Source organism: Brachybacterium halotolerans, from assembly GCF_016623465.1.
Taxonomy (GTDB): Bacteria; Actinomycetota; Actinomycetes; order Actinomycetales; family Dermabacteraceae; genus Brachybacterium; species Brachybacterium halotolerans.
This window is the reverse complement of the sequence record NZ_JAEDAJ010000003.1, coordinates 1-56,030: the sequence shown is the minus strand read 5'-3', so window position 1 is coordinate 56,030 and position 56,030 is coordinate 1. Positions and strand designations below refer to the sequence as shown.

Genomic DNA, 56,030 nt, shown 5'->3' with positions numbered 1-56,030 from the left:
CGTTGTCCGTCATGGAGTACGGGCCGGAGCCGACGGGCTTCGCGTCGAAGGCCTTGGGGTCCTTCTCGACCGCGGCCTTCGGCACGATCTTCACGACGCTCAGGCGCTCGGCGAGGATCGCGACGGGGTGGGCGAGGGTGAACGTCACCGTGGTGTCGTCCTTCTTCTCGACCTTCTCGATGAAGTCGATGAAGCTCGCGTACAGCGAGGCGTTGTCGGGGTCGAGCACGCGCTCGAAGGAGAAGACGACGTCGTCGGGGGTCACCGCGCTGCCGTCGTGGAAGGTCGCGCCGTCTCGGAGGGCGACGTCGACGCTGGTGCCGTCGCTCGAGGGGATCTCGGAGGCGAGAGCGGCGTAGACCTTGCGGGTCACGGGGTGGAGCTCGGTGAGGCCCTCGAGCGTGTGCCAGTTGACGGCGACCGTGAGCGCGGCGCTCGTGGTCATGGGGTCGTAGCCGTTGGTGCCGAGCTCGTAGGAGATCGCGGCGGAGATGGCGCCGTCCTCCTTGGCCTGCGTCGCCGCGGCGCCGCCGGAGTCCGAGGAGGCGTCCTCGCCGTCGCGCGGAGCGCAGGCGGCGACGGCGCCGACGATGCCTGCGGCGGCGGTGAGGAGCCCTGCGCTCCTGAGCAGACTGCGGCGGGTGGTCTTCGTGGTCATGATCGGTGCGTCCCTTCGGGTGGGAGTGCTCGGCCGGACCGGATCGGTCCGAGGCCCAGGGCTCCGGGTGCGTGCAGACGGCTGCGTCCTCGCCTCCGGCGTCCCGCGCATCGAGCGGAATCTTTATCAGACGTCTGATGTCCGATGTTCTAGCGGTACTCTAGACCCCGATGCCAGTGGATCGACGCGGGTTACCGAACCGTGACCCGGATCGCATCATGGATGCAGGACCGCGATCGCGCGGTCCTCGTGAGGGAGGAGAGCGCATGCGCCGGAACGACGCGGGCGGGGACGTGGTGGCCCGGATCAAGGATCTGATCCTGCGCACAGGGCTGCATCCGGGGGATCCGATGCCCACCGAGGCACGGCTCGTCGAGGAGCTGGGCGTCGCGCGCTCCTCGGTGCGCGAGGCGATGCGCACCCTGTCGTCCCTGGACATCGTGGAGGTGCGCCACGGCCACGGAACGTTCGTGGGCAGGATGTCGCTCGCCCCGCTCGTGGACGGACTGCTCTTCCGCGCCCGCCTCAACGACGGCAACGACCTGCGCACCCTGCGCGAGGTCGTCCAGGCGCGGATCGCCCTGGACCTCTCGATCGGGCAGCGGCTCGTCGAGGCATGGCGCGACGAGGACCTCGCTCCCGCCCGTGCCGAGGTGGAGCGGATGCGGGCCGCGCACGCCGCCGGCCGCTCCTTCGCCGACGCGGACCAGGCGTTCCACGCGGCCGTGCTCTCGAAGCTCGGCAACGAGCTGATGATGCAGCTGGGCGATGCGTTCTGGCAGGTGCACACCTCGGCGCTCCCGCTTCTGGACGTGCCTCCCGCCACGGACATCCGCCTCACCATCGAGGCGCACGACGCGATCGTCGATGCCCTCGAGGCGGGCGACACGACGGCGTACGAGAAGGCGGTGCGCGCGCATTACAGCCCGCTCGACCGGAACCTCACCGCCTCCGAGTGAGGTCCGCCCGACGGACTTGCATGAGTGCGCGGTCGACGCGACCAGCCGCGGTCGACGCGACCTGCCGCGATCGCGGCGCTCAGCTCGGGCTCGACCCCTCGTGCGCTCCTTCGCGCCGCGCATCGCCGCTCATGCTGCCGATGCTCGCCGCGGGGGTCGCCTCGTCGTGCCAGCGCAGGAGCGCGCCGATCCCGTCGACGAGGACGTCGGAGCCTGCGGTGTCCTCGCGCAGCGCGCTGATGCCGGCGTCGGTGCGGATGGCGCTGAGCAGCAGGCGCTCGACGTCCGGGCAAGGGCGTCCCGAGACCAGCAGCAGCTCGTCGACCTGGCCGCGATCGAGCACCTGGGCGACGTCGTCCGCGCTGGTGGCGGCGGCGCCGTCCCGGCCGCTGGCCTCACGGAACCGTGCGAGCAGGTCCTCCTCGTGGCGGGTGATGAAGTCCCGCGTCACGCGGACGACCTCCTCACGGAAGGCGGGACGGTCCAGGCTCTTGCCGCGGGTGCCGCCGGGCACCTCGTGCAGGCGCTCGAGGGCCTCCTGGCCGAGCTCCGCCTTCAGCAGTGCGCTCGAGCGCACGTCGCCGGTCAGCAGCACCATGTCGGGCCGCTGCTCGCGCACGATCCGCTCCACGGTGCGCGCGACCGCCTCGGCGTTGCGCTCCCAGGAGTCCTCGACGCGGGCCTCGAGGTTGCTCGCGCGCCAGCCGTGCTGGCCACCGCCGCCGAGGCTCGCCTTGTGCAGCTCGTCGTGGCCGCCGTCGACGCTCGCGTCCTCGCCCAGACCCTCGCCGTGCCTGCTCAGGGACGGAGCGTCGGGCGCGCGCAGGCGCAGATCGGCGCCTGCGCGATCGACCTCGATGAGGAGCTGGGTGACGGCGAAGGGCGTGAGCTCGAGGAGGGGCAGCAGCTCGGGCTCGTCGCCGAAGTGCGCGGACTCGTGCAGGGGCGGCACGGGCAGCACCCGGTCGACGACGATCTCGTCGCCCGCGGCGATCACGGTGCGCCCATGGCGGCCTCCGAGGGCCGACGGGGTCAGCAGGGTCTCGCCGATCCGGTCGAGCAGCGGGGCAGGGGCGCCGGCCGCGGCGAGCTGGTCGCGCAGGCGGGCCCAGCGGGCCTCGATCTCGGTGACGGCCTGCGGATCGAGCCGCGTGGTGTCGAGGTGGACGGAGACGTAGGGACCCTCGTTCTCCAGTGCGGACCTGAGCCAGGGAAGCTTCACGTGTACCTCCTGCATCGGCGGTGACGGCGCCCGGAGCCTGACGGCTTCAGCGCCGTGCGGGTGCCGCCACCTTTCCACGGCGCGCAGGGTGCCGCAACCGGTTCCCCCGAACTGCCCGGGAGCGCGCCCCGCGGCGCTGTGCGCTGGGATGTTGAGATGTCCGGATGTTCCGGAACGGCGCCGGGACCCCGTCAGTCGCGGTCCTCGACGGCGTCCTCGAGCTCGTCCTTGGTCATCGAGGACCTGCCCTCGACGCCCTGTCGCCGGGCGTCCTCGTAGAGCTGGTCGCGGGTGCGCCCCTGCGGACCCTCGTGGGAGTGCCTGCCGCCGCGCTCGGACGGGGACTCGTCCTCCGTCGAGGTCGTCGAGGACTCGTCCGCCTCGCCCTCCTGGGCGCGGGTCTTGTTGACCGTGCGGGCGGCGATCTCCTCCGCGGTCTCCTCGGAGCGGCCCTGCTCCCGGACGCTGTCCTTCACGTGCTGGTACTGGCGCTCGCGCTTCTCGCTCCATGCCTCGGGCATGACGGCCTCCTCGTCGGTGCGGATCGTCCGCGCCCGATCGCCCGACCGGGCGCGGACCACACTACGCCCGAGGATTCTGCGTGAGCGCCCTCGCGGCTTCCGCGTCAGCGCGCGGCCGGCGTCCCGCGGCGCTCGGAGCGGGACGCCCCGCTCTTGCGCATGCTCAGGGTGAACAGGGCGATCACGGCGACGAGGATCAGCAGGCCCACGACCACGTGCAGCCAGACCACGCCCATCTCCGCGATGCCGATCTGGATGAGGGCGAGCACGGCGACGGAGATCGCGTGCATCATCAGCCCCTTGTTGCCGCTGCGGCGCGACCACAGCACGGCGCAGACCGCGGCGGCCAGGGTGTCGAGGAAGAGCACGTAGCCGAGCGTCTGGTGGAGCGGGAACACGCCACCGATGCTGCCCAGGATCCCCAGGCCCAGCAGGGTCTGCACGATCGCGATCAGAGCGCTGCTGCCGGCGGTCAGGCGCAGGGCGTTCAGCACGGGATCGGCGGGTGCGGACGGCGCAGGGGCGGAGGGCGAGGACGCGTTATTCGACATGGTGTCAGCATAACTGCGGCGGACGTCCCGCGGACCGCCCCGTGCACGCTCAGCGGGTGCTGTCCCACACCTCGCGCCAGTCACGGGCGAGGGTGTCGATGTTGGCGTGGGCGTTGAGCCCGCTCGGCTGCGGCACCACCCACAGCAGCGAGTCCTCGGGCCAGTCCTCGACCTCGGCCGGATCCTGCAGTCCCAGCTTCGCCCGGGGCAGGCGGAAGGCGGTGCGGTAGGCGGTGATGCCCGCGATCGCGACGGAGCGCGGTCGCATCTCGCGCACCCGCTCGACGAGCCGTCGCCCGCCCTCGTGCAGCTCCTCGCGCGCGAGCTGGTCGGCGCGGACCGTGGCGCGGCCGACGAGGTTCGTCAGGCCGATGCCTCGGCCGAGCAGCTGCTGCTCGTCCTCCTCGGTCAGTCCAGCGGCGCAGTCGACCTGGTGGTCGGTGAGGCCCGCACGGTGCAGGGACGGCCAGAACCTGTTCCCGGGGCGTGCGAACGGCGCGTTGACCGCGGCGGTCCAGAGCCCGGGGTTGATGCCCACGATGAGCATGCGCAGCGGCGACGGGTCGCCCGGTCCGGGCAGGATGTCGTCGACGCCGTGAGGGTCCGTGGTGGAGACCTGTGCGAGGTCGTCCTTGGTGGGACGTCGGCCTCCGAGGGGCGAGGGGCGGCGGGAAGTCATCCTGGCACTGTATCGATCCGCGGCGGATCGCCCGGATCGGACGACGGCTCGTCCGTCGGGACGTCGTCGGCCCGCAGCCCGTCGGCCCCGAGCCCGACGGCCCCGAGCCCGTCGACCCGGATCCCGACGGAACGGGCCTCGACCGCTCGGACCCTGCCGGCCTCGACCGGGTCCGACCGTCCCGCCCGGCGGCCCAGCAGCGCCCAGGGCAGGGTCATGAGGGCCCAGACCACCGCGATCGCGATCGCCTCGACGAGGAGGTACGAGGGCCACGGGCCCATCACGTCCAGCAGGCTCGGTCCCGCGGGCGCGTGGCTCAGGTACCCGTAGTTCGCGCCGGTCAGCGCATTGCCGATCATCGCGATCAGCGCCCACAGCACGGTCGCCCCGTAGGCGAAGCCGAATCCTCGCCAGGTGGGGCGCATGCGCAGGCCCCACACCAGGACCACGGGGATCAGCACTCCCGCGCCGTGGGCGATCCAGTACTCCGCGAACTCGAGAGGCGGCCACACGAAATAGTTGACGTCCGGTGTGAGCACGGACTGCATGTTCAGGGTAAGGCCCCAGTAGTAGGTGATGACCACGAGCCGCCGCGCGCGGGTGATCAGGGCGAGCGGCCCGATGAAGCGCAGCACATCGGAGAGGTGCAGGGGGAGCGACTCGTCGATGTCCCACGCCCATGGCATGAAGCCCCACAGCGTCCACAGGATCGAGTTGGCCAGCAGCGCCCAGCCGAGGATCCGCAGCCGGCGCTCGACGACGGGTGCGTCACCGCGGCGCACGACGATCGCTGCGAGGACGCAGAGCACCGCGATGACCGCGAGCGTCGTGAGGTGCTGGGCGCCGTAGGGCGTCATGTGCCCCAGCAGGGGCGCGTCCGCGCTGTCCACACCCGCAGGGTAGACCGGCGCGGACGCGGGGCAGTGGATGCCGCGGGCGGTGCCGCCTCAGGCGGCCGCGGCCTCGCGGCGCACGCGCCGGGCATGCTGCTCCTTCAGCACGGTGACCAGGGCCGCCGCGAGGAGCGTGCCGATCACGATCGCGAGCACGTACCCCCACACCGGGCTGATCGCGAAGAACACGAAGATGCCGCCGTGGGGAGCCTGGGAGCCCACTCCGAACGCCATGGAGAGCGCGCCGGTGACCGCGCCGCCGGCCATCATCGAGGGGATGACGCGCAGCGGGTCGGCCGCGGCGAAGGGGATCGCGCCCTCGGAGATGAACGAGGCGCCCAGCAGCCAAGCCGTGGTGCCGTTCTCGCGCTCCACCTGCGTGTACAGCGAGCGCCGCACCGCCGTGGACAGCGCCATCGCCAGCGGCGGCACCATCCCGGCGGCCATCACCGCGGCCATGATGTGGAAGGACGCCTCGGTCCCCTGGGAGAGCCCCGCGGTCGCGAACAGGTAGGCCGCCTTGTTGATGGGGCCGCCCAGGTCCACGCACATCATCAGCCCCAGGATCACGCCCAGCAGGATCGCGGAGGTGCCGCTCATGCCGGTCAGCGCGTTCTGGAGGGCCTCCATCACCCAGGCCAGCGGGCGGCCGAGCACGAGCAGCATGGCTCCGGCGACGATCCCCGAGGTCACCAGCGGGATGATCACCACGGGCATCAGCCCGGCGAGCCAGCGCGGCGGGCGCAGAGAGGCGAGGCCCAGGGCGATGAGCCCGGCGAGCAGGCCCGTCACCAGTCCGCCCAGGAAGCCCGCGCCGACCGTCACCGAGATCGCCCCGCCGATGAAGCCGGGGGCGATGCCGGGGCGTCCGGCGAGGCCGAAGGCGATGAAGCCCGAGAGCGCCGCGACCAGGAAGCCCATTCCGGCGCTGCCGATCGCGAAGGCGACGGCGCCCAGGTACAGCAGCAGCCCGGCGCGCGAGGTCATCTCCTGTCCGCTCGCGCCGTCGTAGCTCAGGTGCCCCGGCAGATTCGTCAGCGAGTTCCCGGTCGCGACGTCCTGCGCGACGTAGGAGACGTCGAACCCGCCCAGCAGGAAGCCGAGGGCCATCAGCAGACCGCCCGCGGCGACGAACGGGATCATGTACGACACGCCCGTCATCACGGCGGCCTGGATCCGCTTGGGCCAGGAGACCGCGGCGGCGGAGCTCGCCCCGGCGCCGCCCGGGCCGCTCGAGGCCTCCGCGCCCCCGTCGTCGGCCCCGGCGGGGACCTTCCGGGCACGGGGATCGCGGGCGGCCGCGACGGCCTCGTCGACCATCTCGGGGCCGTGGGAGATCGCGCGCTTGACCGGGTGCTCGATGACCGGCATCCCGGCGAAGCGCTCGCGTCCCGAGATGTTGACGTCGGCCGCGACGATGAGCGCGGAGGCCTCCGCGATCTGCTCGGAGGTGAACGGCGTGATGCCGCCCGACCCCTGCGTCTCCACGTGCAGGCGCACGCCCTTCTCCGCGGCGGCCGTCTCGAGGGACTCGGCGGCCATGTAGGTGTGGGCGATGCCGGTCGGGCACGAGGTGATCGCGAGCAGCACGGGGGAGTCCTCGGCAGCCGCGGACGGGTTCGGGGAGGCGGCGCGCTCCGGCGCGTCGGCCGCCGTCCCGTCCGAGGGCGCGGATGAGGGCGCGGGCGCGGGTGCGGAGTCTCCGGCCGACGACGACGCTGCGGATGCGGGCTCGGGTTCGGGCTCGATCACCCCCATCACCAGGTCGGCGGCCTCCTGGGACGTCGCGGCGGAGCGCAGCGAGGCGAGGAACTCCGGGCGCACCAGGGCGCGCGAGAGCTGTGCGAGCAGCCGGAGGTGCTGGTCGTCGGTCCCGGCGGGCGCCGAGATGCCGATCACGAGATCGGCCGGCCCGTGGGCGGATCCGAAGTCGACCGGCTCGGTGAGCCGCAGCAGGCCGAGCGCGGCCTCGTGGACGGCCTCCGTGCGGCAGTGGGGGATCGCGAAGCCGCCGGGCATGCCGGTCGCGAAGGACTCCTCGCGGGCCAGCAGCCCGGCCTCGAGACCGTCGCGGTCCGAGCGTCCGGTCGCGGCGATCAGGTCGGCCATCTGGCCGATCACCGCGGACTTGTCTCCCGCGGGCTCGACGTCCAGGTGGACGAGATCCGCGGTCATGAGGGGTTCTGACATGGCCAGCTCCTTCTTCGGAGGGCCCGGCATCGCGCCGGGCGGGGGTCATCGGTCGTCGGCGGTCGGCCGACGTGGCGTCGGGACGGGTGTCCGGTGGCGTCGTGCGGATCAGAGGGCCCGCACGGCATCGGGTCGGGCGACGACCTGATCCGGGCGGGGGATGGTGGTGCCGGGCAGGGCGACGGCGGCGCTGCCGTAGGCGACGGCGCGGGCGAGCGCCGTGGGGGCGTCCTCCCCGCGGCTGCGGGCGAGCAGGAACCCGGCGGTCGCGCAGTCTCCCGCGCCCACCGTGGAGACCACGCGGGTGGGGCCCGCGGGGCAGAACCAGGTGCCCTGGGAGCTCGCGAGCAGGGCTCCTGCTCCGCCGAGGGTCACCAGGACCTCCCTGACGCCCTGCGCGCGCAGGCCCTGGGCGGCCTCGCCCACGGGGCCCAGGTCGGCGGCGTCCAGATCCGTGCCCGCGCCCTCGAGGGCGTCGAGGGCGGCGGCATCCAGGCCCGTGAGCTGCGCGAGCTCGAGCGCATTGGGCTTGAGCAGGTCCGGGGCGCAGGCCAGGTCCTCGCCCCAGGCGGCGGCGAGAGCGCGCAGCGGACCGTCGGAGGTGTCGACGCCCGCCCATGCTCCGCGCTCGTGCAGCGCCCGGACCATCCGCGCGTACCAGTCCTCGGGGAAGCCGGGCGCGAGGGACCCCGAGAGCATCACCGTGTCCGTGAGCGACCGCTCGCCGGTGGGTGCGCTCCGGCCGCGCGGACCACGGGGTGCGCCATCGCCGATCCCGGTGAGCAGGGCGGACTCGAGGGCCTCCAGCTCGGTGGTGGAGATACGGGCGCCCGGTTCGTTGAGCTTCGTGGTGACGGTGCCGGAGGCGGTGCCGAGCGCGTCGGGGCTCTCCGCGGACCAGGCGCCATCGGCGCCGCCGGCGGTGCCTGAAGTGCCCGTGCTGCCGCTGGTCCCCGTCTCCTCGAGCGGTGAGAGCACCGTGAGATTGGTGCGCACGGCGCCGTCGACGGGGGAGGTGCGCAGCGGTGCGTCGGCGGCCTCGAGAAGTGCCCGATAGGGGTCATCGGCCCCGACCGGCACGAGCGCCTCGACCTCGGCGCCGGCGAGGTGCAGGGCGCGGGCGACGTTCACGCCCTTGCCCCCGACCTGCGTGGACTCCCGGACGATGCGGTGCACGCCGCCCGCGGAGAGCGGAGAACCCAGGAGGACCGTGCGGTCCAGCGAGGGGTTCGCGGTGAGCGTGCGGATCATGCGAACACCACCTCGGTGCCGGCGCCCTCGAGCTCGGAGCGCAGCGCCTCCGGCAGGTCGGAATCGGTGACCAGGGCGTCGATGTCGCCCGTGCGGGCGAAGGCGACGAGCTGGCGGACCTGTGCCTTCGAGGAGTCCGCCAGCAGCACGCGCCGTCCCGCGCGCTCGACGATGGCGCTCTTCACCGCGCCCTCCTCGGGATCGGGGGTGAACAGCTCCGCGCCGTCGAAGCCGTTGCATCCCAGGAACGCGACCTCGGGGCGCAGCCGCGCGAGAGCGGAGACGGTCTCCGCGCCGACGCCCGCACCGGTGCCGGGCCGCAGTCGCCCGGGCAGCACGTGCACGGGCGGACCCGCGAGGCCCAGCGCCGCCTGCGCGACGTCGAGCGCGTGGGTGAGCACGGGCCCGGTGCGCTCGGCGAGATGGGGGACCAGCGAGAGGGTCGTGGTGCCGGCGTCCAGCAGTACGGAGGCCTCGGGATCCGTGGGGAGCAGCGCTCGCGCCGCATCGGCGATCCGTCGCTTGGCCTGGGTGTTCGTGGTCCGACGGGTATCGAGGTCCGGCTCCGCGTCGCGGGTGCGGCGGGCGATGGCGCCGCCGTGCACGCGGGCCAGCAGGCCTCGCCGCTCGAGGTCGTCGAGGTCGCGCCTCACGGTCTCGGTGGTCACGTCGAAGCGCTCGGCGAGGTCCGAGACCGTCACGCGGCCGGACTGCTCGAGCGCGTCGAGGACCTGGCGCTGTCGCTCCTGGGCGTACATCACATCACCTGCGTCGTCGGAGGGCGGGACACCGGGAGCTCGGGACTGCTCCTGGAGGTGAGCCACACACTAGAACATGAACCCAAGGAAAACAACATTACAGTGTGTGGGTTGCTGTGGTGGGCGCGCAGTCGCCGCGCTCGGCCCTTCCGGCGCGGGCGGTAGCATCGGGGCACCCCCGCACGATCCGTCCCAGGAGCCCAGATGTCGCAGGCCTACCACGCCGATTCCTCCGATCTCGTGACGAAGGAGGTCCTCGACTGGGAGCTGTTCGGGACCGCGTCCCGGGAGCTCGCGCAGACCATCGCCGACTCGGGCTTCGATCCCGAGATCGTGATCGCGGTCGCGCGCGGAGGCCTGCTGCCCGCCGGCTCGCTCTCCTACGCGCTCGGCCTCAAGCTGGCCGACGCGATCAACGTCGAGTTCTACACCGACGTCCACGAGACCCTGCCGGATCCGGTCCTGCTCGCCCCGATGCTCGACACCGAGTCGATCCAGGGCAAGCGCCTGCTGGTGGTCGACGACGTGGCGGATTCCGGGCGCACCCTCGCGCTCGTGCTCCAGCTCCTGCGCGAGCAGGGCGCGGACGCCCGCAGCGCGGTGCTCTACGCGAAGTCCGCCTCGGTGGTCGCGCCCGACTTCGTGTGGCGGCGCACCGACGAGTGGATCGTCTTCCCGTGGTCGGCCGAGCCGCCGGTCACGCCCGCGACGCAGGCCTGATCACCCGCGCGCCCGTCCCGGGTCGCGGGTCCCGCGGGGCTGCGGGTCCCGCCGGGGCGTCAGCCCCGCGGGCGCCGCACCGTCGAGGGGCCGCTCTGGCGCCAGGTGCGGTCGAGCGCCGTCACCGCGTACCAGCCGCGTGCATCCGCGCCCGCGTGCGTGAACTGCTGTGCGCTCTCGTCCTCGCCGGCCCGCACCACGGCGACGAGGCTGCGCGCGTCCTCGAGGTCCCGGCTCGTCACGTGCGGTGAGCGCAGGCGCCAGATCGCGAAGCTGGTCGCCTCCCCGCTGAAGCGCAGCGTGACGCCCTTGCGCGAGGCGCGCACGGACTGCAGGTAGGGCGCGGCGGGCGCCGTCCCCTCGACGCTCTCGATGACGGGGACGATGGCCGGGTGCGCGAAGCGCTCGCGCACGAGCTGCTTCACCGCTCCGGTCTCGTCATCGCGCATGCTCGTCGCGCTGAAGTACACATAGCCCTGGACGGACCCCAGGTCACGGCCCAGCTCCACGTGCTCGGAGAGCTCGCCGGGGTCCTCGAAGGTGCCGTCGACCGCCTTGTAGGCCGCTTCGCCCACGAACAGCGCCACGTCGGAGTCCTCCGCGAGGTCCGCCCACCAGCGCACCAGGGTGTCGTAGTCGGCGAGCTCGTGGCCGATCTGCCAGTAGATCTGCGGGTTGATGTAATCGACCCAGCCCTGCTGGACCCAGCGCCGGGAGTCGGCGGAGATGATCTCGTACGACTCCGAACCCGCGGTGTCCGACCCCGCGGGATCGCTCGTGGAGTTCCGCCAGATGCCGAACGGGCTGATGCCGAAGCGCACGTGCGGCTTCTCCGCGCGGATCCTCTCGTGCATCTCGCTCACCAGCAGGTCGACGTTCTCCCGTCGCCAGTCCTCGATCGAGGAGGCCCCGTCGCCATGGCGCTCGAAGGTCCCGGCGTCCGGGAGCTCCTCGCCCTCGACCGGATACGGGTAGAAGTAGTCGTCGAAGTGCACGCCGTCGACGTCGTAGCGGGAGACGGCGTCCATCATCGCGTCCTGCACGAAGGCACGGACCGCGGGGACGCCCGGGTCGTAGTAGAGCTTGCCGCCGTAGGCGAAGGACCAGTCCTGGTGGACGCGCGCCGGATGGTCCTCGACGAGGTCGGCGGGGTCGTCGCTGGTCATGGAGACCCGGTAGGGGTTGAACCAGGCGTGGTACTCGAGGCCCCGGGCATGGGCGGCGTCGATCTGGAAGGCGAGCGGGTCGTAGCCGGGGTCCTCGCCCTGAGTGCCCGTGAGCCACTGCGACCAGGGCTCGAAGGGGGAGGGCCAGAAGGCGTCGGCGGTGGGGCGCACCTGGGAGATGACGGCGTTCATGCCGAGCTCCTGCGCCAGGTCGAGCCAGTCGAGGTACTCGCGCTTCTGCTCGTGCGTGCTCAGCCCCGCCTTCGAGGGCCAGTCGATGTTGTCGACCGACGCGATCCACAGGGCGCGGAACTCGCGCACCGGGGCGGTGCTCCGCCCCTGGCCGTGTCCGTGACCCAGGCCGCTGCCGTGCCCTGTGCCGTGGTGGCCCGCGCCGAGTCCGACGGGGGCTGCGGAGCCCCCGGCCTGCGCGGATCCCGCGCCGAGGGCGAATGCTGCACCACCGGCGGCGGCGCCGGTGGATGCGCGGAGCAGAGAGCGGCGGGCGAGGGGTTCCACGGGGCCTCCTGGGGCGGGAGAGGGGAGCGCGAGCCCGTGCGCGGACCGGCGGGCCGGTCGCGCGCAGGGGACGGGTCTCGAGCGCGCCCCACGCTTCCATGTCCGCGTCTCCGGGGCAAGCGTCACACGCGGCACGCCGTCGGCCACGCGTTCCGCCACGAGCGCACGGGGCTTCCCCCGGCGCCCGCCAGGTGCCAGTGTGGGGCGCATGAAGATCACACTCATCGGAGGACATGGCAAGGTCGCGCTGCTCGCCGAGCCGCTGCTCGTCGAGGCGGGGCACGAGGTGCGCGCGGTCATCCGCAATCCCGACCAGGTGGCCGACATCGAGGCGACAGGAGCGGGAGCCGTCGTCATCGACATCGAGCGCCTGGACGAGGAGGGCTGGAAGGATCTCATCGCGGATTCCGACGCCGTCGTCTGGGCGGCCGGCGCCGGCGGCGGGGATCCTGAGCGCACGTACGCGGTGGACCGCGACGGTGCGATCGCCTCGATGGACGCCGCCGCACGCGCGGGCGCCCGCCGCTACGTCATGGTCAGCTACTTCGGCGCCGGGCCGGACCACGGGGTCGATCCCGACAACGGCTTCTTCGCCTACGCGGAGTCCAAGGCCGCGGCCGACGAGCATTTGCGCGGCACCGACCTGGACTGGACGATCCTCGGCCCCAGCGGCCTCACCCTCGAGGAGCCCAGCGGCCGGATCGACGTCGAGGCCACCGAGAGCGGCACGGTCAGCCGCGCGAACGTGGCGCAGGTGATCGCCGAGGTCATCGACCGCCCCGAGACCTTCGGCCGGTTCGTGACGTTCAACGACGGGCAGACCCCGATCGCCGAGGCCGTCGCGGGGGTCTGACCCCCACCACGACCAGAACCCGTCGGGACCCGAGCGGCCCGTGGACCCCAGCGGTCCACGGGCCGCTCTCGTCGTCGTGCGGGCCTGAGCCGACCGGAGCTCAGGCCGTGGTCCGGCGGGACCCGCGCAGACGGGCGAGGGTCTGGACGACGAGCAGCACCGCGGCGCCGACGACGAGGCCGAGGGCCATCGAGCACAGGGTCACGCCGAGCCAGCCGACCGCGCCGCCGATGCCCGGGATGTGCCCGAGGTGCTCCTCGAGGTGATGCACCCAGGCGTAGGGGACCGCGGCGCCGAGCTCGTGCGTGCCCTCGAGGATGATGTGCCCGCCCACCCAGAGCATCGCGGCCATCCCCACGTAGCTGATCACCGTCATCACGTGCGGCATCGCCGTGACCAGACCTCGGCCGACGCGCTGCGAGGCGGGGGAGTCGCGTCGGGACATCGCCAGGCCCACGTCGTCCATCTTCACGAGGATCCCGACGGCCCCGTAGACGAGCGCCGTCAGACCGATGCCGACGACGATCAGCACCGCGGTGCGCATCAGGAACGGCTGGTCGGCGACGGTGTTCAGCGAGATCACCATGATCTCGGCCGAGAGGATCAGATCGGTGCGCACGGCGCCCTTGACGACCGTGTCCTCGGCGTCGGCGCCCTGCTCGGCGGAGGGCGCATCGGCGGAGTCACCTGCGGACGCGTTCTCATCGCCGTGCCCGTGCGGGTGGACGAGCTCCCAGATCTTCTCGGCGCCCTCGAAGCACAGGAAGGCACCGCCGAGCATGAGGATCGGCGTGAGCGCCCAGGGTGCGAGCCAGGAGAGCAGCAGGGCGATCGGCAGGATGATCAGCAGCTTGTTGACCAGGGAGCCGCGGGCGATGCGCCAGATGATCGGCAGTTCGCGCGTGGGCTCCAGCCCGCGCACGTACTGCGGGGTGACGGCGGCGTCGTCCACGACGACCCCGACGGCCTTGGCGCTCGTGCGCGCGGAGGCCGCTGCGACGTCGTCCGCGCTCGCGGCCGCCATCTTCGCCATCGCGGCGACGTCGTCCAGGAGTGCTGCGAGTCCGCCGGCCATGGGTGTCCCTCTCGCTCATGGGCAGTAGCGCGCTCACACTACCGGCAGGCACCACAGGGCGCCCGCCGCCGGACGAAGGCCGCCCGCCGCTCCTCGCCGCGACGGCCGTAGGCTGGTGAGGTCTGTGCCGAGACGTCCGAGGCACAGGTCAGTGACGTGATCAGCGACGTGAGAAGGAGGGGCCGATGACGTCGGCACGCCAGTGGGCCGCGACGATCGCTCTCGCAGTGGGCATCTTCATCCTCATCACGATCGAGGAGCTCCCGATCGGCGTGCTCAGCGTGATGGCGCCCGACCTCGGGGTGAGCGAGGGCGTCGCCGGTCTCGCGGTGACGGTGCCCGGCGTCCTCGCGGGCGTCGTCGCGATCTTCACGCCCGTGATCGCGGGATCCCTCGACCGTCGGCTCGTCCTCGTGCTCGCGCTGGCCAGCGTGGTCGTCTCCTGCGTGCTGAGCGTCATCGCCCCCACGTTCGCGGTGCTCCTGCTCGCACGGCTCTTCGCGGGCGTCTCGATCGGGCTGTACTGGGCGGTCCTCGCGATCGTCGCCGTCGCCCAGATGCCGCCCCACCGCGCTCCGCGCGCCCTGACCGTCGCCTTCAGCGGCGCCGGTGCGGCGCTCGTGCTTGGCGTGCCGGTGGCCTCGTGGATCGGCACGCATCTGGGATGGCGCACCGCGTTCGCGGTCGTCGGCTGCGCGGCACTGCTCGTGGCGATCCTGATCGCCGTCGTGGTCGCGCCCGTGCGCACGAGCGCCCCCGTCTCGATGCGGATGATGGGGCGCGCCGCAGCCGACCGCGGGGTCCGCCATGCCCTCGTGCTGACAGCGCTCATGATCACGGCGCAGTTCATCACCTACAGCTACGTGAGCCCGCTCCTGCACTCCCGAGCCGGTGTGCCCTTCACGAGCATCGGCGGGATGCTGCTGCTGTTCGGCGTCGCCGGGATGATCGGGAACTTCGCGGTCGGCATGGTGCTGCGCCGCAGCGCGCCCCTCGGGGTCCTGGTGATCGCCGCGGGGCTCGCCCTCGCGATCCTGGTGCTCCTGCTGGCCGTGAGGTCCCCGGCCTCGGCGTTCGTGGTGATGCCGCTCTGGGGTCTGTTCGCGGGCGCGGCCTCGGTGACGGTCCAGGCGTTCGTGAGCTCGGAGGGGCGCGAGGTCGTGGAGGAGGGCACGGCGCTGAACAGTGCCGTCTTCAACGTCTCGATCGCACTCGGCGCGCTCATCGGCGGGCGGATCCTCGACCTCGCCGGCCAGGAGGCGCTGATGATCGCCTCCGTGGTGATGCTCGGCGTCGCCCTCGTGGTCGTCGCCCGTTACCTGCGCACGACCCCGACGCACGTGTGATCGGCCCGCGCGGAGGCTCCCGGACAGTGCGGCCGTGCTCGCCCCGCGCGGCGGCGCTCACGCCGCGCGGCGTCGCTCACGCCGCGATGCGGCGCTCAGCCCGCGATGCGGAAGCCCGACGTCCCGCGCGGCTGCTCCTCGCGCACCTCGGTCCCGCTCACCCGCGCGCTCGTCGGGCCCTCCTCGAGCCAGGCGAGCATCTGGCGGACCGCGTCCTCGGGGCCCTCGACATCGGCCTCCACGGTGCCGTCCAGCAGGTTGCGCACGGTGCCGCTCACGCCGAGCGCCTCGGCGCGGTCGGCGGCGGCCCAGCGGAACCCGACGCCCTGCACGCTGCCGCTGACGCGGACGATCCTGCGGATGCTCGACGTGGACATGTCTCCTCCTGCCTCGGATGCTGCCGCCGATTCTGCCCGTTCCCGCGTCCGCGCTCCAGTTCCCGGTGCCGGTCCCGGTGTCGGTGCCGGTGCTGGCGGGGTGGCGGGGGCCCGGGCCGCGCTGAGCCGCGCTTTGCGCGGACGACGGCCGCGCACGCCGGAGGGCGGGCATCCGCGGCCCTCGCGGCCGCGGATGCCCGCCCTCGTCGGCGTCCCCGATGGGGATGGGTCAGGCGCGCTCGCCCTCTCCGTCGCCCTCGACGGGACGCCCGTCGGCGTCGGTGATGTCGACCTCCTCGCGGCCCACCTCGCCGCTGACGGTCTCGGTGTCCTGGACGGTGCGGGTGCCGATGTTGACCTGCTCGGTCGCCACGGTCTCCTTGTTCACCACGGGGCGCTCCTCGGTGAGGGGCACCTCGGCCTCGGTCTCGCCGTCGGCGATCTCGCCCCCGGTCTCCTCGCCGGCGGGCACCCGCTCGACGACGACCTCCTCGCGCTCCACGGGGACCTCGACCTGCTGGGTCTCGGAGACCGTGTACTTGCGCAGGCGCACGCGGCCGGTCTCGACCTTCTCGGTGCCGACGTTCAGACGCTCCTCGTGGAGCGTCACGGACTGCTTGCCGTCCACGTCCGCCTGGTCGTCGGCCGCTCCGGGCGCGCCGGGCGCGTCGGCTCCCGCGGCCGTCCCGGCCTCCCCGCTCGCCATCACGCCGTCCTGAGCGGCGCGCCGCTGCTCGTCCTCGAGCGCTCCGTCCCCGGTCTGCGCGTCGGCCCCGGTCCCGCGCCCGGCCAGACCCGCGGCTCCGACGCCGGCACCCGCGGCGCTGACCCCGGCACCCGCCCCGGCTCCGGCCTGGCCATCGGCGACGGGGGCCTGCTGCCCCTGCACGGCCGGATCCTGCTGCGCCGTGCCGGTGCGATCCTGCGCGGTGCCGCGGCCCTGCGCGTCGGCCTCGCGGTCCTGGCCGTCGCCGGAAGCGGCGTCGGGATCGCTCACCCCGTAGTAGCGGTAGAGCTCGGACTCCTCCTGGCGGGAGATCTCTCCGTCCTCGTCGATGTTCGGGGCGTCCTTGATGAACGACTTCTCGTAGGGGACGGTGATGGCGCCCTCGGCGTACTTCGCCTCGGCCAGCGGGATGAAGGTCTCGCGCGAGCCGAAGAGGCCGATGTTGACGGTGACCCACGAGGGATCCTGCGAGTCCTTGGTCAGGTACACCTGCCCGACCTTGCCCACCTTCTCGCCCGTGGAATCGAGGACCTCGGCGGTCTGGAGATCCGTGATGCTGCCCTGGAACGTCATGCTGTTCTCCTTCTGTGCGGTCCGCTCGTGCGGATGTCGATCGACGTCGCACCGGACCGGTCGACGGCGTCGCGCTCGGGGAGCGTTCTTCGACCGTACCGACCGTTGTGATCTGCGCCATATCCGTCACCGAGAATTCGTCGGCGGGTCACTCGGGCTCGTGCGGCGCGGAGCCGGCGCATGCGCGACCGGAGATCTCAGCCGTTGTCGCCGCCGGTGTCGGCGGTGATCGTGCCCTTCGACGCCTCGGACTCGTCGGCGTTGTCGTCCCACTGCCACGCGGCGACGTCGGGATGGTCCGTGCCATGGGTGTACGCGTACTCGCGAGCGCGGATGCGGGAGTCGACCATCCGCTGGCGCAGACCGGCGAAGCGGGTCCCCAGGCCGTCGACCCGGTCGATCGTGTCGATCACCAGGTGGTAGCGGTCCATGTCGTTGCGCATGAGCATGTCGAAGGGCGTCGTGGTCGTGCCCTCCTCCTTGTAGCCGCGCGCGTGGATCCGTGAGGCGCGATCGTGGCGGTAGGCCAGACGGTGGATGAGCCACGGGTAGCCGTGGTAGGCGAAGACGACGGGGGAGGACTCGCCGAAGATCCCGTCGAACTCCTTCTCCGAGAGACCGTGCGGGTGCTCCGACTCGTGCTGCAGGCGCATCAGGTCCACCACGTTGACCACCCGCACGCGCAGGTCGGGGATCTGCTCGCGCAGGATCTTCGCCGCCGCGAGCACCTCGATCGTCGGGATGTCCCCGGCGCAGGCGAGGACGACGTCGGGCTCCTTGCCCTCGACCTCGGTCCCTGCCCACTCCCAGATGCCCAGGCCGCGCGTGCAGTGGACGATCGCCTCGTCCATGCTCAGCCACTGCGGTCCCGGCTGCTTGCCCGCGACGACCACGTTCACGTACTGGCGCGAGCGGAGGCAGTGGTCGTAGGTGGACAGCAGCGTGTTGGCGTCCGGCGGCAGGTAGACCCGCACGATCTCCGCCTTCTTGTTGACCATGTGATCGATGAAGCCCGGATCCTGATGGGAGAAGCCGTTGTGGTCCTGACGCCACACGTGCGAGCTCAGCAGGTAGTTGAGCGATGCCAGCGGCCGGCGCCACTCGAGCTCGTTCGTCACCTTCAACCACTTCGCGTGCTGGTTCACCATCGAGTCGACGATGTGGATGAAGGCCTCGTAGGAGTTGAACAGCCCGTGCCTGCCGGTGAGGAGGTAGCCCTCGAGCCAGCCCTGGCACTGGTGCTCGCTGAGCACCTCCATGACGCGGCCGCGCGGAGCCAGGTGCTCCTCGTCGTCGTCCGGCACGAACTGCGCGTTCCACTGCTTGTCCGTGGCCTCGTAGACGGACTGCAGGCGGTTGGACGCGGTCTCGTCGGGCCCGAAGATGCGGAAGTTGTCGGGGTTCGCCTCGATGACGTCTCTCAGCCAGTCGCCCAGCACGCGCGTGGCCTCCGAGGCGGCCGCCCCGGGGCGCGGGACGTCGACCGCATGCCTGCGGAAGTCGGGCAGGCGCAGTGCCCGCAGCACGGAGCCGCCGTTGGTCACGGGGTTCGCCGACATCCGTCGGGTCCCGGCGGGCGCGGTCTCCGCGTACTCCTCGCGCAGCCGCCCCTCCTCGTCGAACAGCTCCTCGGGTCGGTAGGAGCGCAGCCACGAGTCCAGGACCGCGAGATGCTCGTCGGTGTCGCGGGCGTTGGACAGCGGCACCTGGTGGGCCCGCCATGATCCCTCGGACTTCTTGCCGTCGATCTCCGCGGGCCCGGTCCATCCCTTCGGCGTGCGGAAGACGATCATCGGCCAGGTGGGCCTCTCCGGCTCCCGTCCGGCGACGTCGTCCTCGGCCGCCTTCGCCTTGATCTCCGCGATGCGGTCCAGGGCCGTATCGAGCACCTCGGCGAAGCGCGCGTGCGCCGCGAGCGGGTCCTCGTCGTCGAAGCCGCCGGTGAAGAACAGCGGCTCGTGGCCGTACCCGCGCATGAGGTCGGCGAGCTCGTCCTCGCCGATGCGCGCCAGCACCGTGGGGTTCGCGATCTTGTACCCGTTGAGGTGGAGCACGGGGAGCACCACGCCGTCGGTCAGGGGATTGATGAACTTGTTGCTGTGCCAGGACGTGGCCAGAGGGCCGGTCTCGGCCTCGCCGTCGCCGACCACGGTGAACGCGAGGAGCCCCGGGTTGTCGAGGACGGCCCCGTAGGCGTGGGAGAGCGAGTAGCCGAGCTCGCCTCCTTCGTGGATCGAGCCCGGGGTCTCCGGCGCCGCATGGGACGGGATCCCGCCGGGGAACGAGAACTGGGTGAACAGGCGGCGCATGCCGGCCTCGTCCTCGGTGACCGAAGGGTAGGTCTCGGTGTACGTGTGCTCGAGGTACCCCGCGGCGACCACGCCGGGCCCGCCGTGGCCGGGGCCGGTCACGTACATCGCGTCGAGATCGCGCTGGCGGATCGCCCGGTTCATGTGCGCGTACAGGAACGTGAGCCCGGGGGTCGTGCCCCAGTGGCCGAGCAGGCGGGGCTTCACGTGCTCGCGCGCGAGCGGCGTGCGCAGCAGCGGATTGTCCATCAGATAGATCTGGCCGACGGAGAGGTAGTTCGCGGCCCGCCACCAGCCGTGCAGGCGGAGTAGCTTCTCCTGGTCGGGGTCGGTGCCTTCGGCTGCGGGCCGGACCGGCTGGGTCGGTGCCTCGTCCATGGGACTCTCCTCGTTCCTCGGGGGACCGGGCGGATGCGTCGTGTGCCCCACGCTAGGGCTGCGTGCGCTCCCGCGGAACCCCTCGGGCCCGGTCCGCGCCGCGGCGCGCGGATCCGGCTACGCTCCGTGCATGGCACAGGCGAAGAAGCAGCAGAGCCCTCGTCCGACGAAGAGCACGAAGCAGGGCGGGGGCGCGAAGTCGGCGAAGCCGGCAAGATCGGCGAAGGTGGCGACGAAGTCGTCACGCGATCTCCGACCCGTCGTCCTCGCACCCGGCTCCCTGCCGGACGACGTCCCGAGCGGCTTCCCGGTCCCGCCGGGCTGGACGGGCGACGTCCATGAGTTCGACCCCCACGCGACCCCCGGCTTCGACGGCGGCAAGAAGAAGGGCGAGAAGCGCCTTCTGGCCTGCGACGACTCCCTTGCTGATCTGCAGGAGCGGCTCTTCGCCGCGCACCACGGGGCGACGTCAGGCGGGCGCAGCGTGCTGCTGGTCGTCCAGGGTATGGACACCTCCGGCAAGGGCGGGATCATGCGGCACGTCGTCGGCGCCGTGGATCCGCAGGGGATCTCGATCACCGCGTTCAAGGCGCCCACCGAGGAGGAGAGGCAGCACGACTTCCTGTGGAGGATCCGCCCGCACGTGCCCGCGGCCGGGCAGATCGGCGTCTTCGACCGCTCGCACTACGAGGACGTGCTCATCCATCGGGTCCACGGATGGGCCGACGCCGAGGAGATCGAGCGGCGCTGCGCCGCGATCAACGCCTTCGAGAAGGAGATCACCGACTCGGGGGTCACGATCGTGAAGGTCATGCTCCACCTCTCGTACGCCGAGCAGGGGGAGCGGCTGATCGAGCGCCTCGAACGACCGGACAAGCACTGGAAGTTCAACCCGGGGGACATCGACGAGCGCGGGTACTGGAGCGCCTACATGGACGCCTACTCGAAGGCGCTCAGCGCGACCTCGACCCCGCACGCGCCGTGGGTCGTGGTCCCCGCCGACCGCAAGTGGTACGCCCGGATCGCCGTGCAGCAGCTGCTGCTGCAGGCCCTGGGGGAGATCGACCCGCAGTGGCCCGCCGCGGACTTCGATGTCGCCGAGCAGACCGCGCGACTGCGGGAGACCTTCGCCTCGCAGCGATGAGTCGGGGACGACGGGGCACAATGGACGGAGCAGCGCACATCGAGCAGAAGGATGCATGACATGGCCACCACCGCCTTCAAGGGCACCCCCGTTACCACCGTCGGCGAGCTCCCCGCCGTCGGCTCCGCCGCCCCCGCGTTCGAGCTCGTCGGACAGGACCTCGGCACCGTCGCCTCCGGCGACTTCTCCGGCCGCCGGATCGTGCTGAACATCTTCCCGTCCCTGGACACCGGCACCTGCGCGATGAGCGTGCGCCGCTTCAACGAGATCGCGAGCGGCCTGGAGAACACGGTCGTCGTGTGCGCCTCGAAGGACCTCCCGTTCGCGCAGGCCCGCTTCTGCGGTGCGGAGGGGCTCACGAACGTCGTCACCGGCTCCGCCTTCCGGTCGGGCTTCGGGGAGGACTTCGGGGTCACGCAGACCGATGGCCCCCTGCAGGGCCTCCTCGCTCGCGCGGTCGTGGTGATCGACGCCGACGGCACCGTGCTGCACAGCCAGCTGGTCCCGGAGATCTCCGAGGAGCCCGACTACGACGCCGCCGTGGCGGCGCTCGGCTGACACGGATCGCCGTCGGACGACCGACGTCCTGAGCGAGGCCCCGGGCAGCCGTGCCCGGGGCCTCGCGCGTGCTCATGGCACGTGCGTCCGACGCGTGAGGCGCAGTCCAGGGCGACCCGCGGCCGGGTCTAGGGTTGCAGGTCGGACCGCATCCGCCGAGCGGTCCGACGCACACGCCCCTCGGGCCCCGAGGGACGGCGAAGGAGGAGAGGGCGCGTGGATCCGCAGTCGCTCGTGGTGCTGCTCGTGATGGGTGCCCTCGCGGGCGCGATCAACTCCGCGGTGGGCAGCGGATCCCTGCTCACGCTCCCCGTGCTCCTCGCCCTCGGCCTCGATCCCGGCACCGCCGTGCGCACCAACACCATGGGCATGGTGTTCTCGACCGTCGGCTCGTTCTTCGGCTACCGGCGCGAGATCTCGGCCGAATGGCGCGACGTGCGCCCGCTCGCCGCCATCGTGGTCGTGACCGCGACCATCGGGTCCTGCCTGCTGCTGATCTCACCGCCCGGGGCGCTCCAGGTCGTCGTGCCCGTCCTCATCGTGGTCGCGCTGCTGCTCGTGGTCTTCCAGAAGCGACTGGCCACCTGGATCCCTCGGCGGGGGACCGGCCAGAGGGACGCGGACGCCGGCAGCAGCGCGGCCGCCTACCGCTCGCCGGGCCTCATGGTCTCCATGGGCGCCGCCTCGATGTACGGGGGCTACTTCACGGCCGCGCAGGGCATCCTCTACCTCGGCCTGCTCGGTGCCTTCACCGGCCGCTCGATGAAGAGCGTCAACGCCGTGAAGAACCTGTTCAGCCTGCTGGTGAACGTGATGGCGGCACTCGTCTACCTGGTGGCCCACTTCGCCTTCGGTGCCGACGTGCGGTGGGAGGGCGTGATCGCGATCGCGCTCGGAGCCCTGCTCGGCGGCTACTTCGGCTCCCACCTCACCAAGCGGCTTCCCGAATGGGTGCTGCGCGGCACCATCGTCGTGATCGCGCTCCTCGCCCTCGTGCGTCAGATCCTGGGCTGAGCGGCCCGCTCCGCTCCCACGCCCTTCGACGCGGGCGGAGCGTGCGGAGAATTCGTTCGACGCCGCCGCCGTCCCCTCGATAGCGTCCCGCCCATGGGAACCCTTCTCCGTGCGGTCCCCGCGGACCGCGCACTCACCTTCCGCGACCGCCGCGCCTGACGGCGCGCCGTCGCATGATGCGCGCCGTCCCGTCGAGAGCCCTCGCACCCGGACGCGCGAACCTCGCCTCCCCCTGCCGCCGGCACGGGTGAGATGCCGGGTGCTCCGACCCGACAGCACGGAGACCACCCATGCCCCGCTCCCTCCATGGCGGACGCCATGAACTCGGCCAGAACTTCCTCGTCCACCGACCCACTCTCGAGCAGATCGCCGACCTCGTCCCCCGGGACGGCACGAGCGTGCTCGAGCTCGGCGCCGGCGACGGCGCCCTCACCCGTGTGCTCGCCGCACGGGGCGTGCCGCTCACAGCCCTCGAGATCGACGAGCACCGCGCCCGGGCGCTGCGCCGCAAGCTGCCCGGTGCCCGCGTGATCGCCGCCGATGCGCTCACCCATCCGCTCGAGGCGGCGACGATCGTCGGCAACATCCCCTTCCACCTGACCACACCCATCCTGCGGCGCCTGCTGCGGGAGCGCAGCTGGCGTCGCGCCGTCCTGCTCACGCAGTGGGAAGTGGCCCGCAAGCGCGCCGGGGTGGGCGGATCCACCCTGCTGACAGTCCAGGCCGCGCCATGGATCCGCGCGAGGCTCGAGGGGCGCGTGCCGTCGCGTGCCTTCCGTCCCGCACCGTCGGTCGACGGCGGGATCCTCGTGCTCGGGCGCCGCGAGCACCCCCTCCTCCCGCTCCGGGAGCGCGCCGCGTACGAGCGCTTCGCGCGCTGCGTGTTCGCGGGCGGGGGAGGGACCCTCGAGCGGATCCTTCCGAGGGCCCTGCCTCCTCGCGGGGCGTCGGGCCGGCGCCGGATCGACGACGCACTGCGGGCGGCCGGCGTCGCGCGCCGGGACCGGCCCCGGGACCTCGCGCCTCGCCAGTGGGCGCTGCTCTGGAAGCGGCTCGGCCGCGCGCCCCGCGACTGAGCGCGTGCCGGGCGCTCGTGGTCCGACGACCTCGTGGTCCGACGACGAAGGGCCCGGATGCCGAAGCATCCGGGCCCTTCCGGTGGTCGACCGCCCTCGGGAGGTGCGGTCGACCCTCAGCGCGTCAGCGCATCAGCGGTCACAGCGCGGAGCTGATCTCCTCGACGATCGCGTTGAGCGTGGTCGAGGGACGCATGACGCTCGCGGCCTTCGCCTCGTCGGGACGGTAGTAGCCGCCGATGTCGGCCGGCTTCCCCTGCACGGCGAGCAGCTCGCCGTCGATGGCCTCCGCCTTGCCCGCGAACTCCTGGGCGATGGGGGCGAACGCCTCGGCGAGCTCCGCGTCGTCGGACTGCGCGGCCAGCTCCTGCGCCCAGTACAGGGCGAGGTAGAAGTGGCTGCCGCGGTTGTCGATCGTGCCGAGCTTGCGCTGCGGGGACTTGCCGTTGTTCAGCAGGGTCTCCGTCGCGCGGTCCAGGGCGTCGGCGATCACGCGGGCGCGCTCGTTGTCCGCGGTGCGCGCGAGGTGGCGCAGGGACTCGGCGAGGGCCAGGAACTCCCCGAGGGAGTCCCAGCGCAGGTAGTCCTCCTCGACGAGCTGCTGGACGTGCTTGGGGGCGGAGCCGCCCGCACCCGTCTCGAACAGTCCGCCGCCGTTCATGAGCGGCACCACCGAGAGCATCTTGGCGCTCGTGCCCAGCTCCATGATCGGGAACAGGTCGGTGAGGTAGTCGCGCAGCACGTTGCCGGTCACGGAGATCGTGTCCTCGCCGCGGCGCACGCGCTCCAGGGTGTGCTTCGTGGCCTCGACGGGGGAGAGGATCCGGAGGTCCAGGCCCTCGGTGTCCTCCTCGGCGAGGTAGGCCTCGACCTTGGCGATGAGGTTGCGGTCATGGGCGCGGGACTCGTCCAGCCAGAACACGGCGGGCATCCCGGACTCGCGCGAGCGGCGCACGGCGAGCTGCACCCAGTCGCGGATCGGGGCGTCTTTGGCCTGGCAGGCGCGGAAGATGTCGCCGGCCTCGACCTGCTGGGCCATCAGCGCCGCGCCCGAGGAGTCGCGCACCTCGACGCGGCCGTCGGCCTCGATCTCGAAGGTCTTGTCGTGGCTGCCGTACTCCTCGGCCTTCTGCGCCATCAGGCCGACGTTCGGCACGGTGCCCATGGTGGTCGGGTCGAAGGCGCCGTTCGCCTTGCAGTCCTCGATGGTGGCCGCGTAGACGCCCGCGTAGGAGGAGTCGGGGATGACGGCCAGGGTGTCCTGCTCCGCGTCGTCCTTGTTCCACATGTGGCCGGAGGTGCGGATCATCGCGGGCATCGAGGCGTCGATGATGACGTCGCTGGGCACGTGCAGGTTGCTGATGCCCTTGTGGGAGTTCACCATGGCGATCGCCGGGCCCTCGGCGAGGCCCTTGGTGATCTCCTCGCGCACGCCCGCGGCGACCTCGGGGTCCAGGGCGTCGGCCCCGGCGAGGATGCCGCCCAGGCCGTTGTTCGGGGACAGGCCCGCCGCGGCGAGCTGCTCGCCGTACGCCGAGAAGAGGGCGGGGAAGAAGGCGCGGACGGCGTGGCCGAAGAGGATCGGGTCGGAGACCTTCATCATCGTGGCCTTGAGGTGCACGGAGAACAGGACGCCCTGCTCCTTCGCGGCCCGGACCTGCGCGGCGAGGAAGGCGTCCAGCGCGCGGGCGCCCATGACGGTCGAGTCGACGACCTCGCCCTCGAGCACGGGGATCGAGGGCTTCAGCACGGTCTCGGCGCCGTCGGCGGCGACGTGGACGATCGAGAGCTCGTCGTCCTTCTCGAGGACGACGGACTGCTCGTTCGCCCGGAAGTCGTCGGCGTCCATGGTCGCCACGGTGGTCTTCGAGTCGGCGGACCATGCGCCCATGCGGTGCGGGTGCTTCTTCGCGAAGTTCTTCACGGCCTGGGGCGCGCGGCGGTCGGAGTTGCCCTCGCGCAGCACGGGGTTCACGGCCGAGCCCTTGACCGCGTCGTAGCGGGCGCGCACGTCCTTCTCCGCGTCGGTCGACGGGGACTCGGGGTAGTCGGGCAGGTCGATCCCGGCGGCCTGCAGCTCGGCGATCGCGGCCTTGAGCTGCGGGACCGAGGCCGAGATGTTCGGCAGCTTGATGATGTTCGCCTCGGGGGTCTTCGCGAGCTCGCCGAGCTCCGCGAGCGCGTCGGCCTCGCGCTGGTCCTCGGGCAGGAGGTCGGAGAAGGCCGCGACGATGCGGCCCGCGAGCGAGATGTCCCGCGTCTCCACATCGATCCCGGCAGTGCGCGAGAACGCCTCCAGGATCGGCAGGAACGACACGGTGGCGAGCATCGGCGCTTCGTCGGTGTGGGTGTAGATGATCCGCGACATGATCGGTGGGGCTCCCTCGGGTCGGGGTGATGTCTCGACGTCAAGACTATCCGAGGGCGCGCGCGGCGTCCTCAGGGAGGGCGGGGCCGAGCGGCCCCGCCCGTACGCCGCCCGCAACATGCCCGCGCCCCGTCCCCCCCCCCGCCGGCAGCCCACCCGCGCCGCGGCCGCGAGGGCTCGCCCTCCCCGTCCCAGGCGTCGGGCCGAGGGGGCCGGTGCGCGGGCGTCCTCCTAGACTTCCCCCATGTCCTTCCTCTCCGTGACCGACCTGCGCGGGACCCGTCCCGGTCCCGCCGAGCTCGCCGCCTCCCTGCCCCGTCCCGAGGTCGACGTCGCCGCGGCGGCCGAGGCCGTCGCCCCGGTGATCGAGGACGTCGCGACGCGCGGCGCGGCCGCCGTCCTCGAGGCCTCCGAGCGCTTCGACGGCGTGCGGCCCGAGCACCTGCGCGTCCCTCCCGCGGAGATCGCGCGGGCGCTCGCCGAGCTCGACCCCGCGGTGCGCGCGGCCCTGGAGACCGCGATCTCGCGGGTCCGCGCCGTCGACGCCGCCCAGGTGCGCGAGCCCGACAGCGTCGAGGTTGTCCCCGGCGGACGCGTCACCCAGCGCTGGGTGCCCGTGCGCCGCGTGGGCCTGTACGTCCCGGGCGGCCGCGCCGTCCTGCCCAGCTCCGTGGTGATGAACGCCGTGCCCGCGCAGACCGCCGGTGTGGGAACGATCGTGCTCGCCTCCCCGCCGCAGAAGGAGTTCGGCGGCCTGCCGCACCCCACGATCCTCGCGGCCTGCGCCCTGCTGGGGATCGAGGAGGTCCTTGCCGTCGGCGGCGCGCAGGCGATCGCCCTGCTCGCCCACGGCGCCGACGATCTCGGCGACGGCCGTGCGCTCGAGGGCGTGGACCTCGTGACCGGCCCCGGGAACGTCTACGTCGCGGCGGCGAAGCGTCTGGTGCGCGGCGTCGTCGGGATCGACGCGGAGGCCGGGCCGACGGAGATCGCGATCCTCGCGGACGCCTCCGCCGAGCCCCGCCTGGTCGCCGCCGACCTCATCTCGCAGGCCGAGCACGACCCGATGGCCGCCGCCGTGCTGGTCACGGACGACGAGTCCCTCGTCGGCCGCGTCGAGACGGAGCTGGAGGCCCAGGTCCCCGCGGCCGAGCACCACGAGCGGATCGCCGAGGCGCTGCGCGGGCGCCAGAGCGGCGCGATCCTCGTGGACGACATCGGGCAGGGCCTCGCGGTGGTCGACGCCTACGGCGCGGAGCACCTCGAGATCCAGACGGCCGATGCGGCCGGCGTCGCCGCGCGCGTCACCAATGCCGGCGCGGTGTTCGTCGGCCCCTTCAGCCCGGTGAGCCTGGGCGACTACGCGGCCGGCTCCAACCACGTGCTGCCGACGGGCGGCACCTCGCGCTTCGCCGGAGGGCTCGGCGTGCAGTCGTTCCTGCGCGGCATCCACGTCGTCGAGTACGACGAGGACGCGCTCGCCGCGTCACGGGAGGCGGCGACGACGCTCGCCCGCTCCGAGGGCCTGCCGGCCCACGGCACCGCGGTGGACGTGAGGTTCGCGCCCGACGCGTGAGGGTCGGGCGCGTCGACCGGAGAGCGGGGAAGTGCTTCCGCCGGGGCTCGCCCCGGGTCCTCAGGAGTTGTCGGCCTTCTCGGCGGCGATCCTGGCCTCGGCGGCCTTCTCGTCCTCGGTGCCGGTGGTCACCTCGGGCCCGCTCCCCGTCTCGAGATCGGCCTCGTCCACGACCTCGACGACCCTGCGCTCGCCGCGCGTGAGGAAGGTCGCGACCGCGCGCCAGCCGAGCATGAGCACGCCGAGGACGATCGAGGTGACGATCACGAAGGACACCTCGGTGCCGGCCTGCATGAGGGTGCGCACGGCCATGGCGCCGACGATCGTGATCGCCCACACGAACACGCCCTGCGGCCAGATGCGGAAGGGCGCGCGCCAGGTCTGCGCGGCCAGATGGCCGACGAGGAGGGCGGCCGCGAAGGGCCAGCCCACCAGCACGAGATTCTGCGTCGAGATGTCGTAGCCGTGCTGGAGCAGGCCGATCGCGACGAAGAGGACCACGGCGAGGACGTCGCCGATCAGGGCACCGAGGAAGCGAAGCACCGCGCCAGGGTACCGACCCGCGGGTGGTCGGGCGCTGGGAGCGTGGCGGGACGCACGTGCGCGGGGCGGGGAGCGCCCGGCGACGAGGTGCCCGAGCAGGACCGACGGCGGCCGGTTCCGCGCACCGGGCGGCGCGGATCCCACCAGGTCCGGACCTCTACGATGGGGCCATGCCCACCTCGAGCCGACCCGACCCCGCCGCGCCCGGCGCCGATCCCGCAGATCCCATCGCGCGCCCGGGGATCCCGCCGCGCCGGGAGGACCTCGCGGGCGTCGAGCCGTACGGGGCCCCGCAGATCGACGTGCCGCACCTGCTGAACGTCAACGAGAACCCCTTCGGCCCGTCCGCCGAGCTCGCCGCCGATCTGGGACGCGCGGTGCAGGAGGCGTCGGCCGGCCTGAACCGCTATCCCGACCGGGAGTTCACGGCGCTGCGCGCCGATCTCGCCGAGTACCTCGCCGCGGAGTCCGGGGTCCCTGCGTCCGCGGTCGAGGCGGTCTGGGCGGCGAACGGCTCGAACGAGGTCATGCACCAGCTGATGCTCGCCTTCGGCGGGCCCGGCCGGACGGCGCTCGGCTTCGCGCCGCACTACTCGATGTACCCGGAGTATGCGCGCGACACCTTCACCCGCTGGGTCGTCGCCGACCGGGGCCCCGCCCCGGACTTCGCGCTCGACGCGGACGACGTGCGCGAGGCGATCTCCGCGCACCGTCCGCACATCGTCGTCCTCACCAGCCCGAACAACCCGACGGGAACGGCGCTCGACCCGGAGGTCGTGCGCGCCGCCGCCGAGGCGCTGCTGCCCAGCTCGGGGATGCTGGTGGTCGACGAGGCCTACGGCGAGTTCCGGCGCGACGGCGTGCCCAGCGCCCTCGAGCTGCTCGGCGAGTTCCCGAACCTCGTGGTCACGCGCACGATGTCCAAGGCCTTCGCGCTCGCCGGCGGGCGCCTGGGGTATCTGGTCGCGGACCCGCGGATCGTCGACGCGGTCCGCGTGGTGCGCCTGCCCTACCACCTCTCGGCCGTCACGCAGGCCGTCGCCCGCACCGCCCTCGCGCACCGTGAGGAGCTGCTGGGGCAGGTCGAGCGGCTGCGCGCCGAGCGCGACGCTCTCTTCGATCACCTCGTCGAGCGCGGTCACGTCGTCGCCCCCTCGGACGCGAACTTCGTGTACTTCGAACCGCTCCTGCACCGGGCCGCGAGCCGCCACGAGGTGTGGGAGGCTCTGCTCGAGCGCGGCGTGCTCATCCGCGAGGTCGGGCCCGAGCCCTGGATGCGGGTCTCCGTCGGCACGCCCCAGGACAACGCCGCATTCCGCACCGCCCTCGAGGAGGCCGACCCCCGATGACACAGATCCCCGACGCGCACCGCGCGCACCGCACCGCGAGCATCTCGCGCACCACTCGCGAGTCCAGCGTCGAGGTGTTCCTCGACCTCGACGGCAGCGGTCAGGTGGACGTCTCGACGACCGTGCCGTTCTACGACCACATGCTCACGGCGCTGGGCACCCACGCGCGCTTCGACCTCACCGTGCGCGCGAGCGGCGACACCGACATCGACGTCCACCACACGGTGGAGGACACCGCGATCGTGCTCGGCCAGTGCCTGCGCGAGGCCCTCGGCGACAAGCGCGGCATCACCCGCTTCGGCGAGGCCACCATCCCGCTCGACGAGGCGCTCGCCCACGCCGTGGTCGACGTCTCCGGCCGCCCCTACTGCGTGCACACCGGCGAGAGCGAGGCGCAGGCCCTGCATCTCATCGGGGGGCACTTCACGGGGTCGCTGACCCGGCACGTCCTGGAGTCGCTGTCCTTCCACGCGGCCATCTGCCTGCACATGCGCGTGCTCGCCGGTCGGGACCCGCACCACATCGTCGAAGCCCAGTTCAAGGCCCTCGCCCGGGCCCTGCGCGCCGCATGCGCGCCCGATCCGCGCGTCGCCGACATCCCCTCCACGAAGGGAGCACTGTGAGCACCGCAGAACCGCCCCGCCCCTCCGGCGGCGACGACGACATCGACGCCGAGTTCGCGCGCCTCACCCAGGGCCTCGATCTCGGAGGCGACGTCGAGGACGCCGCAGAGGAGTCCGAGCCCTTCACCGTCGAGGACATCATCGGCGGCGGGGACGACGAGGAGCCCGCGATCGCCGTGGTCGCCACCTCCGTCGCCTCCGCGAAGGCACTCGCCGGCGCGATCCGCCTGGGCCGCGAGGCCCGCACCGACGGCGCCGACATCCCCGCCGGCGCGCGCGTCCACGACACCGGCATGGGCGCCATCGCCGTCGGCGCCCTCCAGGAGGACGCCGCCCACGAGCTCGCCGCCGTCACCTCGACCGCCCTGCAGCGCAACGGCGTCGTCCTGTTCTGGCGCAAGGGCGACCGCATGACCGCCACCCGCTACAAGGCGGGGGAGCGCGGGGACGACGTGTCGCCCGCGATCGTCATGGGAGCGATGGACGAGGTCGTGGAGCAGCTCATGCTCGGCTCGGCCGACGTCGCCACCCTCGGCGAGGGCTACGACCCCGCCGTCCTCACCCGTGACGAGGCGCTCGCCTGGATCGCGAAGGGACGCAAGGGTCGATGAGCGGGAGCGAGAACAGCCCCTCCCCGCAGAGCGACGTCCCTGCGCCGCGCGTCGTCGTCCTGGACCACGGCAGCGGGAACGTCCGCTCCGCCGTGCGCGCCCTCGAGGCCTCCGGCGCTGACGTCGAGCTGACCGCCGATCGGGATAGCGCACTCGGAGCCGACGGGCTCGTCGTCCCCGGTGTCGGCGCCTTCGCCGCGACCGCCGCGCAGATCCGCGCCGTGGGCGGCGACCGCATCATCGAGCGCCGCCTGGCCGGCGGGCTCCCGGTGCTCGGCATCTGCGTGGGCCTGCAGGTCATGTTCGCGGCCGGCACCGAGCACGGAGAGCGCGCGGCGGGCCTCGACCAGTGGCCCGGCGAGATCACCCGCCTCGAGGCCGACGTCGTCCCGCACATGGGCTGGAACACGGTCGAGGTCCCCCAGGGCAGTCGGCTGTTCGCCGGCATCGAGGACGAGCGCTTCTACTTCGTCCACTCCTACGCCGCCCGCTCCTGGGAGCTCGAGTCGCAGCCGCCCATGCCCGACCCGCTGGTCACCTGGTCCGATCACGGCGGCGACCGCTTCGTCGCCGCCGTCGAGAACGGCGCGCTGACCGCCACCCAGTTCCACCCGGAGAAGTCCGGCGGGGCCGGGACGCGTCTGCTGCGCAACTGGCTCGCGGGACTGCCGCGCCTCGCGACGAGGTCGGCCGCCTCATGATCCTCGCCTTCGTCATGCTCTTCGCCGGCGGGATGCTGCTCGGCGGCGCGTGGTCCTTCCACCGTTCGGGCAAGCCCTGGTGGCTGCGGATCCTGCTCCTCGTCCTCGGTCTCGTCTGCGTGGCCGTCTGCGTCTGGCGCATCCAGACCTGACGCGCGATCCCGCCGGCCCTCGGGCCCTGTCCGCAGCCTCGACCGGCCCTTCCTCTCACCTCTCCCACCGTCCGTTCCCGGAGGACCCCATGACCAGCCCCGTTCTCGAACTCCTGCCCGCCGTCGACGTCCAGGACGGCCAGGCCGTCCGCCTCGTCCAGGGTGAGGCCGGCACCGAGACCAGCTACGGATCGCCTCTCGAGGCCGCCCGCACCTTCGAGCACGGCGGGGCGAGCTGGCTGCATCTCGTGGACCTCGACGCCGCCTTCGGACGCGGTAGCAATGCGAACCTGCTCGCCGAGGTCGTCGCGGCCGTCGACCTGCAGGTCGAGCTCTCCGGCGGCATCCGCGACGACGCGAGCCTCACGGCCGCGCTCGCGACCGGGTGCCGCCGCGTGAACCTCGGCACCGCCGCCCTCGAGAACCCGGAGTGGACGGCCGAGGTCATCGCCGAGCACGGCGACCGCATCGCCGTGGGCCTCGACGTGCGCGGCTCGACGCTCGCCGCCCGCGGCTGGACCAAGGAGGGCGGCGACCTCTGGGAGGCGATCGAGCGCCTCGACGCCGCCGGCTGCGCCCGCTACGTCATCACCGACGTCACGAAGGACGGCATGATGAGCGGCCCCAACGTGGACCTGCTGCGCCGCGTGTGCGAGAGCACCGACGCGAAGGTCGTGGCCTCCGGCGGCATCTCCTCGCTCGACGACCTCGCGGCGCTGCGGACCCTCGTCCCCGAGGGCGTCGAGGGCGCGATCGTCGGCAAGGCCCTCTACGCCGGCGCGTTCACCCTGCCCGAGGCCCTCGAGGTGGCGGGGCGCCCGTGACGCCCGCGGGAGAGGTGCCCGGCCCGTCGAGCCGAGAGGCGCCGGATCCGGCCGGTGGAGCCGCGCCGGACCCGGAGAGCACCATGGGCGGGCGCACCCTGCCCGCGCACTTCCGCGAGAAGTCGCGCTTCACCGACACCGCGGGCACCAGCTGGGCGGGCCGTGACTACACCACGAGTCCCTTCCCCGAGGACGACGGCACCACGCCGCGCCCCGTCGCCGAGGCGCTCGACGCGCTCACTGCGGGGCGCGACCCCTCCCGGCGGCACCTGGTCGACGCGCTCGCGGGCAGCCGCGTGCTCGTGCCGATCATGGCCGTCGCCACCGAGGAAGGCACGACAGCCCACGGCCTGACCGGCGACAACGGGGCCGACATGGCGATGGTCTCCATCACCGCGCCCGACGGCTCGCGTGTGCTGCCCGTGTTCACCTCGGTCGTCCAGCTGCAGCGCTGGCAGCAGCGGGCCCGGCCCGTTCCCACGCCCACCGCGCAGGCCGCCCAGGCGGCCGTGCAGGAGGGCATCACCCAGCTCGTGCTCAACCCCGCCGCGCAGGCGGGAGAGGTAGGGGCCGGCGGGACGGGAAGCCCGGGCCCGGCAGGGGCGGACCCTGCGGCCGACGCGTGCGGACCCGTCCTCCTGCAGCGCTCCGTGCTGTGGGCCCTCGCGCAGGGGAGGGACTGGGTGCCCCCGCACGAGGACCCCGACGTCGCTGCGGAGCTCGCGCGCATCGCCGACACCCTGCCGGAGGTGCTCGCGCTCGCGCCGCGCCCCGGCGAGCGCGCCGAGGTGGACCTGCTGGTGCGCCTGCGTCCGGGTCTCGACGCGGCCGACGTGCAGAGGGTCGTCGGGGCGCTCGGGGAGCACCTCGGCGCCTCGATGCTCGTCGCGGACCGGGTGAGCTCGCTCAAGCTGACGCTGGGCCGGTGAGCGCGCCCGCGTGGAGGCCCGGACAGCAGTGTCAGAAGCTTCGGTCGCGGCGGTCGCGGCGCGGTCACGTCGGCCGCGTCGTTCGACGAGCCGACGGGGACTCAGCTGACGCGGCCGGTCCACTTCTCGCCCGGCGCCCGTCCCGGCTCGTCGGGGAAGGGCAGGGCCTCCGCGAAGGCGAGCTGCAGGGTGCGCAGGCCGTCGCGCAGCGAGCGCGCGTGCTCGTTGCCGACCTCGGGGGAGGCGGCCGTGACGAGCCCGGCGAGCGAGGCGATGAGCTTCCGCGCCTCATCGAGGTCCTGGTAGTGGCCCGTCGCCTCGTCCTCGGCGAGCCCGATCTTCACGGCGGCGGCGCTCATCAGGTGCACGGCCGCGCTCGAGATGATCTCGACGGCCGCGACGTCGGCGATGTCGCGCGCAGCGTCGGAGGCGATCCCGATCTCGGCATCCTGCGGAGCGTGGGCCGCGTGGTCATGACCCGCGTGCTCGTGCGCGCCGCCGTCGGAGGAGCCGTGCGCCCCCTCGAAGCGGAAGGACTGGGGGACCTCGGGGGCGCCGGCGGTGCCGGGGGAGTCCGCGTCGTCGGCGGGGCTGGCGGGGGTGCCGAGGTCGGGCATGTCGTTCACAGGGTCCTTCACGAGGTCGGGGGGAGGGGCGACGCATGTCACGGGGCGCGGCGTCGTCCTCCTGGTAGCATAGGGGACCGGAACATGACGTTCCCCTTTGCAAGTGGAGCCTCTCCCACCTCGCGGCGCGCAGTCGTCGGGGTCGTGTCGCAGCCTGACGTCCGCGTCGGCGGCGCGCCCGTGCGGCGCGTGCACTCGAGGCCTCCACATCCGTGTGGGGGCCTTCGTCATGTCGTCGGACACCGAGGTGAGGAGACACCCATCAGCGAACAGCGCATCAATGGCCAGATCAGGGTCCCGAAGGTCCTGCTGGTCGGACCCAATGGCGAACAGGTCGGCACCGTGCGTGTCGAGGACGCCCTGCGGCTCGCCGCGGAGGCCGACCTCGATCTCGTCGAGGTCGCCCCGGGCGCGAACCCGCCCGTGTGCCGTCTCATGGACTATGGCAAGTACAAGTACGAAGCCAACATGAAGGCGCGCGAGTCCCGCAAGAACCAGACCAATACGCTCCAGAAGGAGATTCGTATGGGTCTGAAGATCGATACCCACGACTACGAGACCAAGCGTCGCAACGTGGAGAAGTTCCTCGCCGGCGGTGACAAGGTCAAGGTCATGGTGCGCTTCCGCGGCCGCGAGCAGGCTCGTCCCGAGCGCGGCATCCAGCTGCTGGGCCGGATGGCGGAGGACGTCTCCGAGCTCGGCTTCGTCGAGTCCCACCCGCGCCAGGACGGCCGCACCATGGTGATGGTCCTGGGCCCGGTGAAGAAGAAGTCCCAGGCGCGCGCGGAGGCCCGCAAGCGCCGCACCGACGCCGAGAAGGCCGCCGCCAAGGAGCCCGCCTCCGAGGACGCCGCGACCGCCTCGTCCGAGGACTCCGGCAGCACGCCGGACCCCCAGTCCTGATCGCTCGCCCGCACCCCGCGTGCGGGCCCACGATCCCATTCAGAAGGAGAACAGGCTGATGCCGAAGAACAAGACCCACTCGGGCACCAAGAAGCGCGTCCGGGTGACCGGCTCCGGCAAGCTCATGCGCGAGAAGGCGAACGCTCGCCACCTGCTCGAGCACAAGAGCTCCACCCGCAAGCGCCGTCTGGGCAGCGACACGAACGTCGCGAAGTCCGACGCCAAGCGCGTGAAGAAGCTTCTGGGCCGCTGAGCCCCCTCGCGGGATTCCTGAGTTCCCGCACCATCGAACTCGAACACCAGCGAAGGAGAATCACGTGGCACGTGTGAAGCGGGCGGTCAACGCCCAGAAGAAGCGTCGGGAGATCCTCGAGCAGGCCAGCGGCTACCGCGGGCAGCGCTCGCGTCTGTACCGCAAGGCGAAGGAGCAGGTGCTCCACTCGCAGACCTACAACTACCGCGACCGCAAGGTCCGCAAGAGCGACTTCCGTCGTCTGTGGATCCAGCGCATCAACGCTGCGGCGCGCGCGAACGGCATGACCTACAACCGCCTCATCCAGGGCCTCGGGCTCGCGGGTGTCGAGGTCGACCGTCGCATGCTCGCCGAGCTCGCGGTGAACGACGCGCCGGCCTTCGCCGCGCTCGTGCAGACCGCCAAGAGCGCCCTGCCGAAGGACGTCAACGCCCCCGCGGCCTGACCCTCGACAGTCGGCTCGCACGATGAGCACCACGGAGCGCCCGGACAGCTGGGCGATCACCTCCCCGAGATCAGATCGGGTGAAGAGGATCGCCGCGCTGTCCGGGCGTTCTGCTCGTCGTAAGCAGGGGCGGTTCCGCGTCGAGGGCCCGCAGGCCGTCCGCTCGCTCCTGCAGCATTCCGCCCCGCTCGTACGGGAGCTGTACGTCACCGCCGACGGTGCCTCGGCGCATCCCGACATCCTGGAGCTCGCGGACGCGCACGCGATCCGCCCCCGCGACGTCGACCCCTCGATCCTGCGGGCGATGACCCGCGGCGAGGAGGACGGCGCCGCCGCATCCATGGCAGCGCCGCAGGGCGTCCTCGCCGTCGCCGACCTCCCCTCGCCGTCCCTCCGCGCGGTGCTCGACGCCCTCCCCGACGGGCCGGTCACGGCCCTCGTCCTCCACGGCATCCAGGACCCCGGGAACGCGGGCACCCTGATCCGCGCGGCCGACGCCTCGGGGGCGCGCGTGGTCCTCGCGACCACCGGCACCGTGGACCTGTACTCCCCGAAGGTGGTCCGCTCGGCGACCGGCAGCCTCTTCCATCTGCCCGTGATCGCCGGCATCGCCCCGGAGGAGCTTGCGCCCGCCCTGCACGGTGCGGGCATCTCTGTGCTGGCGACCAGCGGGTACGCCGATCACGACCTCTTCGCGACAGAGCTCCCCGCGCGTGCGGCATGGGTCATGGGCAACGAGGCCCACGGTCTGCCGCAGGAGGTGCTCGATGCGGCCGACCTCGCCGTGCGGATCCCGCTCGCGGGAGACGCGGAGTCCCTCAACGTCGCGATCGCCGCGACCGTCTGCCTCTTCGAGACCCTGCGCCGACGCTGAGCGCGTGACTACGCCACGGCGCCGTGCTCCTCGAAGGGGTCGACCGTGCCGGCGATATGGTCCGCGAACTCGATGAGTCGCGCACTGCTGATCGGATCCAGCTCGATCATCCGTTCCACATCACCCTCCTGCTCATCGACCGGGAACTCGTCCGGAGCGAAGGCAGGGAGCATGAACACGCTCGCGGGCGGGGTCCGGTGCGGGACGACGTCCCGAGAAGGGGCGACGTCCCTGTGGGAGTCGCCGTCCCCGCGCAGGACACGGCGCAGCGGGGGAGCACTGCTCGCATAGCTGCGTCCCATCGGGGTCGTGATCTCGTAGGCGCGGGACGGAGCCCGGGCCGGCGGTGCGTGCGGAGGTCCGGATCCGCACTGCTCGGTGTCCTCGAGGGTGCCGCTCCAGCCGGGCAGCTCCATAAGGTAGTTGCACCCTTCGCAGCGGGCGACGCCGTTGGCGACGACGGTCTCACCGCCGTCCGCATGCCGCACGACGTGGTCGATGTGGCGGGCGCGGGCGTCGCAGAACGGCGTGCGGCAGTGCTGATCAGCGATCTCCACGAAGCGCCGCTCGCTGCCGGTGAATCGTCGTCGGCCGGCATCGGCGTCCCGCAGGCGCCCGGAGACCGGATCGGTGTACAGGCGGCGGACGAAGCGCGCAGGGTCTGCGGGGAGCTGCGGGTCGGGCGACTCCGGATCCTTCGCATTCCCTGACCCCTGCGGCGCTGCGAGCGCGAGCCGGCGGGCGATCGCCGCGGTCATGGGGTGCCCTTCGACCCACGCGGTGTCCTCGCCGCCCGCGAGCAGTGAACCGTCGGTCATCGGCAGCTGGATCTCCACGTCCACGTCCTCGGGGCGCTCGAGTCCCGTGGTCCGTCGGAAGAGCGCATCGGCCATGTGCTGGCCCCTCGTGCCCTCGACGCAGGCAGCCCGTGCGCTCGAGGCGGCGTCGTCGAGCGCTTTGTACACGGCCACGCCCTGGACGAGGGGGAGCAGCGCGCTCACGCGCACCACCGCGTCGGAGACGGGACGGATCGAGACGTGCCGTTCACCGACCTCGCGCTCATGGCGGGCGAGCGCGGCCCGCTGGTCGATCTCGTCGGCGCGGGCCCTGGCCATCCCGCCCGCGCGGCGCGGCGAGACCTCCGGCAGGTGCTCGGCCACGGAGTCATCCACGCGTGCGCGGTCCTCGTCGTCGAGGCAGAGCACGGCCTTGGCGACCTCGTCGGCCGACCATCGCGAGATCTCTCCCCGCGCGAGCAGCCCCATGGTCCGCGGGAGGGTCTCCACGATCACCCGGTCCAGGGCGAGCTGGTTGCCCGTGCGCGCAGGCGAGGCGTGCCGGGCGAGGCCGAGCTCGTGCGCGAGCCCCTTGCCGATCGCCTCGCGCGGGATCCCGTCGTCCCGCTGCTGGGCGATGCGCGCATCGCGGAACGCGACGGAGGCGCGCATCTGCACCGCATCGGTGCGCGAGCGCAGCCCCTCGCTGACGGCGACCGCGTCGAGGAGCGCCTCGGGGAGGGACAGAGCCGACGTCCCGGCAAGGGCGGGGACATCACCGGTGAACGATCCCTCGGACTCCGACGCATCGGCGTCGAGCTCAGAGAGGATCCCCTCGGCGCGCTCGACGAGGCTCGCGGCGGATTCCAGGAGGGCGAGCGCGTGCGCCGCGGGGGCCGCGTGCTGCGGCAGGGGCGTGGCCGTGTGCGTCATCGACGTCACCTCCCGCCCGCGTCGTCGCTGGTCATCCGGGTCATCGGGCGGGCCGTCGGCGGAAGCCGATGCCGTCATCCGATGCTGTCCTCAGACTCTACGAGGACGCACCGACATTCGACGCCGCGGGACGCGGCATGTGGAGAACGCGCGCTGGGGAGGAACCGTGCGAGGCGGCCCGCCGCCCCGCGATCCGTCCCTCATCGACGGTCGCCGACCACCCGCGTCGCAGCGATACGGTCGTGGATTCCCCGGCCGGAGCCCAGCATCACGGTGCCCACGAGCACGATGACCACGCCGTAGAGCAGCACTGTGGCGACCATCGTCCCCGCCGCCCCGGTGTCGAAGTCCCCGTAGACCGCGCCGACGGCGACCACATGTCCCAGCTGCCACGGGATCGCGATCTTCACGAGATTCCGGACGAAAGCGCGGGCGAAGGGGACGCGTGCCCCATCGGGCCCATCCGCCCCGTCCGGCCCGCCCGGCCCGCCCGGCATCGTCTCGACGCGCAGCCCCTCGCGCCGCTTCCCCCACGTCGATGCTCGCGGGCCGGACTCGGCGCGGGCCGCCCACAGCGCCGCGAGCAGGGGCGGGATCGCGCTCGAGACGAGGGCGACGGCGCGTGCGGTGCCGGCGTCCCCGATGTGCATCGCGAGCGGAATCCCGATCGGGAGCATCGCCGCAGGCAGCACGAGGTATCCCACGCAGTCGCGCGCGTAGGCCCGTGCACGGCGGACGAGGAGCGGGGCGAGCCGGCGGCCCATCAGACCGCGCCGCTCGCCGCGATGCCGCGCATCCTCGCGCTCCTCGTCGCCCATGTGGTCAGCTCACAGCCAGTCGCCCCGCGCGGCCTCGATCTCGGCGCCGATCGTCGTGTCCGGGCCGTGTCCGGTGTGGACGATGGTCTCCGGAGGAAGCGCGAACAGGCGCTCGCGGATCGAGTCCTCGATCGTGGGCCGGTCGCTGAAGGAGCGGCCGGTCGCGCCGGGGCCGCCCTGGAAGAGCGTGTCCCCGGTCAGCACGCAGTCGAGCGCCGGGACGCGGTAGCAGACGGAGCCGGGGGAATGGCCGGGTGTGGAGATCGCCTCGATGTCGGTCCCGGCGACGGTGAACTCGTCGCCGTCGGCCATGTCCCCGTCCCAGGGCAGGTCGCCGTGGGTGAGCTTCCAGACCTCGGCGTCCGCGGGGTTCAGCAGCACGGGCGCCTCGAGCGCCGTCGCCAGCTCAGGGGCGAAGCGCGAGTGGTCGTCGTGCGCATGGGTGAGCAGGATGCCCACGCACTCGCGATCGCCGACGAGCGCCCGGATCGCGTCGACGTCGTGCGGGGCGTCGAAGACGACGCACTGCTCGTCGTCGCCCAGGACCCACACGTTGTTCTCGACGTCGAAGGTCTCTCCGTCCAGTGTGAACGTGCCGGAGGTCGCCGTGTGATCCAACCGCGCCGTCATCGGTTCACCACCACGGTGCGCAGCACGTCGCCGTGATGCAGCGAGTTCAGCGCGTCCTCGACGCCGCCCAGGTCGGTGGTGCCGGTGACGAAGCGCTCGAGCGGGAGGCGCCCCTGCAGGTAGAGGTCCGTGAGGTAGGGGAAGTCGCGCTCGGGCAGGCAGTCCCCGTACCAGGCGGACTTGAGGGAGCCGCCGCGGCTGAACACGTCGGCCAGCGGGATCGTGAGCTCCGCATCGGGGTGCGGCACGCCCACGAGCACGACGCGACCGGCGAGGTCGCGCGCGTAGAACGCGGTCTCGTAGGTGGAGGGGATGCCCACGGCGTCGATCACGACGTCGGCCCCGAATCCGCCGGTGAGCTCCTGGACCCTCTCGACGATCTGGTCCCGGTCGAGGTCCTTGGTGTTGATGGTGTGGGTCGCGCCGAGGTCGGACGCGGCCTGCAGCTTCTCCTCGACGATGTCGAGGCCGATCACGGTGGTCGCGCCCGCGAGCACGGCACCGGCGATCGCGGCGCTGCCCACGCCGCCCAGGCCGATGACGGCCACGGTCTCGCCGCGCTGCACGTCGCCGGTGTTCAGGGCCGCGCCGAGGCCTGCCATCACGCCGCAGCCGAGCAGGCCTGCGACCTCGGGGCGGGCCTCCTCGGAGACCTTCGTGCACTGCTTCTCGTGGACGAGGGTCTTGTCGGCGAAGGCGCCGATGCCGAGCGCGGCCTCGAGCTCGGTGCCGTCGGCGAGCGTCATCCGCTGCGAGGCGTTGTGGGTGGCGAAGCAGTACTTCGGCTGGCCCCTGCGGCAGGCCCGGCAGTCGCCGCACACCGCGCGCCAGTTCAGGACGACGAAGTCTCCGACGGCGACGTGCGTGACCTCGTCGCCGATCGCCGAGACGCGCCCGGCGGCCTCGTGGCCGAGCAGGAACGGGAAGTCGTCGGTGATCGCGCCGTCGCGGTAGGCGAGGTCGGTGTGGCAGACACCGCAGGCCTCGATGTCGACCACGACGTCGTGCGCCCCGGGATCGGGGATGACGATGTCGGTGAGCTCCGCCGGCTCGTTCGGATGGCGAGCGATGACGCCCTTGACGGTCGTGGGCATGGTGGGGCTCCTTCCGCTGGTGGTGGTTCCCGGCCAGCCTATCGGCCGGGTCCGCCCGACGAGCCCTCCTGCGGGCGGGTCGGCGCGGTGCGCGCAGCCCTCCTAGAATGGTCCGCGGTGCGGCGGGGCCGACGGGCGATCCCCCGCGGCGCGCCACCCGCACATCAGCCCACCGGACGAAAGCGATACCCGTGTCCGAGACACCTCCCAGCCCCGACCCCGCGGCCGTCACGATCGACGAGCCGACGATCGGCGCCGCCGTCGACGCCGCGCTCGCCGCGATCGCGTCGGCGGGCAGCACCGCCGAGCTCAAGCAGGTCCGCATCGACCACGTCGGCGACGCGAGCGTGCTCTCGCGCGCGAACGCCTCGATCCGGGACCTGCCCAAGGACCAGAAGGCCTTCGCCGGCAAGCTCGTCGGCCAGTCGAAGGGCCGCGTCCAGCAGGCGCTCGCGGCCCGCCAGGCCGAGCTCGCCGAGGCCGAGGAGGAGGCCGCGCTCGCGCGCGAGACGGTCGACGTCACGGTGCCCGTGGATCGTCGTCCGCGCGGCGCCCGTCACCCCATGCGCACCCTCCAGGACCGCATCGAGGACTTCTTCGTCGGCATCGGCTGGGAGATCGCCGAGGGCCCGGAGCTCGAGACCGGCTGGTTCAACTTCGACGCCCTGAACGCCGACCCGAACCACCCCTCGCGCTCGCTGCAGGACACCCTGTACGTCGCACCCGAGGACTCGGGCCTGCTGCTGCGCACGCAGACCTCCCCGGTGCAGATCCGCGCCATGCTCGAGCGCGGCGCCCCGCTGTACATCGCCTGCCCGGGCACCGTGTACCGGGCGGACGAGTTCGACGCGACCCACTCGCCGATGTTCAACCAGGTCGAGGGCCTCGCGATCGACACGGACCTGACCATGGCGAACCTCGTCGGCACGCTCGACGCCTTCGCCGCCGCGATCTTCGGCGGGCGCCCGATCACCCGCCTGCGCCCGAACCACTTCCCGTTCACCGAGCCCAGCGCGGAGATGGACTTCCGCTGCTTCAACTGCGAGGCGCGACTGGGTCTGGACCACGACGCCGACCCGGCCTGCCGCGTGTGCGGCGGCACCGGCTGGATCGAGATGGGCGGGTGCGGCATGGTCCACCCGAACGTGCTGCGCTCGGCGGGCGTGGACCCCGAGGAGTACCAGGGCTTCGCCTTCGGCCTCGGCATCGAGCGCATCCTCATGCTGCGCAACGGCGCGGACATGCGAGACATCGTGGAGGGCGACGTCCGCTTCTCCCAGCACTACGGGACGGAGATCTGAGATGCCCCGCATTCCGCTCACCTGGCTCGCCCAGCACGTGACCCTTCCCGAGGGCGCGAGCGCCCTGCAGGTCGCGACCGACCTCTCGCGCGTCGGACTCGAGGAGGAGGCGATCTTCGGCGCCCAGGTCACCGGGCCGCTGGTCGTCGGCCGCGTCCTGGACCTGGTCAAGGAGCCCCAGAAGAACGGCAAGACCATCAACTGGTGCCGTGTCGACGTGGGCCCCGAGCACAACGAGGCGCAGGACGACCCGAAGGATCCCCAGCCCGGCGAGGAGCGCCCGAGCCGCGGCATCATCTGCGGCGCCCACAACTTCGTCGAGGGCGACCTCGTGGTCGTCTCCCTGCCCGGCACCGTGCTGCCCGGGCCGTTCGAGATCGCCGCCCGCAAGACCTACGGCCACGTCTCCGACGGCATGATCTGCTCGGGCGACGAGCTGGGCCTGGGCCCGGATCCCGACGGCGAGGACGGCATCATCGTGCTGGGCCGCGGCCACGCCCGCGGCCTCACCGGCGAGCCCGGGGACGACGCGATCGCGCTGCTGGGCCTCGGCGAGGAGGTCGTCGAGATCAACGTGACGCCCGACCGCGGCTACGCCTTCTCGATGCGCGGGGTGGCCCGCGAGTACGCCCACGCCACCGGCGAGGCCTTCACCGATCCCGCCCTCGAGGTCGAGGTCCCCGCGGCCGACGGGCCGGGCGTCGAGGTGCGCCTGTCCGACGAGGCACCGATCGACGGCCGCCCCGGCTGCACCCGCTTCGTCGCGCAGGAGGTCACGGGCATCGACCCGACCGCCCATGCGCCGCGGTGGATGCAGCAGCGCCTGGTGCTCGCGGGCATGCGCCCGATCTCGCTCATCGTGGACGTCACGAACTACGTGATGCTGGATCTCGGCCAGCCCCTGCACGCCTACGACGCCGCCGAGCTCGTCGCGCCCATCACGGTGCGACGCGCGCACGCGGGCGAGAAGCTCGCGACCCTCGACGACAAGCCCCGGGCACTGGATCCCGAGGACCTCGTGATCGCCGACGCGGGCGCGGGCGACCGAGCGATCGGCATCGCGGGCGTCATGGGCGGGGCCTCGACCGAGGTCTCGGCCGCGACCAAGGACGTCGTCCTCGAGGCCGCGAGCTTCGACCCGGTCACGGTCGCCCGCTCCGCGCGCCGGCACCGCCTGCCCAGCGAGGCCTCCAAGCGCTTCGAGCGCGGCGTGGATCCGAAGCTGCCCGCGATCGCCGTCACCCGGGCCGCGCAGCTGCTCGCCGAGTACGGCGGCGGGACGGTCTCCGCCGCCCGCACCGACTCCGGCGCGGACTCCGTGCAGGGCCCCGCCCCGATCGCTCTCGAGGTCGGGGCGCCCACGCGGCTCGTCGGCGTCGAGTACACGAGGGAGCAGGTCCGCGAGGCGCTCGAGAAGATCGGCTGCACGGTCGAGGACGGCCCGGCGGGCGACGGTCCCGCCGAGGGGACGGCGGACGGCGGGGGGAGCTTCCTCGTCACCCCGCCCAGCTGGCGCCCCGACCTCAGGATCCGCGAGGACCTCATCGAGGAGATCGCGCGTCTCCTCGGCTACGAGCAGATCCCCTCGGTGCTTCCGCAGGCGCCCGGCGGCGCGGGCCTCACGCGAGCGCAGAAGAGCCGCCGCTACGCGGCCCGTGCGCTCGCCGAGGCGGGCCTCGCCGAGGTCCTCTCCTTCCCGTTCGTGCCGCAGGGCGTGTTCGACGAGCTCGGCTACGGGCCCGAAGACCCGCGCCGCGACGCGGTGCGCCTGCTGAACCCTCTGGCCGACGACGAGCCGCTGCTGCGCACCGAGCTGCTGCAGACCCTGCTGCCCGTGGCACGGCGGAACCTGGGCCGTGGCCAGGAGTCGCTCGCCCTCTTCGAGGTCGACGCCGTCTCCCGCGCGGGATCGGGCCCGATCCCGCCGCTGCCGGCCGCGCAGCGCCCCACGGACGCTCAGCTCGAGGCCGTGCAGGCGGCCATGCCCGTGCAGTCGCGCCACCTCGCCGCGATCCTCGGCGGAGCCAGCGGGCCGGACTCGTGGTGGGGGAGCGGCCGGGCCTGGGACTGGGCCGATGCGATCGACCTCGCCCACCGCGCGGCGGCCGCCGTCGGCGCCCGTCTCGAGGTGCGCGGACGCGAGCACGCGCCCTTCCATCCGGGCCGCTGCGCCGAGCTGCGCACGGATGACGGCACCGTGGTCGGGTACGCGGGCGAGCTGCACCCGAAGGTCGTGAAGGCCTTCGACCTGCCCGCACGCACCTGCGCGCTCGAGCTCGACCTCGAGCAGGTCATCTCCGCGGCCCCCGCGGTCGTGTCCGCGGAGCCCGTCTCGACCTACCCGCTCGCGAAGGAGGACTTCGCGTTCGTCGTCGAGGACTCCGTCTCCGCGAGCGCCGTCGAGGCCGCGATCATCGCCGGCATCGGCGACGTGCTCGAGAGCGTGCACCTGTTCGACGTCTTCACGGGCGACCAGGTCGGCGAGGGCAGGAAGTCGCTGGCCTTCGCGGTGCGGCTGCGCTCGCAGGAGGGCACGCTGTCCGCGAAGGAGATCGGGGCGGCGCGCGAGCGCTGCGTCCAGGCCGTCGCGAACGCCGTGGGCGGCGTGCTGAGGGCGTGAGCACAGCGTGAGGCCGCTCGGAAGGTGCTGTTGAGCGGTGAACGGAGGCGGAGCGCGACCCCATGGTCGCGCTCCGCTTCTGCGTTCGGGCGCTCCAGGAGTTTTCGGTGGCGCCGCGTCGGCGTCGACCCCACGCGGCAGCACCCTCCCCGGAACCACCCCGCCCGGAACCACCCCGCCCGGAACCACCCCGCCCGGAACCACCCCACCCTCACCCCGATGTGCGTGACTATGCATCCTTCTGTATAGTTCTGCGTATGACGTCCTCCGCAGCCCTCGACGCGCCCGCACCGCACACCCCGCACGCCCCTGCGCGTCTGCGCGCCGCGGTCGTCGGCGCCTCCGGGTACGCGGGCGGCGAGACCCTGCGGATCCTCGCGGACCATCCGCGGATCGACGTCGCCACCGTGACCGCGCACTCGAGCGTCGGCAAGCGCCTCAGCGAGGTCGCGCCCCACGTGCACCTGGACGAGGATCTCGAGCTCGTCGACACCACCGTCGAGAACCTCTCGGGCCACGACGTGGTCGTGCTGGCCCTGCCGCACGGCCAGTCGGGGCAGATCGCCGCCCAGCTGCGCGCGAGCGATCCCGAGGTGCTCGTCGTCGACCTCGGCGCGGACCACCGGCTCGAGAGCGCCCAGGACTGGGCCGACTACTACGCGGGGCAGCACTCGGGGACGTGGACCTACGGCATGCCCGAGCTGCCGCTGGTCGCCGAGGGATCGGAGGGATCGGCCGACGCCGCCCCCCGCCAGCGCGACCTGCTGCGCAGCGCCCGCGAGATCGCCGTGCCCGGCTGCAACGCGACCGCGGTGACCTTCGCCCTCGCACCGCTCGTGCGCGCGGGCCTCGTCGACCATCGCGCACTGAGCGCCGTCCTCCCGGTGGGGTATTCGGGCGCGGGCCGCAGCCCCAAGCAGCACCTGCTGTTCGCGGAGGCCGCTGGCGGCGCCTCGGCCTACGGCGTCGGCGGCACGCACCGCCACATCCCCGAGATCCTGCAGAACCTGCGCCGCGCCTCCGGCACCTCCGACGCGCGCCTCACGTTCACCCCCGTGCTCGTGCCCATGACGCGCGGCATCCTCGCCGTGGTGACCGCGCCCGCGGGCGACGGCGTCACCGAGCAGGCGCTCCTGGACGCTCTCGGCGCGGACTTCGCGGACGAGCCGTTCGTGCACGTCCTGCCCGCCGGGGCCGTCCCCAGCACCCAGCAGGTGGTCGGGGCGAACACGGTGCGCATCAGCGCGACCGTGGACCGACGAAGCGGGCAGGTCACGGTGATCTCCGCGATCGACAACCTCGTCAAGGGCACCGCCGGCGCCGCCGTGCAGTCCATGAACATCGCCCTCGACCTCCCGGAGACCCTGGGCCTGCCGCGCACCGCCCTCGCGCCCTGAGCGCCCGCGCCGCTCGGCGCCCCTCCATCGTCCGCCTCTCATGCACCACGGGAGACACACCATGTCCGTCACCTTCCCCGAGGGATTCCTCGCCGCCGGGATCTCCGCCGGCATCAAGGCGTCCGCCGCCGCGGATCTCGCCCTCGTCCTCAACCAGGGGCCGCTCGACGTCGCGGCCGCCGTCTTCACCTCCAACCGCGTGCAGGCCGCGCCGGTCCAGTGGTCCCGCCAGGCCGTGGCCGACGGCCGTGCCCGCGCCGTGATCCTGAACTCGGGCGGAGCCAACGCCTGCACCGGCCCCGAGGGGTTCGCCGACACCCACCGCACCGCGGAGCACGTCGGGGCGCTCCTCGAGATCTCCGCCCAGGACGTCCTGGTCTGCTCGACGGGGCTGATCGGCGAGCGCCTGCCGATGGATGCGGTCCTCGGGGGCGCGATGAGCGCCCGCGACGCCCTGGATCCGGGGGCCGACGCCGGGGCCGACGCCTCGCGCGCCATCATGACCACGGACACCGTGCCGAAGACCGTCGAGATCACGACGCCCTCGGGCGCCCGCATCGGCGGCATGGCCAAGGGCGCGGGGATGCTCGCCCCGCAGCTCGCGACGATGCTCGTGGTCCTCACCACGGACGCCGTCGTCACCGCGGACGTCGCCGACCCCGCCCTGCGCGAGGCCGCCCGCACCACCTTCGACCGGGTCGACTCGGACGCCTGCATGTCCACGAACGACACCGTGATCCTGCTGGCCTCGGGCGCGAGCGGCATCGAGGTCGGCGCGGCCGAGCTCGCCGAGTCCCTGCGGGAGGCATCGGCGTCCCTCGCCCGCATGCTCGTCGCCGACGCCGAGGGCGCGAGCCACGACGTGCACGTGGTCGTCACCGGCGCCACCAGCGAGCACGCGGCGCTCGGCGTGGCCCGTGAGATCGCCCGCTCGAACCTCGTGAAGGCGGCGGTCTTCGGCAACGACCCGAACTGGGGGCGGATCGTCTCGGCCGCGGGCTGCGTGCCCGAGGAGGTCGCGCCCTTCGACCCCGATGCCCTGTCCGTGCACGTGAACGGCGTGCAGGTCTGCCGCGAGGGCGGGGCCCACGAGGACCGCTCCCTGGTCGACATGACCCCGCGCGAGACCCTCGTCGAGGTGGACCTCGGAGCGGGGGAGGCCGACGCCGACATCTGGACGAACGACCTCACCCACGACTACGTCGAAGAGAACAGCGCCTACTCCTCATGACCGAGACGACCCCCACTCCGTCCGGCGCGCCCGGTGCTGCCGGCTCCACCGGGCCCGCCGCGCCCGGATCCACCAGCACGACCGGGCCCGCCGCGCCGCTCGCGGACTCCAAGAACCCCCTCGGGGACCTCACGCCCGCGCAGGCCGACGCCCGCGCGAAGTCCGAGATCCTCATCGAGGCCCTGCCCTGGATGCAGCGCTTCATGGGCAAGATCGTCGTCGTCAAGTACGGCGGGAACGCCATGATCGACGACGAGCTGCGCCGCGCCTTCGCGGCCGACATGGTCTTCATGCGCCATGCCGGCATCCACGTCGTCGTCGTCCACGGCGGCGGCCCGCAGATCAACGCGATGCTCGAGCGGGTCGGCGTCGAGAGCGCCTTCCGCGCCGGACTGCGCGTGACCGACGAGGAGACCATGCAGATCGTGCGGATGGTGCTCGTGGGCCAGGTGGGCCGCGAGCTCGTCGGCCTCATCAACGAGCACGGGCCCTATGCGATCGGCATGTCCGGCGAGGACGCCCGCCTGTTCTCCGCGCGCCGCCGCGGCGCCGTGGTCGACGGCGAGGAGCTCGACCTCGGGCACGTCGGCGCGGTCACCCAGGTGCGGCCGGAGTCGATCCAGGACCTGCTGGATGCGGGACGGATCCCGGTGGTCTCCTCGATCGCCCCGGAGATCGACGCCGACGGGCGGCCGACGGGAGCGGTGCTGAACATCAACGCCGATCTCGCGGCGGCCGCCCTGGCCGCGGGGCTCGACGCCGAGAAGCTCGTCGTCCTCACGGATGTCGAGGGGCTGTACCGGGACTGGCCCGATCGCGACTCCCTGATCCCCGAGATCAGCGCGAGTGCCCTGCGCGAGATGCTGCCCTCGCTGACGGCGGGCATGATCCCGAAGGCGGAGTCGCTGCTGGACGCCGTGGACGCCGGAGTGCGCACCGCGGCCATGACCGATGGCAGGATCGCGCACGCGGTGCTGCTCGAGGTGTTCACCGCCAAGGGCGTGGGCACGATGGTGAGGAGGGACGACTATGTCTGAGCGGATCGCAGAGGAGCAGGCGGCCGACGGCGAGGACCTCGCCGCGCGCTACTCCCGCTCGATGCTCGGCGTCTTCGGCACGCCGCAGCGGGTGCTCGTGCGCGGAGAGGGCGCGCTCGTGTGGGACGCCCAGGGCAGGGAGTACCTGGACCTGCTGGGCGGGATCGCCGTGAACGCGCTCGGCCACGCGCATCCTTCGCTGGTCGCCGCGATGACCAAGCAGGTCGAGTCGCTCGCGCACGTCTCGAACTTCTTCGCGACGCCCACCCAGATCGAGCTCGCCGAGACGCTGCTGCGCCTCGCGCGGGCCCCCGAGGGCTCGGGCGTGTTCTTCACGAACTCGGGCACCGAGTCCAACGAGGCGGCCTTCAAGCTCGCGCGGCGCACCGAGCGCCCGCGGATCCTCGCCCTCGAGAACGCCTTCCACGGCCGCACCATGGGGGCCCTCGCGCTCACCCACAAGGAGGCCTACCGCGCCCCCTTCGAGCCCCTGCCCGGGGGCGTCGAGTTCGTGCCCCCGAACGACACCGACGCGCTCGCCCGCGCCCTCGCCCCGGGCGACGTCGGGGCCCTGTTCCTCGAGCCCATCCAGGGCGAGGCGGGCGTGGTCCCGCTGGACCCCGAGTACCTCCGGGCGGCCCGGGAGCTGACCACGCAGCACGGCACCCTCCTGATCCTCGACGAGGTGCAGACCGGCATCGCCCGCACCGGGCACTGGTTCGCCCACCAGGGGGTCGACGGGGTCGTGCCCGATGTCATGACCCTCGCCAAGGGACTGGGCGGCGGCTTCCCGATCGGCGCCGTGATCGCCTACGGCCCTCGGGCGCGCGCCCTCCTGCAGCCCGGCCAGCACGGCACGACCTTCGGCGGCAACCCGCTCGGCGCGGCGGTCGCCCTCAGCGTGCTGGGCACCATCGCCGAGGACGATCTCCTGGGCAGCGCCTGGCGCACGGGCGGGCACCTCGCGGACCGCATCCGCGAGCTCGCAGCGACCGATCCGCGCGTGCTCGGCATCCGCGGCGAGGGCCTGCTGCGGGGGATCGCGCTCGCCGACCCCATCGCTCCGCAGGTCGTCAGCGCGGCGCTCGAGGCCGGGTTCATCATCAACGCCGCGAACCCGCGCACGCTGCGCCTGGCCCCGCCGCTCATCATCACGAGCGACCAGCTCGACGCCTTCGTCGACGCCCTGCCCGGGCTGCTCGACGCGGCGAGCGCACCCGCCGACACCGAGACCACCGAGACCGCGACCACCGAGAAGAGGTCCTGAGATGCCCCGTCACTTCCTGCGCGACGACGACCTGAGCCCGCGCGAGCAGAAGCAGGTGCTGCAGCTCGCCCAGGCGCTCAGCGAGGACCGCTTCGCCCGTCGGCCCCTCGAGGGGCCGCGCACGGTCGCCGTCATCTTCGACAAGTCCTCGACCCGCACCCGCGTGTCCTTCGCGACCGGCGTCGCCGAGCTCGGCGGCAGTCCGCTCGTGCTCGACGCGGCGACGAGCCAGATGGGCCGCGGCGAGTCGATCGCCGACACCACCCGCGTGCTGACCCGGCAGGTCTCGGCGATCGTCTGGCGCACCTTCGGCCAGTCCCGCATCGAGGAGATGGCGCACTATGCGACCGTCCCGGTGATCAACGCGCTGACCGATGAGTTCCACCCCTGTCAGATCCTCGCGGACCTGCTCACGATCGCCCAGCACACGGGTGGTCTCGGAGCCGATGACGCGGCGCTCGAGGGGCGCTCGATGGCCTATCTCGGCGACGGCTCGAACAACATGGCGCACTCCTACCTGCTGGGCGGGGTCACCGCCGGCATGGACGTGCGCATCGCGGCGCCGACGAGCCACCTGCCCGCCTCCCCCGTCGTCCGCGACGCCGAGGCCATCGCACGCGAGACCGGCGGGAGCGTCACCATCACCGACGATCCCGCGCAGGCGGTCGAGAAGGCCGACGCCGTCATCACCGACACCTGGGTCTCGATGGGCCAGGAGGGCGAGGGCGGTCGCGGCGAGGAGACCTTCGCCCCGTACGCGGTGACCGAGTCGCTGATGGCCCGCTCGGGCGGGATCTTCCTGCACTGCCTGCCCGCCTACCGGGGCAAGGAGGTCGAGGCCTCCGTGATCGACGGGCCCCGCTCGGTGGTCTGGGACGAGGCGGAGAACCGCCTGCACGCCCAGAAGGCGCTGCTGACGTGGCTGCTCGAGCATCCCGACGCGGACTCCGCGGCGCACGCCCGACCCCTGGGGCAGCGATGAGCACCACGGACCATCCGCGCACGCTCGCGCAGACGAAGACCGCCCGCCAGGAGCGCATCGTCGAGCTGCTCACCACCCGCGAGGTCTCCTCGCAGGCGCAGCTCGCGGACCTCCTCGGCGAATGCGGCATCGACGTCACCCAGGCGACCCTCTCGCGCGACCTCGTCGAGCTGCGCGCCGAGAAGGTCCGCGGCAGCGGCGGCGGGCTCGTCTACCAGGTGCCGGCCGACGGGGGAGACCCCGGGAGCACGCGCCGGGTGTCGAGCACCGAGCTGATCGGGGCCCGGCTGCGCCGGCTGATCGAGGAGCTCCTCGCCTCGGCCGACGTCGCGCAGAACATCATCGTCCTGCGCACCCCGCCGGGCGCCGCCCAGTTCCTCGCCTCCGCGATCGACCGCTCGGTGCTGCCCGAGCTCGTCGGCTCGATCGGCGGCGACGACACGGTGCTGCTCGTGGCCCGCGACAACGAGGCGGCCGACGCCATCGCCGCCCGCCTCCTGGCCCTCGCCGAGGGCCGACGGGGCGAGGGCGAGCCGCCCGACGCAGACGTCGACACCACGCGGACCGCGCCCTGAGCCGAGCCCGCGCCGGGGGACAATGACCCCGGACCTCCGTCGGCAGGGAGGCACCCGTCGCAGCACCGACCCCGCCCCGCCCCGACCGCCGTCGGCCCCGCGCCGACGCACCCACCCGCTTCCACCCCTCACGAAGGAGCATCACCCGTGACCGAACGCATCGTCCTCGCCTACTCCGGCGGCCTCGACACCTCCGTGGCCATCGGCTGGATCCACGACGCCACCGGCGCCGAGGTCGTCGCCTGCGCGGTCGACGTCGGCCAGGGCGGAGAGGACCTCGAGGTCGTCCGCCAGCGAGCCCTGGACTGCGGCGCCGTCGAGGCCTACGTGGCCGACGCCCGCGACGAGTTCGCCGACGAGTACTGCATGCCCGCCCTCAAGGCGAACGCGCTGTACATGGACGCCTACCCCGTCGTCTCCGCGATCTCCCGCCCCATGATCACCAAGCACCTGGTCAAGGCCGCGAAGAAGTTCGGCGCCTCGACCGTCGCCCACGGCTGCACCGGCAAGGGCAACGACCAGGTGCGCTTCGAGGTCTCCATCACCTCGCTCGCGCCCGAGCTCAAGTGCATCGCCCCGGTGCGCGACCTCGCGCTGACCCGCGACCGCGCGATCGAGTACGCCGAGCGCAAGAACCTGCCGATCGCGACCACGAAGCACAACCCGTTCTCGATCGATCAGAACGTCTGGGGCCGGGCCATCGAGACCGGCTTCCTCGAGGACATCTGGAACGAGCCCACCAAGGACGTCTTCAACTACACCGACGACCCGGCCTTCCCGCCGGTCCCCGACGAGGTCGTGATCTCCTTCGAGCAGGGCGTCCCGGTCGCGATCGACGGCCGCCGCGTCAGCCCGCTCGAGGCCATCCAGGAGCTCAACACCCGCGCCGGCGCGCAGGGCATCGGCCGCATCGACATCGTCGAGGACCGCCTGGTGGGCATCAAGTCCCGCGAGGTCTACGAGGCCCCCGGCGCGATGGCGCTGATCACCGCGCACCAGGAGCTCGAGCGCGTGACCCTCGAGCGCGAGCAGGCCCGCTTCAAGCGCAGCGTCGGCGACCGCTGGACCGAGATGGTCTACGACGGCCAGTGGTTCTCCCCGCTCAAGCGCTCGCTGGACGCCTTCATCGACGACACCCAGCGCTACGTCACCGGGGACATCCGGATGACCCTGCACGGCGGCCGCGCGACGGTCACCGGCCGCCGCTCGGAGTCCTCGCTCTACGACTTCTCGATGGCGACCTACGACGAGGGCGACCAGTTCGACCAGTCGCAGGCCAAGGGCTTCATCGAGATCTACGGCCTCGCCGCCAAGCAGGCCGCGGCCCGCGACGTCGCCTTCGGCAACGGCGAGGACGTCGACGCCGCCGACGAGGGATCGAAGTGACGGGCTCCGCCACGTCCCCCGCAGGCTCCGGGGCGGCCTTCGAGGGGTCCGGCTCGTCCTCCCCGGGTCCGGCGGCCGACGGCCAGGGCGTGCCCGACGGCGCGCCCTCGTCCGCCGGCGCCGCGCTCTGGGGCGGGCGCTTCGGCTCCGGCCCCGCGGCGGCTCTCGCGGCGCTCTCGAAGTCCACGCACTTCGACTGGAAGCTCGCGCAGTACGACCTGCGGGGCTCGAAGGCCCATGCGAAGGTCCTGCACGCGGCGGGGCTGCTGAGCGATGACGAGCTCGCACGGATGCACGATGCCCTGGATCGGCTCTCGGCCGACGTGGCCTCGGGCGCGTTCGCCGCGGCCGAGGACGACGAGGACGTGCACACCGCGCTCGAGCGCGGGCTCATCGAGCGCGCGGGCGACGAGCTCGGCGGCAAGCTGCGCGCGGGCCGCTCCCGCAACGACCAGATCGCCACGCTCATCCGGCTGTTCATCCGCGACAGCGCGCGCATCGTCGGGGACCAGGTCCTCAACCTGGTGGGTGTGCTGCTGGAGCGCGCGCGGGAGGTGCACGGTGCGGCGATGCCGGGCCGCACGCACCTCCAGCACGCGCAGCCGGTGCTGCTGAGCCACCATCTGCTCGCCCACGCCTGGCCCCTGCTGCGCGACGTCGAGCGCCTGCGTGATCTCGACGCCCGCGCCGCGGTCTCGCCCTACGGCTCGGGCGCTCTCGCCGGTTCGAGCCTCGGACTGGACCCGCAGGCCGTGGCGGCGGACCTGGGGTTCGAGGACTCGGTGTGGAACTCGATCGACGGCACCGCCTCGCGCGACCTCACGGCCGAGTTCTCCTTCGTGCTGACGATGGTCGGGATCGACCTCTCGCGTCTCGCGGAGGAGGTGATCCTGTGGAACACGAAGGAGTTCTCCTTCCTGACCCTGGACGACTCCTTCTCGACGGGGTCCTCGATCATGCCGCAGAAGAAGAACCCGGACATCGCCGAGCTCGCCCGCGGCAAGGCGGGGCGGATCCTCGGGGACCACACGGGTCTGCTCGCGACGCTCAAGGCGCTGCCGCTCGCGTACAACCGGGATCTGCAGGAGGACAAGGAGCCGGTCTTCGACCAGGTCGACTCCCTGGGCCTCGTGCTCCCCGCGTTCACCGGGATGATGGCGACGCTGGTGTTCCACACCGAGCGCATGGAGCAGCTGGCCCCGCAGGGCTTCTCGCTCGCGACCGACATCGCCGACCACCTGGTGCGCCGCGGCGTCCCCTTCCGGGTGGCGCACGAGATCTCGGGCGCCTGCGTGAAGACCGCGGAGGAGCAGGACAAGGAGCTGTGGGACCTCACGGACGCGGAGTTCGCGAGCATCTCGGAGCACCTGGATCCCTCCGTCCGCGCGGTGCTGAGCGTGGAGGGCTCGATCGGCTCGCGCGATGCGAAGGGCGGGACCGCCCCCGCGCGGGTCGCCGAGCAGGAGGACGCGCTGGACGCGGCGGTCGAGGGCCTGCGCGCCTTCACCCGCGGCGCCTGAGAGCGGGTTCCTGGGTCGGCGCTCGGGTCGGCGCTCGGGCCGACGCCCGGGGCGGCACCCGGGGCGGCACCCGAGAACTCCGTCGCGCCCGGCGCGGTCGGTGGGGGAGAATGACCGCGGCGCCCGCCCGGGCGCCGCGAATAGACCGATCGAGAGGACCTGATCGATGCAGACCATCCTGGACGAGCTCACCTGGCGTGGGCTCGTGGTGCAGACCAGCGGGCGCGAGGCGCTCGGGACGGCACTCGCGGATGGACCGATCAGCCTGTATTGCGGTTTCGACCCCACCGCCGCCTCGCTCCACGTCGGCCACCTCACCCAGGTGCTGACCATGCGCCGCTTCCAGCTCGCCGGTCACCGGCCCTACGCGCTGGTCGGCGGCGCCACCGGACTGATCGGCGATCCGCGGATGTCGGGGGAGCGGGTGCTGAACGACGAGAGCGTCGTCGCCGGCTGGGTGGACTCCCTGCGCGGCCAGATCTCGCGGTTCCTCGACCTCGAGGGGCCCTCCGGCGTGCAGATGGTCAACAACCTCGACTGGATCGGGCAGATGAGCGCCCTGCAGTTCCTGCGGGACGTGGGCAAGCACTACCGCATGGGGACGATGCTCGCGAAGGAGACCGTCGCGCGGCGTCTCGCGAGCGACGAGGGCATCAGCTACACCGAGTTCAGCTACCAGGTGCTGCAGGGCATCGACTTCCTGGAGCTGTACCGGCGCCACGGGGTCAGCCTCCAGTTCGGCGGGAACGACCAGTGGGGCAACCTCATCTCCGGGGTCGACCTCATCCACAAGGTCGAGGGGAAGGACGCCCACGCCCTCACCACGCCCCTGGTCACGAAGGCCGACGGCACGAAGTTCGGCAAGAGCGAGGGCGGCGCCGTCTGGCTCGATCCCGAGCTCACGAGCCCGTACGCGTTCCACCAGTTCTGGCTCAATGCGGCCGACGCGGACGTCGTGAACTACCTGCGCTACTTCACCTTCCGCGACCAGGAGGACATCGCCGAGCTCGAGCAGGCGACGCAGGACGAGCCTCATCGGCGCCGGGCCCAGAAGGCCCTCGCCGACGACCTCACGACCCTCGTGCACGGAGCCGAAGCCACGCGCCAGGCGGAGGCCGCAGCGGCCGTGCTGTTCGGCAGGGGAGAGGTGCGCGATCTCGAGGAGCCGACGCTCGATGCCATCGCCCGAGAGCTCACCACGGTCGAGCTGCCCGGCACGACCGCCCTCGTGGACGCGTTCACGGCGGTGGGCATCATGACCTCGAAGTCCCAGGTCCGACGGGCCGCAGCCGAAGGGTCGCTGACCGTGAACGGCGAGAAGGTCGACGCACAGGGCGTCGAGCGCGCCCTCTCCGAGGCGGTGACGCCCCTGCCCGGCGGGTACGTGCTGGTGCGTCGCGGTCGGAAGGCTGCGGCGATGGTGCGGCTGAACGGCTGAACGGCTGAACGGCTGAACGGCGCCAGAGCTCGACGACTCGACCGCTGAACGGCGCGACGGCCGACGGCCCGCGCCGGCGCAGCCCGCAGGGTTCCTGCCACAGCCGGGCCATCGCGAGGGCCGGGTCCCGACACATGTCGGGGCCCGGCCCTTCCGCATACCGGGTCGCGCAGCACCGGGAGCACAGATGTGATGCCGTGCCCACTCGCAGCTCACACGCCCCGGCACAGGGGCGGCATGGGCGTTCACAAACGCCCGTCACCTGCGAGGACACGCGGTCACGGGGCCACAGCGGGACCCTCGCCCCGAATTGACCGGCCACCTCGCGGCCGCCTAATGTCTTCCTTGTCGCCGCAACGAGGACAACGACGGAGGACCGGCCCCCAGGGGCTCGGGACGACGCCGGCACCGAGGAGCGGGGACGAGCTGGACCGGGCCTCCCGGGACCCGCACCACGATGTGGCGCAGATCCCTCCGGAGGACTTGCGGAAGGCGAGGAGCTTCGACTACAGTCGAGCCTCGCGCCTCCCCGACGGAGAGTCGGGCCGCACCGCGGACGGCGCATCGAGCCCCTGACACAACCCAGGATCTGGGTTGCAACGGTGTGCGCGTGTTGTTTGAGATCTCAATAGCGTGTCTGTTTGTTGATGCCAAATTTTTTGTTTTGGCATGACGGATGATGTAGCAGATTTATATGAATGTGCTAGTCGTTTGTTTTGTCGGGATTATAG

52 protein-coding genes (1 of these 52 running past the window's edge) are annotated in these 56,030 nt (G+C 72.6%); 31 read left to right on the top strand and 21 right to left on the bottom strand.

The window, feature by feature from the left end; all coding sequences use genetic code 11:
* On the bottom strand, window positions 1–658 hold the beginning of the coding sequence (locus tag I8D64_RS06690) for an ABC transporter substrate-binding protein (protein WP_200501758.1). It extends 956 nt beyond the left edge of the window; only the first 658 of its 1,614 coding nucleotides appear in the window; its start codon is at window positions 656–658; its stop codon lies beyond the left edge, outside the window.
* A gap of 266 nt (window positions 659–924) precedes the next feature.
* Here I8D64_RS06690 and I8D64_RS06685 point away from each other — a divergent pair, with 266 nt between their 5' ends.
* The gene (locus I8D64_RS06685) at window positions 925–1,617 is read left to right on the top strand and encodes a FadR/GntR family transcriptional regulator (protein WP_200501757.1); all 693 of its coding nucleotides are present in this window, start codon (window positions 925–927) and stop codon (window positions 1,615–1,617) included.
* Window positions 1,618–1,696: 79 nt separating this feature from the next.
* Here I8D64_RS06685 and I8D64_RS06680 read toward each other — a convergent pair whose 3' ends face one another.
* From I8D64_RS06680 to I8D64_RS06645, 8 genes are all read right to left on the bottom strand, one after another.
* Window positions 1,697–2,839 (bottom strand): baeRF2 domain-containing protein, encoded by a 1,143-nt coding sequence (locus tag I8D64_RS06680; protein WP_200501756.1) that lies wholly within the window; start codon window positions 2,837–2,839, stop codon window positions 1,697–1,699.
* Window positions 2,840–3,030: 191 nt separating this feature from the next.
* Window positions 3,031–3,360, bottom strand: a complete 330-nt coding sequence (locus I8D64_RS06675; protein ID WP_200501755.1) for a plasmid stabilization protein — start codon at window positions 3,358–3,360, stop codon at window positions 3,031–3,033.
* A gap of 104 nt (window positions 3,361–3,464) precedes the next feature.
* Window positions 3,465–3,911 carry a hypothetical protein gene (locus I8D64_RS06670; RefSeq protein WP_200501754.1) on the bottom strand — a complete coding sequence of 149 codons (447 nt, stop codon included), beginning with the start codon at window positions 3,909–3,911 and terminating at the stop codon, window positions 3,465–3,467.
* Between the two features lie 49 nt (window positions 3,912–3,960).
* Entirely contained in the window at window positions 3,961–4,590 is a 630-nt protein-coding gene (locus I8D64_RS06665; RefSeq protein WP_200501753.1) for a mismatch-specific DNA-glycosylase, read from the bottom strand.
* Entirely contained in the window at window positions 4,587–5,480 is an 894-nt protein-coding gene (locus I8D64_RS06660) for a YwaF family protein (protein ID WP_343068463.1), read from the bottom strand. The genes I8D64_RS06665 and I8D64_RS06660 overlap by 4 nt, the downstream gene beginning before the upstream one ends.
* A gap of 57 nt (window positions 5,481–5,537) precedes the next feature.
* Window positions 5,538–7,673, bottom strand: a complete 2,136-nt coding sequence (locus I8D64_RS06655; RefSeq protein WP_200501752.1) for a PTS fructose transporter subunit IIABC — start codon at window positions 7,671–7,673, stop codon at window positions 5,538–5,540.
* A gap of 108 nt (window positions 7,674–7,781) precedes the next feature.
* Window positions 7,782–8,924, bottom strand: coding sequence for a 1-phosphofructokinase family hexose kinase (locus I8D64_RS06650; protein ID WP_200501751.1), 1,143 nt, complete (start codon window positions 8,922–8,924; stop codon window positions 7,782–7,784).
* Entirely contained in the window at window positions 8,921–9,682 is a 762-nt protein-coding gene (locus tag I8D64_RS06645; protein ID WP_200501750.1) for a DeoR/GlpR family DNA-binding transcription regulator, read from the bottom strand. Before I8D64_RS06645 ends, I8D64_RS06650 begins: the two co-directional genes overlap by 4 nt.
* 204 nt (window positions 9,683–9,886) lie before the next feature.
* On the opposite strand from I8D64_RS06645, the gene I8D64_RS06640 reads away from it, so the two are divergent.
* The gene (locus I8D64_RS06640) at window positions 9,887–10,402 is read left to right on the top strand and encodes a phosphoribosyltransferase (RefSeq protein WP_200501749.1); all 516 of its coding nucleotides are present in this window, start codon (window positions 9,887–9,889) and stop codon (window positions 10,400–10,402) included.
* A gap of 59 nt (window positions 10,403–10,461) precedes the next feature.
* Here I8D64_RS06640 and I8D64_RS06635 read toward each other — a convergent pair whose 3' ends face one another.
* A complete protein-coding gene (locus I8D64_RS06635) occupies window positions 10,462–12,087 on the bottom strand; it encodes a family 10 glycosylhydrolase (RefSeq protein WP_200501748.1) in 1,626 nt (541 codons plus the stop codon).
* 208 nt (window positions 12,088–12,295) lie between these two features.
* Between I8D64_RS06635 and I8D64_RS06630 the strand changes: the two genes are divergently transcribed.
* Complete coding sequence (locus I8D64_RS06630) at window positions 12,296–12,940, top strand: NAD(P)H-binding protein (protein WP_200501747.1); 645 nt, start codon at window positions 12,296–12,298, stop codon at window positions 12,938–12,940.
* 100 nt (window positions 12,941–13,040) lie between these two features.
* On the opposite strand, the gene I8D64_RS06625 is transcribed toward I8D64_RS06630, so the two are convergent.
* Window positions 13,041–14,015 carry a DUF808 domain-containing protein gene (locus I8D64_RS06625; protein WP_200501746.1) on the bottom strand — a complete coding sequence of 325 codons (975 nt, stop codon included), beginning with the start codon at window positions 14,013–14,015 and terminating at the stop codon, window positions 13,041–13,043.
* A gap of 185 nt (window positions 14,016–14,200) precedes the next feature.
* Here I8D64_RS06625 and I8D64_RS06620 point away from each other — a divergent pair, with 185 nt between their 5' ends.
* Entirely contained in the window at window positions 14,201–15,361 is a 1,161-nt protein-coding gene (locus tag I8D64_RS06620) for an MFS transporter (protein WP_200501745.1), read from the top strand.
* A gap of 95 nt (window positions 15,362–15,456) precedes the next feature.
* On the opposite strand, the gene I8D64_RS06615 is transcribed toward I8D64_RS06620, so the two are convergent.
* From I8D64_RS06615 to I8D64_RS06605, 3 genes are all read right to left on the bottom strand, one after another.
* Window positions 15,457–15,738, bottom strand: coding sequence for an acylphosphatase (locus I8D64_RS06615; RefSeq protein WP_200501744.1), 282 nt, complete (start codon window positions 15,736–15,738; stop codon window positions 15,457–15,459).
* 229 nt (window positions 15,739–15,967) lie between these two features.
* Window positions 15,968–17,038, bottom strand: coding sequence for a DUF2382 domain-containing protein (locus tag I8D64_RS06610; RefSeq protein ID WP_200501743.1), 1,071 nt, complete (start codon window positions 17,036–17,038; stop codon window positions 15,968–15,970).
* Window positions 17,039–17,235: 197 nt separating this feature from the next.
* Window positions 17,236–19,725 carry a phosphoketolase family protein gene (locus tag I8D64_RS06605; protein ID WP_200501742.1) on the bottom strand — a complete coding sequence of 830 codons (2,490 nt, stop codon included), beginning with the start codon at window positions 19,723–19,725 and terminating at the stop codon, window positions 17,236–17,238.
* A gap of 130 nt (window positions 19,726–19,855) precedes the next feature.
* Here I8D64_RS06605 and I8D64_RS06600 point away from each other — a divergent pair, with 130 nt between their 5' ends.
* The 4 genes from I8D64_RS06600 to erm all read left to right on the top strand — a co-directional run bounded on the left by I8D64_RS06600 (window position 19,856) and on the right by erm (window position 23,517).
* Window positions 19,856–20,869 carry a polyphosphate kinase 2 family protein gene (locus tag I8D64_RS06600; RefSeq protein ID WP_200501741.1) on the top strand — a complete coding sequence of 338 codons (1,014 nt, stop codon included), beginning with the start codon at window positions 19,856–19,858 and terminating at the stop codon, window positions 20,867–20,869.
* 60 nt (window positions 20,870–20,929) lie between these two features.
* Window positions 20,930–21,427, top strand: coding sequence for a thiol peroxidase (gene tpx, locus I8D64_RS06595; RefSeq protein WP_200501740.1), 498 nt, complete (start codon window positions 20,930–20,932; stop codon window positions 21,425–21,427).
* Between the two features lie 216 nt (window positions 21,428–21,643).
* Window positions 21,644–22,441 (top strand): TSUP family transporter, encoded by a 798-nt coding sequence (locus tag I8D64_RS06590; RefSeq protein ID WP_200501739.1) that lies wholly within the window; start codon window positions 21,644–21,646, stop codon window positions 22,439–22,441.
* Window positions 22,442–22,731: 290 nt separating this feature from the next.
* Complete coding sequence (gene erm / locus I8D64_RS06585; protein ID WP_200501738.1) at window positions 22,732–23,517, top strand: 23S ribosomal RNA methyltransferase Erm; 786 nt, start codon at window positions 22,732–22,734, stop codon at window positions 23,515–23,517.
* Between the two features lie 139 nt (window positions 23,518–23,656).
* Here erm and I8D64_RS06580 read toward each other — a convergent pair whose 3' ends face one another.
* Entirely contained in the window at window positions 23,657–25,885 is a 2,229-nt protein-coding gene (locus tag I8D64_RS06580) for an NADP-dependent isocitrate dehydrogenase (RefSeq protein ID WP_200501737.1), read from the bottom strand.
* A gap of 244 nt (window positions 25,886–26,129) precedes the next feature.
* Here I8D64_RS06580 and hisD point away from each other — a divergent pair, with 244 nt between their 5' ends.
* The gene (hisD, locus tag I8D64_RS06575; RefSeq protein ID WP_200501736.1) at window positions 26,130–27,461 is read left to right on the top strand and encodes a histidinol dehydrogenase; all 1,332 of its coding nucleotides are present in this window, start codon (window positions 26,130–26,132) and stop codon (window positions 27,459–27,461) included.
* 60 nt (window positions 27,462–27,521) lie between these two features.
* Here hisD and I8D64_RS06570 read toward each other — a convergent pair whose 3' ends face one another.
* Complete coding sequence (locus I8D64_RS06570; protein ID WP_200501735.1) at window positions 27,522–28,004, bottom strand: DUF3054 family protein; 483 nt, start codon at window positions 28,002–28,004, stop codon at window positions 27,522–27,524.
* A 170-nt stretch (window positions 28,005–28,174) separates the two neighbouring features.
* Between I8D64_RS06570 and I8D64_RS06565 the strand changes: the two genes are divergently transcribed.
* The 7 genes from I8D64_RS06565 to I8D64_RS06535 all read left to right on the top strand — a co-directional run bounded on the left by I8D64_RS06565 (window position 28,175) and on the right by I8D64_RS06535 (window position 33,193).
* Window positions 28,175–29,353: a histidinol-phosphate transaminase gene (locus tag I8D64_RS06565; protein WP_200501734.1), complete on the top strand. Its 1,179-nt coding sequence runs from the start codon at window positions 28,175–28,177 to the stop codon at window positions 29,351–29,353.
* The gene (gene hisB / locus I8D64_RS06560; protein ID WP_200501733.1) at window positions 29,350–29,976 is read left to right on the top strand and encodes an imidazoleglycerol-phosphate dehydratase HisB; all 627 of its coding nucleotides are present in this window, start codon (window positions 29,350–29,352) and stop codon (window positions 29,974–29,976) included. The genes I8D64_RS06565 and hisB overlap by 4 nt, the downstream gene beginning before the upstream one ends.
* Entirely contained in the window at window positions 29,973–30,587 is a 615-nt protein-coding gene (locus I8D64_RS06555; RefSeq protein ID WP_200501732.1) for a hypothetical protein, read from the top strand. Before hisB ends, I8D64_RS06555 begins: the two co-directional genes overlap by 4 nt.
* Window positions 30,584–31,288 (top strand): imidazole glycerol phosphate synthase subunit HisH, encoded by a 705-nt coding sequence (gene hisH, locus I8D64_RS06550; protein ID WP_200501731.1) that lies wholly within the window; start codon window positions 30,584–30,586, stop codon window positions 31,286–31,288. The genes I8D64_RS06555 and hisH overlap by 4 nt, the downstream gene beginning before the upstream one ends.
* Window positions 31,285–31,440: a hypothetical protein gene (locus I8D64_RS06545; protein WP_200501730.1), complete on the top strand. Its 156-nt coding sequence runs from the start codon at window positions 31,285–31,287 to the stop codon at window positions 31,438–31,440. Before hisH ends, I8D64_RS06545 begins: the two co-directional genes overlap by 4 nt.
* Before the next feature lie 89 nt (window positions 31,441–31,529).
* The gene (gene priA / locus I8D64_RS06540; RefSeq protein WP_200501729.1) at window positions 31,530–32,264 is read left to right on the top strand and encodes a bifunctional 1-(5-phosphoribosyl)-5-((5-phosphoribosylamino)methylideneamino)imidazole-4-carboxamide isomerase/phosphoribosylanthranilate isomerase PriA; all 735 of its coding nucleotides are present in this window, start codon (window positions 31,530–31,532) and stop codon (window positions 32,262–32,264) included.
* 83 nt (window positions 32,265–32,347) lie between these two features.
* Window positions 32,348–33,193 carry an SseB family protein gene (locus I8D64_RS06535; protein ID WP_200501728.1) on the top strand — a complete coding sequence of 282 codons (846 nt, stop codon included), beginning with the start codon at window positions 32,348–32,350 and terminating at the stop codon, window positions 33,191–33,193.
* A 101-nt stretch (window positions 33,194–33,294) separates the two neighbouring features.
* On the opposite strand, the gene I8D64_RS17225 is transcribed toward I8D64_RS06535, so the two are convergent.
* Window positions 33,295–33,633, bottom strand: a complete 339-nt coding sequence (locus tag I8D64_RS17225; RefSeq protein ID WP_200502059.1) for a DUF1844 domain-containing protein — start codon at window positions 33,631–33,633, stop codon at window positions 33,295–33,297.
* A gap of 375 nt (window positions 33,634–34,008) precedes the next feature.
* On the opposite strand from I8D64_RS17225, the gene infC reads away from it, so the two are divergent.
* The 4 genes from infC (at window position 34,009) to I8D64_RS06510 (ending at window position 36,294) form a co-directional block, all read left to right on the top strand.
* The gene (gene infC, locus I8D64_RS06525) at window positions 34,009–34,722 is read left to right on the top strand and encodes a translation initiation factor IF-3 (protein ID WP_228359683.1); all 714 of its coding nucleotides are present in this window, start codon (window positions 34,009–34,011) and stop codon (window positions 34,720–34,722) included.
* Window positions 34,723–34,780: 58 nt separating this feature from the next.
* Entirely contained in the window at window positions 34,781–34,975 is a 195-nt protein-coding gene (rpmI, locus tag I8D64_RS06520; RefSeq protein ID WP_152351945.1) for a 50S ribosomal protein L35, read from the top strand.
* A 64-nt stretch (window positions 34,976–35,039) separates the two neighbouring features.
* The gene (gene rplT, locus I8D64_RS06515; protein WP_152351946.1) at window positions 35,040–35,420 is read left to right on the top strand and encodes a 50S ribosomal protein L20; all 381 of its coding nucleotides are present in this window, start codon (window positions 35,040–35,042) and stop codon (window positions 35,418–35,420) included.
* A 22-nt stretch (window positions 35,421–35,442) separates the two neighbouring features.
* On the top strand, window positions 35,443–36,294 hold the full coding sequence (locus I8D64_RS06510) for a TrmH family RNA methyltransferase (RefSeq protein WP_200501726.1): 852 nt from the start codon (window positions 35,443–35,445) through the stop codon (window positions 36,292–36,294).
* Between the two features lie 8 nt (window positions 36,295–36,302).
* Here I8D64_RS06510 and I8D64_RS06505 read toward each other — a convergent pair whose 3' ends face one another.
* The 4 genes from I8D64_RS06505 to I8D64_RS06490 all read right to left on the bottom strand — a co-directional run bounded on the left by I8D64_RS06505 (window position 36,303) and on the right by I8D64_RS06490 (window position 40,545).
* Window positions 36,303–38,003 (bottom strand): HNH endonuclease, encoded by a 1,701-nt coding sequence (locus I8D64_RS06505; protein ID WP_200501725.1) that lies wholly within the window; start codon window positions 38,001–38,003, stop codon window positions 36,303–36,305.
* A gap of 200 nt (window positions 38,004–38,203) precedes the next feature.
* The gene (locus I8D64_RS06500) at window positions 38,204–38,821 is read right to left on the bottom strand and encodes a hypothetical protein (protein ID WP_200501724.1); all 618 of its coding nucleotides are present in this window, start codon (window positions 38,819–38,821) and stop codon (window positions 38,204–38,206) included.
* A gap of 9 nt (window positions 38,822–38,830) precedes the next feature.
* Entirely contained in the window at window positions 38,831–39,451 is a 621-nt protein-coding gene (locus tag I8D64_RS06495) for an MBL fold metallo-hydrolase (RefSeq protein WP_200501723.1), read from the bottom strand.
* Entirely contained in the window at window positions 39,448–40,545 is a 1,098-nt protein-coding gene (locus tag I8D64_RS06490; protein WP_200501722.1) for an S-(hydroxymethyl)mycothiol dehydrogenase, read from the bottom strand. Before I8D64_RS06490 ends, I8D64_RS06495 begins: the two co-directional genes overlap by 4 nt.
* A gap of 191 nt (window positions 40,546–40,736) precedes the next feature.
* Here I8D64_RS06490 and pheS point away from each other — a divergent pair, with 191 nt between their 5' ends.
* The 11 genes from pheS to tyrS all read left to right on the top strand — a co-directional run bounded on the left by pheS (window position 40,737) and on the right by tyrS (window position 55,299).
* The gene (gene pheS / locus I8D64_RS06485; RefSeq protein ID WP_343068462.1) at window positions 40,737–41,846 is read left to right on the top strand and encodes a phenylalanine--tRNA ligase subunit alpha; all 1,110 of its coding nucleotides are present in this window, start codon (window positions 40,737–40,739) and stop codon (window positions 41,844–41,846) included.
* 1 nt (window position 41,847) lies between these two features.
* Window positions 41,848–44,466: a phenylalanine--tRNA ligase subunit beta gene (gene pheT, locus I8D64_RS06480; protein ID WP_200501720.1), complete on the top strand. Its 2,619-nt coding sequence runs from the start codon at window positions 41,848–41,850 to the stop codon at window positions 44,464–44,466.
* 257 nt (window positions 44,467–44,723) lie between these two features.
* Window positions 44,724–45,863, top strand: coding sequence for an N-acetyl-gamma-glutamyl-phosphate reductase (argC, locus tag I8D64_RS06475; RefSeq protein ID WP_200501719.1), 1,140 nt, complete (start codon window positions 44,724–44,726; stop codon window positions 45,861–45,863).
* Between the two features lie 61 nt (window positions 45,864–45,924).
* On the top strand, window positions 45,925–47,094 hold the full coding sequence (gene argJ, locus I8D64_RS06470; protein ID WP_200501718.1) for a bifunctional glutamate N-acetyltransferase/amino-acid acetyltransferase ArgJ: 1,170 nt from the start codon (window positions 45,925–45,927) through the stop codon (window positions 47,092–47,094).
* The gene (argB, locus tag I8D64_RS06465; protein WP_246482830.1) at window positions 47,091–48,131 is read left to right on the top strand and encodes an acetylglutamate kinase; all 1,041 of its coding nucleotides are present in this window, start codon (window positions 47,091–47,093) and stop codon (window positions 48,129–48,131) included. The genes argJ and argB overlap by 4 nt, the downstream gene beginning before the upstream one ends.
* Window positions 48,124–49,398 carry an acetylornithine transaminase gene (locus I8D64_RS06460; protein ID WP_200501717.1) on the top strand — a complete coding sequence of 425 codons (1,275 nt, stop codon included), beginning with the start codon at window positions 48,124–48,126 and terminating at the stop codon, window positions 49,396–49,398. Before argB ends, I8D64_RS06460 begins: the two co-directional genes overlap by 8 nt.
* A gap of 1 nt (window position 49,399) precedes the next feature.
* Window positions 49,400–50,380, top strand: a complete 981-nt coding sequence (gene argF, locus I8D64_RS06455) for an ornithine carbamoyltransferase (RefSeq protein WP_200501716.1) — start codon at window positions 49,400–49,402, stop codon at window positions 50,378–50,380.
* Window positions 50,377–50,955, top strand: a complete 579-nt coding sequence (locus I8D64_RS06450; protein WP_200501715.1) for an arginine repressor — start codon at window positions 50,377–50,379, stop codon at window positions 50,953–50,955. Before argF ends, I8D64_RS06450 begins: the two co-directional genes overlap by 4 nt.
* Window positions 50,956–51,102: 147 nt before the next feature.
* Window positions 51,103–52,341, top strand: coding sequence for an argininosuccinate synthase (locus I8D64_RS06445; RefSeq protein WP_200501714.1), 1,239 nt, complete (start codon window positions 51,103–51,105; stop codon window positions 52,339–52,341).
* A gap of 89 nt (window positions 52,342–52,430) precedes the next feature.
* A complete protein-coding gene (gene argH, locus I8D64_RS06440) occupies window positions 52,431–53,861 on the top strand; it encodes an argininosuccinate lyase (protein WP_343068499.1) in 1,431 nt (476 codons plus the stop codon).
* Window positions 53,862–54,027: 166 nt separating this feature from the next.
* Window positions 54,028–55,299 carry a tyrosine--tRNA ligase gene (tyrS, locus tag I8D64_RS06435; RefSeq protein ID WP_200501712.1) on the top strand — a complete coding sequence of 424 codons (1,272 nt, stop codon included), beginning with the start codon at window positions 54,028–54,030 and terminating at the stop codon, window positions 55,297–55,299.
* Window positions 55,300–56,030 lie beyond the last annotated feature (731 nt).

What these genes read in the sequence shown, in the direction of transcription:
- I8D64_RS06685 (WP_200501757.1), top strand. Translation starts at nt 925, where the DNA reads ATGCGCCGGAACGACGCGGGCGGGGACGTGGTGGCCCGGATCAAGGAT.
- I8D64_RS06675 (WP_200501755.1), bottom strand. Translation starts at nt 3,360, where the DNA reads ATGCCCGAGGCATGGAGCGAGAAGCGCGAGCGCCAGTACCAGCACGTG.
- I8D64_RS06670 (WP_200501754.1), bottom strand. Translation starts at nt 3,911, where the DNA reads ATGTCGAATAACGCGTCCTCGCCCTCCGCCCCTGCGCCGTCCGCACCC.
- I8D64_RS06665 (WP_200501753.1), bottom strand. Translation starts at nt 4,590, where the DNA reads ATGACTTCCCGCCGCCCCTCGCCCCTCGGAGGCCGACGTCCCACCAAG.
- I8D64_RS06655 (WP_200501752.1), bottom strand. Translation starts at nt 7,673, where the DNA reads ATGTCAGAACCCCTCATGACCGCGGATCTCGTCCACCTGGACGTCGAG.
- I8D64_RS06650 (WP_200501751.1), bottom strand. Translation starts at nt 8,924, where the DNA reads ATGATCCGCACGCTCACCGCGAACCCCTCGCTGGACCGCACGGTCCTC.
- I8D64_RS06645 (WP_200501750.1), bottom strand. Translation starts at nt 9,682, where the DNA reads ATGTACGCCCAGGAGCGACAGCGCCAGGTCCTCGACGCGCTCGAGCAG.
- I8D64_RS06640 (WP_200501749.1), top strand. Translation starts at nt 9,887, where the DNA reads ATGTCGCAGGCCTACCACGCCGATTCCTCCGATCTCGTGACGAAGGAG.
- I8D64_RS06630 (WP_200501747.1), top strand. Translation starts at nt 12,296, where the DNA reads ATGAAGATCACACTCATCGGAGGACATGGCAAGGTCGCGCTGCTCGCC.
- I8D64_RS06625 (WP_200501746.1), bottom strand. Translation starts at nt 14,015, where the DNA reads ATGGCCGGCGGACTCGCAGCACTCCTGGACGACGTCGCCGCGATGGCG.
- I8D64_RS06620 (WP_200501745.1), top strand. Translation starts at nt 14,201, where the DNA reads ATGACGTCGGCACGCCAGTGGGCCGCGACGATCGCTCTCGCAGTGGGC.
- I8D64_RS06615 (WP_200501744.1), bottom strand. Translation starts at nt 15,738, where the DNA reads ATGTCCACGTCGAGCATCCGCAGGATCGTCCGCGTCAGCGGCAGCGTG.
- I8D64_RS06610 (WP_200501743.1), bottom strand. Translation starts at nt 17,038, where the DNA reads ATGACGTTCCAGGGCAGCATCACGGATCTCCAGACCGCCGAGGTCCTC.
- I8D64_RS06605 (WP_200501742.1), bottom strand. Translation starts at nt 19,725, where the DNA reads ATGGACGAGGCACCGACCCAGCCGGTCCGGCCCGCAGCCGAAGGCACC.
- I8D64_RS06600 (WP_200501741.1), top strand. Translation starts at nt 19,856, where the DNA reads ATGGCACAGGCGAAGAAGCAGCAGAGCCCTCGTCCGACGAAGAGCACG.
- tpx (WP_200501740.1), top strand. Translation starts at nt 20,930, where the DNA reads ATGGCCACCACCGCCTTCAAGGGCACCCCCGTTACCACCGTCGGCGAG.
- erm (WP_200501738.1), top strand. Translation starts at nt 22,732, where the DNA reads ATGCCCCGCTCCCTCCATGGCGGACGCCATGAACTCGGCCAGAACTTC.
- I8D64_RS06580 (WP_200501737.1), bottom strand. Translation starts at nt 25,885, where the DNA reads ATGTCGCGGATCATCTACACCCACACCGACGAAGCGCCGATGCTCGCC.
- hisD (WP_200501736.1), top strand. Translation starts at nt 26,130, where the DNA reads ATGTCCTTCCTCTCCGTGACCGACCTGCGCGGGACCCGTCCCGGTCCC.
- I8D64_RS06565 (WP_200501734.1), top strand. Translation starts at nt 28,175, where the DNA reads ATGCCCACCTCGAGCCGACCCGACCCCGCCGCGCCCGGCGCCGATCCC.
- hisB (WP_200501733.1), top strand. Translation starts at nt 29,350, where the DNA reads ATGACACAGATCCCCGACGCGCACCGCGCGCACCGCACCGCGAGCATC.
- hisH (WP_200501731.1), top strand. Translation starts at nt 30,584, where the DNA reads ATGAGCGGGAGCGAGAACAGCCCCTCCCCGCAGAGCGACGTCCCTGCG.
- I8D64_RS06545 (WP_200501730.1), top strand. Translation starts at nt 31,285, where the DNA reads ATGATCCTCGCCTTCGTCATGCTCTTCGCCGGCGGGATGCTGCTCGGC.
- priA (WP_200501729.1), top strand. Translation starts at nt 31,530, where the DNA reads ATGACCAGCCCCGTTCTCGAACTCCTGCCCGCCGTCGACGTCCAGGAC.
- I8D64_RS06535 (WP_200501728.1), top strand. Translation starts at nt 32,348, where the DNA reads ATGGGCGGGCGCACCCTGCCCGCGCACTTCCGCGAGAAGTCGCGCTTC.
- rpmI (WP_152351945.1), top strand. Translation starts at nt 34,781, where the DNA reads ATGCCGAAGAACAAGACCCACTCGGGCACCAAGAAGCGCGTCCGGGTG.
- I8D64_RS06510 (WP_200501726.1), top strand. Translation starts at nt 35,443, where the DNA reads ATGAGCACCACGGAGCGCCCGGACAGCTGGGCGATCACCTCCCCGAGA.
- I8D64_RS06505 (WP_200501725.1), bottom strand. Translation starts at nt 38,003, where the DNA reads ATGACGCACACGGCCACGCCCCTGCCGCAGCACGCGGCCCCCGCGGCG.
- I8D64_RS06500 (WP_200501724.1), bottom strand. Translation starts at nt 38,821, where the DNA reads ATGGGCGACGAGGAGCGCGAGGATGCGCGGCATCGCGGCGAGCGGCGC.
- I8D64_RS06495 (WP_200501723.1), bottom strand. Translation starts at nt 39,451, where the DNA reads ATGACGGCGCGGTTGGATCACACGGCGACCTCCGGCACGTTCACACTG.
- I8D64_RS06490 (WP_200501722.1), bottom strand. Translation starts at nt 40,545, where the DNA reads ATGCCCACGACCGTCAAGGGCGTCATCGCTCGCCATCCGAACGAGCCG.
- pheT (WP_200501720.1), top strand. Translation starts at nt 41,848, where the DNA reads ATGCCCCGCATTCCGCTCACCTGGCTCGCCCAGCACGTGACCCTTCCC.
- argC (WP_200501719.1), top strand. Translation starts at nt 44,724, where the DNA reads ATGACGTCCTCCGCAGCCCTCGACGCGCCCGCACCGCACACCCCGCAC.
- argJ (WP_200501718.1), top strand. Translation starts at nt 45,925, where the DNA reads ATGTCCGTCACCTTCCCCGAGGGATTCCTCGCCGCCGGGATCTCCGCC.
- argB (WP_246482830.1), top strand. Translation starts at nt 47,091, where the DNA reads ATGACCGAGACGACCCCCACTCCGTCCGGCGCGCCCGGTGCTGCCGGC.
- I8D64_RS06460 (WP_200501717.1), top strand. Translation starts at nt 48,124, where the DNA reads ATGTCTGAGCGGATCGCAGAGGAGCAGGCGGCCGACGGCGAGGACCTC.
- argF (WP_200501716.1), top strand. Translation starts at nt 49,400, where the DNA reads ATGCCCCGTCACTTCCTGCGCGACGACGACCTGAGCCCGCGCGAGCAG.
- I8D64_RS06450 (WP_200501715.1), top strand. Translation starts at nt 50,377, where the DNA reads ATGAGCACCACGGACCATCCGCGCACGCTCGCGCAGACGAAGACCGCC.
- tyrS (WP_200501712.1), top strand. Translation starts at nt 54,028, where the DNA reads ATGCAGACCATCCTGGACGAGCTCACCTGGCGTGGGCTCGTGGTGCAG.